Annotated in this window: 51 protein-coding genes and 1 riboswitch (1 of these 52 cut by a window edge); of the genes, 24 read left to right on the plus strand and 27 right to left on the minus strand. The window is 71.6% G+C overall.

Features of this window, described 5'->3' with window-relative positions; all coding sequences use genetic code 11:
• Positions 1–220: 220 nt before the first annotated feature.
• From thpR to ACIBA9_RS31415, 3 genes are all read right to left on the minus strand, one after another.
• Positions 221–793: an RNA 2',3'-cyclic phosphodiesterase gene (gene thpR, locus ACIBA9_RS31405; protein ID WP_399368348.1), complete on the minus strand. Its 573-nt coding sequence runs from the start codon at positions 791–793 to the stop codon at positions 221–223.
• A gap of 97 nt (positions 794–890) precedes the next feature.
• Positions 891–2,237: an MFS transporter gene (locus ACIBA9_RS31410; RefSeq protein ID WP_399368350.1), complete on the minus strand. Its 1,347-nt coding sequence runs from the start codon at positions 2,235–2,237 to the stop codon at positions 891–893.
• A gap of 27 nt (positions 2,238–2,264) precedes the next feature.
• Entirely contained in the window at positions 2,265–2,702 is a 438-nt protein-coding gene (locus tag ACIBA9_RS31415; protein ID WP_362158657.1) for a MarR family transcriptional regulator, read from the minus strand.
• A gap of 165 nt (positions 2,703–2,867) precedes the next feature.
• Between ACIBA9_RS31415 and ACIBA9_RS31420 the strand changes: the two genes are divergently transcribed.
• On the plus strand, positions 2,868–3,050 hold the full coding sequence (locus tag ACIBA9_RS31420) for a ribbon-helix-helix protein, CopG family (RefSeq protein ID WP_362158660.1): 183 nt from the start codon (positions 2,868–2,870) through the stop codon (positions 3,048–3,050).
• Positions 3,051–3,099: 49 nt separating this feature from the next.
• On the opposite strand, the gene ACIBA9_RS31425 is transcribed toward ACIBA9_RS31420, so the two are convergent.
• The gene (locus tag ACIBA9_RS31425) at positions 3,100–4,551 is read right to left on the minus strand and encodes an NCS2 family permease (RefSeq protein WP_399368353.1); all 1,452 of its coding nucleotides are present in this window, start codon (positions 4,549–4,551) and stop codon (positions 3,100–3,102) included.
• A 162-nt stretch (positions 4,552–4,713) separates the two neighbouring features.
• Here ACIBA9_RS31425 and ACIBA9_RS31430 point away from each other — a divergent pair, with 162 nt between their 5' ends.
• On the plus strand, positions 4,714–4,980 hold the full coding sequence (locus ACIBA9_RS31430) for a DUF2530 domain-containing protein (RefSeq protein ID WP_362158664.1): 267 nt from the start codon (positions 4,714–4,716) through the stop codon (positions 4,978–4,980).
• A 105-nt stretch (positions 4,981–5,085) separates the two neighbouring features.
• Positions 5,086–7,482 carry an HAD-IC family P-type ATPase gene (locus ACIBA9_RS31435; protein WP_399368355.1) on the plus strand — a complete coding sequence of 799 codons (2,397 nt, stop codon included), beginning with the start codon at positions 5,086–5,088 and terminating at the stop codon, positions 7,480–7,482.
• Between the two features lie 96 nt (positions 7,483–7,578).
• On the opposite strand, the gene ACIBA9_RS31440 is transcribed toward ACIBA9_RS31435, so the two are convergent.
• On the minus strand, positions 7,579–8,412 hold the full coding sequence (locus tag ACIBA9_RS31440) for a hypothetical protein (RefSeq protein WP_399368357.1): 834 nt from the start codon (positions 8,410–8,412) through the stop codon (positions 7,579–7,581).
• A gap of 232 nt (positions 8,413–8,644) precedes the next feature.
• Positions 8,645–11,776 carry a sacsin N-terminal ATP-binding-like domain-containing protein gene (locus tag ACIBA9_RS31445; RefSeq protein WP_399368359.1) on the minus strand — a complete coding sequence of 1,044 codons (3,132 nt, stop codon included), beginning with the start codon at positions 11,774–11,776 and terminating at the stop codon, positions 8,645–8,647.
• A 153-nt stretch (positions 11,777–11,929) separates the two neighbouring features.
• Between ACIBA9_RS31445 and ACIBA9_RS31450 the strand changes: the two genes are divergently transcribed.
• Positions 11,930–12,424, plus strand: a complete 495-nt coding sequence (locus tag ACIBA9_RS31450; protein ID WP_399368361.1) for a hemerythrin domain-containing protein — start codon at positions 11,930–11,932, stop codon at positions 12,422–12,424.
• 708 nt (positions 12,425–13,132) lie between these two features.
• Here the strand turns inward: ACIBA9_RS31450 and ACIBA9_RS31455 are convergent.
• A complete protein-coding gene (locus tag ACIBA9_RS31455; protein ID WP_399368363.1) occupies positions 13,133–14,095 on the minus strand; it encodes a YihY/virulence factor BrkB family protein in 963 nt (320 codons plus the stop codon).
• Between the two features lie 37 nt (positions 14,096–14,132).
• Positions 14,133–15,128, minus strand: coding sequence for a polyphosphate kinase 2 (ppk2, locus tag ACIBA9_RS31460; protein ID WP_399368365.1), 996 nt, complete (start codon positions 15,126–15,128; stop codon positions 14,133–14,135).
• Positions 15,129–15,316: 188 nt separating this feature from the next.
• Between ppk2 and ACIBA9_RS31465 the strand changes: the two genes are divergently transcribed.
• On the plus strand, positions 15,317–16,945 hold the full coding sequence (locus ACIBA9_RS31465) for an alkaline phosphatase D family protein (RefSeq protein ID WP_399368367.1): 1,629 nt from the start codon (positions 15,317–15,319) through the stop codon (positions 16,943–16,945).
• A gap of 44 nt (positions 16,946–16,989) precedes the next feature.
• Here the strand turns inward: ACIBA9_RS31465 and ACIBA9_RS31470 are convergent, their stop codons facing one another.
• Positions 16,990–17,919 (minus strand): DUF3027 domain-containing protein, encoded by a 930-nt coding sequence (locus ACIBA9_RS31470; RefSeq protein WP_362158681.1) that lies wholly within the window; start codon positions 17,917–17,919, stop codon positions 16,990–16,992.
• 368 nt (positions 17,920–18,287) lie between these two features.
• Between ACIBA9_RS31470 and ACIBA9_RS31475 the strand changes: the two genes are divergently transcribed.
• From ACIBA9_RS31475 to ACIBA9_RS31490, 4 genes are all read left to right on the plus strand, one after another.
• Entirely contained in the window at positions 18,288–19,688 is a 1,401-nt protein-coding gene (locus ACIBA9_RS31475; protein ID WP_399368370.1) for an MFS transporter, read from the plus strand.
• Positions 19,689–19,793: 105 nt separating this feature from the next.
• Positions 19,794–20,258, plus strand: coding sequence for a DUF2771 domain-containing protein (locus ACIBA9_RS31480; RefSeq protein WP_362158686.1), 465 nt, complete (start codon positions 19,794–19,796; stop codon positions 20,256–20,258).
• Positions 20,231–20,971, plus strand: coding sequence for a futalosine hydrolase (locus tag ACIBA9_RS31485; protein WP_399368372.1), 741 nt, complete (start codon positions 20,231–20,233; stop codon positions 20,969–20,971). Before ACIBA9_RS31480 ends, ACIBA9_RS31485 begins: the two co-directional genes overlap by 28 nt.
• On the plus strand, positions 20,968–21,828 hold the full coding sequence (locus ACIBA9_RS31490) for a 1,4-dihydroxy-6-naphthoate synthase (protein ID WP_399368374.1): 861 nt from the start codon (positions 20,968–20,970) through the stop codon (positions 21,826–21,828). Before ACIBA9_RS31485 ends, ACIBA9_RS31490 begins: the two co-directional genes overlap by 4 nt.
• A 25-nt stretch (positions 21,829–21,853) precedes the next feature.
• Here ACIBA9_RS31490 and ACIBA9_RS31495 read toward each other — a convergent pair whose 3' ends face one another.
• The gene (locus ACIBA9_RS31495) at positions 21,854–22,237 is read right to left on the minus strand and encodes a cold-shock protein (protein ID WP_362158694.1); all 384 of its coding nucleotides are present in this window, start codon (positions 22,235–22,237) and stop codon (positions 21,854–21,856) included.
• 471 nt (positions 22,238–22,708) lie between these two features.
• Between ACIBA9_RS31495 and ACIBA9_RS31500 the strand changes: the two genes are divergently transcribed.
• On the plus strand, positions 22,709–23,281 hold the full coding sequence (locus ACIBA9_RS31500; RefSeq protein ID WP_399368376.1) for a recombinase family protein: 573 nt from the start codon (positions 22,709–22,711) through the stop codon (positions 23,279–23,281).
• A gap of 99 nt (positions 23,282–23,380) precedes the next feature.
• On the opposite strand, the gene ACIBA9_RS31505 is transcribed toward ACIBA9_RS31500, so the two are convergent.
• The 3 genes from ACIBA9_RS31505 to ACIBA9_RS31515 form a co-directional block, all read right to left on the minus strand.
• Positions 23,381–23,656: a hypothetical protein gene (locus ACIBA9_RS31505; RefSeq protein ID WP_399368378.1), complete on the minus strand. Its 276-nt coding sequence runs from the start codon at positions 23,654–23,656 to the stop codon at positions 23,381–23,383.
• 842 nt (positions 23,657–24,498) lie between these two features.
• Positions 24,499–24,858: a hypothetical protein gene (locus ACIBA9_RS31510; protein WP_399368380.1), complete on the minus strand. Its 360-nt coding sequence runs from the start codon at positions 24,856–24,858 to the stop codon at positions 24,499–24,501.
• A 286-nt stretch (positions 24,859–25,144) separates the two neighbouring features.
• Positions 25,145–25,975, minus strand: coding sequence for a hypothetical protein (locus ACIBA9_RS31515; RefSeq protein ID WP_399368382.1), 831 nt, complete (start codon positions 25,973–25,975; stop codon positions 25,145–25,147).
• 265 nt (positions 25,976–26,240) lie between these two features.
• Between ACIBA9_RS31515 and ACIBA9_RS31520 the strand changes: the two genes are divergently transcribed.
• Both ACIBA9_RS31520 and ACIBA9_RS31525 read left to right on the plus strand, forming a co-directional pair.
• A complete protein-coding gene (locus tag ACIBA9_RS31520) occupies positions 26,241–26,618 on the plus strand; it encodes a hypothetical protein (RefSeq protein WP_399368384.1) in 378 nt (125 codons plus the stop codon).
• Complete coding sequence (locus ACIBA9_RS31525; protein ID WP_399368386.1) at positions 26,611–26,814, plus strand: hypothetical protein; 204 nt, start codon at positions 26,611–26,613, stop codon at positions 26,812–26,814. The genes ACIBA9_RS31520 and ACIBA9_RS31525 overlap by 8 nt, the downstream gene beginning before the upstream one ends.
• Before the next feature lie 263 nt (positions 26,815–27,077).
• On the opposite strand, the gene ACIBA9_RS31530 is transcribed toward ACIBA9_RS31525, so the two are convergent.
• Positions 27,078–28,697 (minus strand): recombinase family protein, encoded by a 1,620-nt coding sequence (locus tag ACIBA9_RS31530; RefSeq protein ID WP_399368388.1) that lies wholly within the window; start codon positions 28,695–28,697, stop codon positions 27,078–27,080.
• Positions 28,698–28,931: 234 nt separating this feature from the next.
• On the opposite strand from ACIBA9_RS31530, the gene ACIBA9_RS31535 reads away from it, so the two are divergent.
• Positions 28,932–29,189 carry a hypothetical protein gene (locus tag ACIBA9_RS31535; protein WP_362158696.1) on the plus strand — a complete coding sequence of 86 codons (258 nt, stop codon included), beginning with the start codon at positions 28,932–28,934 and terminating at the stop codon, positions 29,187–29,189.
• On the opposite strand, the gene ACIBA9_RS31540 is transcribed toward ACIBA9_RS31535, so the two are convergent.
• A complete protein-coding gene (locus ACIBA9_RS31540) occupies positions 29,159–29,803 on the minus strand; it encodes an HAD family hydrolase (protein ID WP_399368391.1) in 645 nt (214 codons plus the stop codon). The genes ACIBA9_RS31535 and ACIBA9_RS31540 overlap by 31 nt on opposite strands.
• 503 nt (positions 29,804–30,306) lie before the next feature.
• Positions 30,307–31,275 (minus strand): hypothetical protein, encoded by a 969-nt coding sequence (locus ACIBA9_RS31545; RefSeq protein WP_399368393.1) that lies wholly within the window; start codon positions 31,273–31,275, stop codon positions 30,307–30,309.
• Between the two features lie 122 nt (positions 31,276–31,397).
• On the opposite strand from ACIBA9_RS31545, the gene ACIBA9_RS31550 reads away from it, so the two are divergent.
• Both ACIBA9_RS31550 and ACIBA9_RS31555 read left to right on the plus strand, forming a co-directional pair.
• Complete coding sequence (locus ACIBA9_RS31550) at positions 31,398–33,953, plus strand: helicase-associated domain-containing protein (RefSeq protein ID WP_399368395.1); 2,556 nt, start codon at positions 31,398–31,400, stop codon at positions 33,951–33,953.
• Between the two features lie 86 nt (positions 33,954–34,039).
• On the plus strand, positions 34,040–35,689 hold the full coding sequence (locus ACIBA9_RS31555) for a DNA repair helicase XPB (RefSeq protein WP_399368397.1): 1,650 nt from the start codon (positions 34,040–34,042) through the stop codon (positions 35,687–35,689).
• Here the strand turns inward: ACIBA9_RS31555 and ACIBA9_RS31560 are convergent.
• Positions 35,641–36,834, minus strand: coding sequence for a glycosyltransferase 87 family protein (locus ACIBA9_RS31560; protein WP_399368399.1), 1,194 nt, complete (start codon positions 36,832–36,834; stop codon positions 35,641–35,643). The two genes, ACIBA9_RS31555 and ACIBA9_RS31560, sit on opposite strands and share 49 nt — an antisense overlap.
• A gap of 18 nt (positions 36,835–36,852) precedes the next feature.
• Positions 36,853–37,035 (minus strand): hypothetical protein, encoded by a 183-nt coding sequence (locus ACIBA9_RS31565; RefSeq protein ID WP_362158708.1) that lies wholly within the window; start codon positions 37,033–37,035, stop codon positions 36,853–36,855.
• Between the two features lie 238 nt (positions 37,036–37,273).
• On the opposite strand from ACIBA9_RS31565, the gene ACIBA9_RS31570 reads away from it, so the two are divergent.
• On the plus strand, positions 37,274–39,364 hold the full coding sequence (locus ACIBA9_RS31570) for a HelD family protein (protein ID WP_399368401.1): 2,091 nt from the start codon (positions 37,274–37,276) through the stop codon (positions 39,362–39,364).
• 58 nt (positions 39,365–39,422) lie between these two features.
• On the opposite strand, the gene ACIBA9_RS31575 is transcribed toward ACIBA9_RS31570, so the two are convergent.
• Complete coding sequence (locus ACIBA9_RS31575) at positions 39,423–40,115, minus strand: copper homeostasis protein CutC (protein WP_399368403.1); 693 nt, start codon at positions 40,113–40,115, stop codon at positions 39,423–39,425.
• Positions 40,116–40,282: 167 nt separating this feature from the next.
• Between ACIBA9_RS31575 and ACIBA9_RS31580 the strand changes: the two genes are divergently transcribed.
• Positions 40,283–40,927 (plus strand): hypothetical protein, encoded by a 645-nt coding sequence (locus ACIBA9_RS31580; RefSeq protein WP_399368405.1) that lies wholly within the window; start codon positions 40,283–40,285, stop codon positions 40,925–40,927.
• Between the two features lie 35 nt (positions 40,928–40,962).
• Entirely contained in the window at positions 40,963–42,057 is a 1,095-nt protein-coding gene (locus tag ACIBA9_RS31585; RefSeq protein ID WP_399368622.1) for a GNAT family N-acetyltransferase, read from the plus strand.
• On the opposite strand, the gene ACIBA9_RS31590 is transcribed toward ACIBA9_RS31585, so the two are convergent.
• Both ACIBA9_RS31590 and ACIBA9_RS31595 read right to left on the minus strand, forming a co-directional pair.
• The gene (locus tag ACIBA9_RS31590; RefSeq protein ID WP_399368407.1) at positions 42,039–42,314 is read right to left on the minus strand and encodes a DUF4031 domain-containing protein; all 276 of its coding nucleotides are present in this window, start codon (positions 42,312–42,314) and stop codon (positions 42,039–42,041) included. The two genes, ACIBA9_RS31585 and ACIBA9_RS31590, sit on opposite strands and share 19 nt — an antisense overlap.
• A 7-nt stretch (positions 42,315–42,321) precedes the next feature.
• Positions 42,322–42,708, minus strand: coding sequence for a hypothetical protein (locus ACIBA9_RS31595; protein ID WP_399368409.1), 387 nt, complete (start codon positions 42,706–42,708; stop codon positions 42,322–42,324).
• Between the two features lie 56 nt (positions 42,709–42,764).
• Between ACIBA9_RS31595 and ACIBA9_RS31600 the strand changes: the two genes are divergently transcribed.
• From ACIBA9_RS31600 to ACIBA9_RS31615, 4 genes are all read left to right on the plus strand, one after another.
• The gene (locus ACIBA9_RS31600) at positions 42,765–43,670 is read left to right on the plus strand and encodes a MurR/RpiR family transcriptional regulator (protein WP_399368411.1); all 906 of its coding nucleotides are present in this window, start codon (positions 42,765–42,767) and stop codon (positions 43,668–43,670) included.
• 46 nt (positions 43,671–43,716) lie between these two features.
• A complete protein-coding gene (murQ, locus tag ACIBA9_RS31605) occupies positions 43,717–44,640 on the plus strand; it encodes an N-acetylmuramic acid 6-phosphate etherase (RefSeq protein ID WP_399368413.1) in 924 nt (307 codons plus the stop codon).
• Between the two features lie 16 nt (positions 44,641–44,656).
• Positions 44,657–46,132, plus strand: a complete 1,476-nt coding sequence (locus ACIBA9_RS31610; protein WP_399368415.1) for a PTS transporter subunit EIIC — start codon at positions 44,657–44,659, stop codon at positions 46,130–46,132.
• A 97-nt stretch (positions 46,133–46,229) separates the two neighbouring features.
• Positions 46,230–46,799, plus strand: a complete 570-nt coding sequence (locus tag ACIBA9_RS31615; protein WP_399368417.1) for a hypothetical protein — start codon at positions 46,230–46,232, stop codon at positions 46,797–46,799.
• Between the two features lie 4 nt (positions 46,800–46,803).
• Here ACIBA9_RS31615 and ACIBA9_RS31620 read toward each other — a convergent pair whose 3' ends face one another.
• From ACIBA9_RS31620 to thrC, 5 genes are all read right to left on the minus strand, one after another.
• Positions 46,804–47,931 carry an NADH:flavin oxidoreductase gene (locus tag ACIBA9_RS31620; protein ID WP_362158727.1) on the minus strand — a complete coding sequence of 376 codons (1,128 nt, stop codon included), beginning with the start codon at positions 47,929–47,931 and terminating at the stop codon, positions 46,804–46,806.
• Positions 47,932–48,217: 286 nt separating this feature from the next.
• Positions 48,218–49,840: a chaperonin GroEL gene (gene groL, locus ACIBA9_RS31625; protein WP_362158728.1), complete on the minus strand. Its 1,623-nt coding sequence runs from the start codon at positions 49,838–49,840 to the stop codon at positions 48,218–48,220.
• Between the two features lie 387 nt (positions 49,841–50,227).
• Positions 50,228–50,431 carry a cold-shock protein gene (locus tag ACIBA9_RS31630; protein WP_004929928.1) on the minus strand — a complete coding sequence of 68 codons (204 nt, stop codon included), beginning with the start codon at positions 50,429–50,431 and terminating at the stop codon, positions 50,228–50,230.
• Positions 50,432–50,880: 449 nt separating this feature from the next.
• Positions 50,881–51,159: a MoaD/ThiS family protein gene (locus tag ACIBA9_RS31635; RefSeq protein WP_362158730.1), complete on the minus strand. Its 279-nt coding sequence runs from the start codon at positions 51,157–51,159 to the stop codon at positions 50,881–50,883.
• Positions 51,156–52,439, minus strand: a complete 1,284-nt coding sequence (gene thrC / locus ACIBA9_RS31640) for a threonine synthase (RefSeq protein ID WP_399368420.1) — start codon at positions 52,437–52,439, stop codon at positions 51,156–51,158. Before thrC ends, ACIBA9_RS31635 begins: the two co-directional genes overlap by 4 nt.
• Positions 52,440–52,456: 17 nt before the next feature.
• Positions 52,457–52,599: riboswitch (SAM riboswitch) on the minus strand.
• A 129-nt stretch (positions 52,600–52,728) separates the two neighbouring features.
• Between thrC and ACIBA9_RS31645 the strand changes: the two genes are divergently transcribed.
• On the plus strand, positions 52,729–53,673 hold the full coding sequence (locus ACIBA9_RS31645; protein WP_362158735.1) for a glucosyl-3-phosphoglycerate synthase: 945 nt from the start codon (positions 52,729–52,731) through the stop codon (positions 53,671–53,673).
• Positions 53,674–53,771: 98 nt separating this feature from the next.
• The gene (locus ACIBA9_RS31650) at positions 53,772–55,214 is read left to right on the plus strand and encodes a trehalose-6-phosphate synthase (protein WP_399368422.1); all 1,443 of its coding nucleotides are present in this window, start codon (positions 53,772–53,774) and stop codon (positions 55,212–55,214) included.
• Here the strand turns inward: ACIBA9_RS31650 and otsB are convergent.
• Positions 55,202–55,732 carry the 3' portion of a trehalose-phosphatase gene (gene otsB, locus ACIBA9_RS31655; RefSeq protein WP_399368424.1) on the minus strand. 345 nt of this gene lie beyond the right edge of the window, so the window shows 531 of its 876 coding nt (coding positions 346–876); its start codon lies off the right edge, out of view — the gene reads right to left on this strand; its stop codon occupies positions 55,202–55,204. The two genes, ACIBA9_RS31650 and otsB, sit on opposite strands and share 13 nt — an antisense overlap.

The following is a 55,732-nucleotide window of genomic DNA, read 5'->3' on the forward strand; positions in this document are numbered from 1 at the left end:
GGGGGGCTGCCGGCCGGGGGGCCGGGGGGGGGGGGGGCGGGGGGGGGGGGGGGGGGGGGCCCCCCCCCCCCCCCCCCCCCCCCCGCCGCCCTGTCCGTCCTACTTCCGGTCCTACTTCCCGTCCTACTTCATCGCCGATGCCAAGGCGACCATCACGAACATCAGCACCAGCACACCGGCCATGATCCGGTTTCGCGTCTTCGGGTCCACGCCGTCGAGCCTAACCGCCCGCGCCGAGCGGCCAGCGGCCGACCGCCTCGTAGCGGGGCTGCTCGCCGGGCACACCGGACGACGGCAGGTGGCTGCGCACCAGCGCCAGATCGGCCACGGTCCAGGGGGAACCGGTGAACTTCCCGAGCGCGTCGACGTACGGCCCCACGTCGGTCGCCTCCCGGCCGCGGGCCAGCGTCAGGTGGGCCTTGTAGCGCCGATGCTCGCCCATCGGCACCCCGGCCTTGCGCGCCGCCGCCTCCGCCCGGCCGGCCAGCAGCCGCAGCGACTCCAGGTCACCGGTGGCCCCGGCCCACAGGGCACGGCCATGGCCGAACTGGCCGCCACCGCGGAGGGCCAGCTCGAAGGGGGCGGTGCGGTGGGCCGCCCGGGACAGGCGGTCCGACAGGGCGGGTACGAGATCGTCGGCGACCTCGCCGTAGAAGGCGAGGGTGAAGTGCCAGCCGGGGCGGGCCGTCCAGCGCAGGCCGCCCGCACCCGGCAGTCGCCTCAGACTTCCTACCGCGACCGCGAGTTGGTCCATGACACCGTCCGGGGGCAGGACCGCGGCGAAGAGTCTCATCCCCTCACCTTCGCAGACCGGGGCGGCCATGACGGCACCCCCGTCCGGTAGGACCTCCCGTCCCGTGGAACCTCCTGGCCGGCACCCGCCGGCGCGGTCAGGCGGCCGTCGCCAGCTGTTCCCGGTCGCGGGGGACGAACCGGACGCGCGGGTGGCCCCGGTGCCAGCCCACCGCCAGGCGCAGGTCTCCGATGCGGGCGAGGACCAGGCCGATGGTGGCCGCGGCCACGGCGGAGACGACGCCGCCCATGGCGAAGCCGATCCGGGGGCCGTAGGTGTCGGTGATCCAGCCGACGACCGGCGCGCCGAGCGGCGTACCGCCCATGAACACCATCATGAACAGAGCCATCACCCGGCCGCGCATGGCGGGGTCGGTGGCCATCTGCACAGCCGTGTTCGCGGTGACGTTCACCGTGAGGCCGAAGATCCCGATCGGGACCATGAGCAGCGCGAACAGCCAGTACGACGGCGCCACCGCGGCCGCGGTCTCCAGGAGGCCGAAGGCCAGCGCGGCGGCGATCAGGATCCGCAGCCGGGCCGTGCCGCGCCGGGCGGCCAGCAGCGCGCCGACCAGTGAGCCGACCGCCATCAGGGTGTTGAGGAGGCTGTAGCCGCCGGCGCCGGCATGCCAGACGTCGTCCGCGTAGGCCGAGAGCCACACCGGGAAGTTGAAGCCGAAAGTACCGATGAAACCGACCAGGACGATCGGCCAGATCAGCTCCGGCCGCTTCGCGACGTAGTTCAGCCCCTCGCGCAGCTGGCCCTTGCCGCGGGGTGCCCGCCGGACCGCGCGCAGTTCGCGGGCGCGCATCAGGAGCAGGCCCGCGATGGGCGCGGCGAAGGACAGGCCGTTGGCGAGGAACGCCCAGCCGGTGCCCACACCGGTGATCATCAGACCGGCGACGGCGGGGCCGACGAGGCGGGCGGACTGGAAGTTCGCGGAGTTCAGGCTGACCGCGTTCTGCAGCTGCTCGGGGCCGACCATCTCGGAGACGAAGGACTGTCGGGCCGGGTTGTCGATGACGGTGGCGAGACCGACGGCGAAGGCGGCCAGGTAGACGTGCCACACCTGGACGTGACCGGAGAGGGTCAGAAAGGCGAGCGCGAGGCCGGTGAGGGCCATGGACGCCTGGGTGACCAGCAGCGTGGGCCGCTTGGGCAGGCGGTCCACGAGGACGCCGCCGTAGAGGCCGAACAGCAGCATCGGCAGGAACTGCAGGGCCGTCGTGATGCCGACGGCCGCGGAGGAGCCGGTGAGAGCGAGGACCAGCCAGTCCTGGGCGATGCGCTGCATCCAGGTGCCCGTGTTGGAGACGACCTGGCCCAGGAAGAAGAGGCGGTAGTTGCGGATCCTCAGCGAGCTGAACATCGAGGACTTGCGGGGAACTGCGGTAGTAGTGGCGGTCGGTGCGGGGGCGGAAGGTGTTCCGGATCCCGTACTCAAACGGATTCGCCTCCTCCGGTGGCTTGCTTACAGATGGGCGAGCTTCTCCAGCACGGGGGCGGCGGCGCGCAGCTTGGCCCACTCGCCCTCGTCCAGGTTCTCGACGAGGCCGGCGAGGAACGCGTTGCGCTTGCGACGGCTCTCCTCGAGCATGGCCTCGGCCTGCTCGGTCTGGGTGACGACCTTCTGGCGCCGGTCCTCTGGGTGCGGCTCCAGCCGGACCAGGCCCTTGGCCTCCAGCAGCGCGACGATGCGGGTCATCGACGGCGGCTGGACGTGCTCCTTGCGGGCCAGCTCACCGGGGGTGGCGGGGCCGCAGCGGAACAGGGTGCCGAGCACCGACATCTCGGTGGGGCTCAGCGACTCGTCGACTCGTTGATGCTTGAGCCGACGGGACAACCGCATCACGGCGGAGCGGAGTGCGTTCACGGCGGCAGCATCGTCGCCATGGGTAAGGTCCGGCATGTTCTTTAGCGTAACTCATTACTCTGACTAAAGACCACTCGACACGCGCGCGATGCCCAAGACTCCGGCCACGGAACCCCCTGATGGCCCACGTCTCACCCGAACGGGTGACTCGGGGGCGGAAAGCGACGCGGTGGGCGGTCGGGTGTGGCGACCCTCGTACCCATGGGGACCAGCGTGCTCAGCCTGCGGATGGACGGGGAGCTGCTCGACAGGCTCCGGCACCACGCGGCGAAAAGAGGAATGAGCGTGCAGGACTATGTGGTCCGCACGCTCATCCGGGACGACTTCGACGAACGGTTCCAGGCCGCCGTCGAGGAGACGGAGAAGTTCTACGGCGTCACGTGACGCCCGGCCACGAGGCCGCTCCCCGGCTCCCCGGCTCCGCTCCCACCGATCAGGTCAGACCCAGGGCGGGCATCAGGTAGTAGAAGGCGAAGACCGCCGAGACGACGTACATCGGGACCGGGATGTCCCGGGCCCGTCCGGCGGCCAGGCGCAGCACCGTGAAGGTGATGAAGCCCATGCCGATGCCGTTGGTGATCGAGTAGGTGAACGGCATCATCAGCATCGTCACGAAGGCCGGGATGGCGATGGTGTAGTCCGCCCAGTCGATCTCCTTGATCGAGTTCGACAGGATCAGGAAGCCCACCGCGATCAGCGCCGGGGTGGCCGCCTGGGAGGGGACCATGGTGGCGATCGGGGTGAGGAACAGCGCCACCGCGAAGAGGCCGCCGGTGACGACGTTCGCCAGGCCCGTGCGGGCGCCCTCGCCGACACCCGCCGTGGACTCCACGAACGCGGTGGTGGCCGAGGAGGAGCTGGCACCGCCGGCCGCGACCGCGAGGCCGTCGACGAACAGGACCTTGTTGATGCCCGGCATGTAGCCCTGGGCGTCGGTCAGCTTGGCCTCGTCGCTGATGCCCATGATCGTGCCCATCGCGTCGAAGAAGCACGACAGCAGGACGGTGAAGACGAACAGGATGCCGGTCAGCACGCCGACCTTGGAGAAACCGCCGAACAGGCTGACCTGGCCGACCAGACCGAAGTCGGGGGTGGCCACCGGGTTGCCCGGCCACTTCGGGACGGTGAGCCCCCAGGACGGGATCGTGGCGACCGCGTTGACGATCAGGGCGAGGACGGTCATGCCGACGATCGAGATCAGGATCGCGCCCGGCACCTTGCGGACGATCAGCGCGAAGGTGAGCAGCGCGCCCAGGATGAAGATCAGCACCGGCCAGCCGTTCAGGTGGCCGCCCACGCCGAGCTGGAGCGGGACGGTGGTCTGGGCGGCATCCGGCATCCGGGTGACGAACCCGGAGTCGACCAGGCCGATCAGCATGATGAACAGGCCGATACCGATCGAGATGGCCTTGCGCAGGCCGAACGGCACGGCGTTCATCACCCGCTCGCGCAGGCCGGTGGCGACCAGCAGCATCACCACGAAGCCGGCCAGCACGACCATGCCCATGGCGTCCGGCCAGCTCATCCGGGGGGCCAGCTGGAGTGCGACGACCGAGTTGACGCCGAGGCCGGCGGCGAGGGCGATCGGCACGTTGCCGATGACGCCCATGAGCAGCGTGCTGAACGCGGCCGTCAGCGCCGTGGCCGTCACCAGCTGGCCGTTGTCCAGGTGGTGCCCGTACATGTCCTTCGCGCTGCCGAGGATGATCGGGTTCAGCACGATGATGTACGCCATCGCGAAGAAGGTGGCGAGACCGCCACGGATCTCCCGGGCGAGGGAGCTGCCCCGCTCGGAGATCTTGAAGTAGCGGTCGAGGGGACCGAAGGACGGCGCACCGCCCGGCTTCTCGGGGGTGGGGGCCTTGGCAGTTGCCGAGGTGGACATGCGAAACCTCATCACCAACGGGGTACCCCCGAGCCTCGTTGGAGTTTCATACGAGCAGAAGTGGCCAGAGACAAACGGTTTCAGTATGAACGTATGAGTGAGAGATCGCTATCTCCGCGCGTAGAACGGGAGGTGTCGCGAGCGCCTCGTAAGCTGTCCCCCATGGCCAAGTGGACCCCCAAGCACGAGGCGCCCGAGCCCCTGGAGGGCCCCGTGGTCGCCACCATCACCGGCGGCACGATCGTGTGGTTCGTGCTCTTCCTCGTCCAGCTGCCCTTCTACGGCTGGTTCGCGGACCACGACCGCCTGTGGTGGCTGTGGACCTGCCTGGCCGGGGGCGGGCTGGGGTTGATCGGCGTCTGGTACGTGCGCAAGCGGGACGCGGCGATCAAGCGGGACGCCGGGTTGCGGTCGGCGGCGGCGAAGTAGCCGTACGACCGGCGCACGCCCCGGCTCCTCCCCAGGTCGGAAATCGACCCGGACTTCCGCACTCCCGGCAGGTGAAGCCGCGGACGCGCACGTACCGTCGAATGCATGAGCCATATCGACGCGGGTGCCGAAGTCGACCCCGTCCACCCGGTCGCGCCGCCCGCGAGCCGGCCGACGGGTCTGACCGGCGCCGAGGTGGCGCGTCGTCGCGCGCGCGGGCAGGTCAACGACGTGCCGGTGCGCAGCAGCCGGTCGCTGGGCGAGATCGTCCGCGCGAACGTCCTCACCCGGTTCAACGCGATCATCGGTGTGCTCTGGCTGGTCATGCTGTGCGTCGCGCCGATCCAGGACAGCCTCTTCGGCTTCGTGATCCTCGCCAACACGGGCATCGGCATCGTCCAGGAGTGGCGGGCCAAGCAGACCCTGGACTCGCTGGCGGTGATCGGGGAGTCCCGGCCGACGGTGCGCCGGGACGGGGTGGCGACCGAGGTGCCCACCAGCGAGATCGTCCTCGACGACCTGATCGAGATCGGCCCCGGGGACAAGATCGTCGTCGACGGGGTGTGCGCGGAGGCCGACGGGCTGGAGATCGACGAGTCGCTGCTCACCGGCGAGGCCGACCCCGTCGTCAAACGTCCCGGCGACGCGGTGATGTCCGGCAGCTTCGTGGTCGCGGGCGGCGGCGCCTTCACGACCACCAAGGTCGGCCGCGAGGCCTACGCCGCCCAGCTGGCCGAAGAGGCCTCCCGCTTCACCCTGGTCCACTCGGAGTTGCGCAGCGGTATCTCCACCATCCTCAAGTACGTCACCTGGATGATGGTCCCGGCCGCGATCGGCCTCGTCATCACCCAGCTCGTGGTGAAGAGCAACGGGCTGAAGGACGCCGTCGCCCGCACGGTCGGCGGGATCGTCCCGATGGTCCCGGAGGGGCTGGTGCTCCTCACCTCCGTCGCCTTCGCCATCGGGGTGATCCGGCTGGGCCGCAAGCGGTGCCTGGTGCAGGAGCTGCCCGCCATCGAGGGGCTGGCCCGCGTCGACACGGTCTGCCTGGACAAGACCGGCACGCTCACCGAGGGCGGCATGGACGTCACCGAGCTGCGCCCGCTGGACGGGGCCGACGAGACGTATGTGCGCCGGGTGCTCGGCGCCCTCGGCGAGTCCGATCCGCACCCCAACGCCTCCCTCCAGGCGATCATCGACGCCTTTCCCGACAGCGAGGACTGGCGCTGCGTGCAGTCGCTGCCCTTCTCCTCCGCCCGCAAGTACAGCGGGGCCGCGTTCAGCGAGGGTGACGGCGAGATCAGCACCTGGCTGCTGGGCGCCCCCGACGTGCTGCTCGGCGCCGACGATCCGGCCCTGGCCGAGACCGGGCGCCTGAACGAGCAGGGGCTGCGGGTCCTGCTGCTGGCCCGTACCCGCCACGACCTGGACGACCCCCGGCCGGCCAGGGGCGCCCAGCCCACCGCACTCGTCGTCCTGGAGCAGCGGCTGCGGCCCGACGCCGCCGACACCCTGCGCTACTTCGCGGACCAGGACGTCCGGGCGAAGGTGATCTCCGGGGACAACGCGGTGTCGGTCGGCGCGGTCGCCGCGAAGCTCGGCCTGGACGGCACGGCGGTGGACGCGCGGCGGCTGCCCGGCGGACAGACCGAGATGGCGCGGGCGCTGGAGACGGGGACGGTGTTCGGGCGGGTCACCCCCCAGCAGAAGCGGGACATGGTCGGCGCGCTCCAGTCGCACGGGCACACGGTCGCGATGACCGGGGACGGCGTGAACGACGTGCTCGCCCTCAAGGACGCCGACATCGGCGTGGCCATGGGCTCGGGTTCGGAGGCGACCCGCGCGGTGGCGCAGATCGTCCTGCTGGACAACAGCTTCGCGAGCCTGCCCTCGGTGGTGGCCGAGGGCCGCCGGGTGATCGGCAACATCACCCGGGTGGCGACCCTGTTCCTGGTGAAGACGGTCTACTCGGTGCTGCTGGCGGTGCTGGTGGTGTGCTGGGGGGTGGAGTACCCGTTCCTGCCCCGGCACCTGACCATGCTGTCCACCCTCACCATCGGCATCCCGGCGTTCTTCCTGGCGCTGGCCCCCAACAAGGAGCGGGCCAAGCCGCATTTCGTGCGCCGGGTGATGCGGTACTCGGTGCCCGGCGGGGTGGTGGCGGGAGTGGCGACCTTCGTGACGTATCTGATCGCCCGGCACCACTACACCGGGGCCGGCTCCCTGGGCGCGGAGACCAGCGCGGCCACCCTGACCCTGTTCCTGGTCTCCATGTGGGTCCTGGCGATCATCGCCCGCCCCTACACATGGTGGCGGGTGCTCCTGGTGGCGGCGATGGGCGCGGCGTTCGTGGTCGTCCTCGCCGTGCCGGCCCTGCAGAGCTTCTTCGCGCTCAAGCTGGTCGGCATGGCGATGCCGTGGACGGCGGTGGGGGTGGCGGTGGTGGCCTCGGCGTTGCTCGAGCTCGCCTGGAAGCGGCTGGACGCGCGGACCCCTGCCTGACGCGGAACCGCGACGGTCACGGAGGCAGGACGACCCGAGATTGACGAAGGGCCCCGGAGACAGCTCCCAGGGCCCTTCCGCGCGGTTTCCCGCCGCTTACTTCACGTCGACGTAGTCAGCCGTGGAGTTGACCGCCGGGGTGGTCGAGGTGCCGGCGAAGCTGAAACGCCAGTAGCCGTCGTACTGGGCGGTGGCGGTGGCCTTCAGGTTGCCGTACGACGAGTCGGAGGTGACCGTCTTGACCGTGCTGTACGTGCTCGTACCCGCCTTGGCGAACTGCAGCTTGACCGACTGGACGGTGTAGCCGTGGTACAGGCCGTCCTCCCAGTTGGCGCGGGACAGCTGGCCCGTGGTGGTGAGGGTCTTGCCCTTGACGACCGGCTCCGGGCCCGCGTTGGCGGTCAGCTTGGAGTAGCGCTGCAGCAGGGTGGTGGCCATGCCGCCGTGGTCGTTGAAGCCGACCTTGCTCATGTCGGGGTTCTCTTGGTCCTGGCCGTTGAAGGCGATGGCCTCGGCGCCGACCGACCAGCTTCCGGAGTCGGCGTTCTTCAGCTCGTGGTCGCCGGGGTGGATGTCGACGGTGCCGGTGCAGGTGGCGGTGGTCGACGTGACGACCTTGCAGGTGGCGTAGCCGTCGCCTTCGAGCGTCTTGCTCGGCGCGTCGAAGGAGCCGCGGTAGAGGTAGGCGTCGGTGTAGAAGTCGGACGCGGCGATGTCCACGCTCGAGCCGTGGGTCAGCGTGTAGGTGTAGGTGGTGCTGACCTTGTTGGTGGTGCCGACCTTGATCGCCGACGCGATCTTGAGGTTCGAGAAGCTCGCGTCCAACGTGTACGGCGTGCCGCTGGTCCCGGTGGCGTGCGCGGCCGGGACGGCGAGGACAGACAGAGCCAGGGCGCCGGAGACGGCGGCCACGGTGGCACGTATGCGCATGTGCGTTCCCTTGGAGGGAGAAGTGATCGGAGTCGGACGACTCACGCGATCAGATCCATGAGGGGTGCGCGGGGTTGTACGGCGAGAGCCGCGCCGAAACAGATTTGGATCACGCATTACCAAGCCATGGCAAAAGTGAGAGGCACCGTTCCGGCTCCGGGAGCAGCGAGGGGCTCCCGGAGCCGGAGGCGCCGGCGCTCTCAATGGGGCGTAGCGGCGGAATCCGTCGGCCTCAGTCGAACCACCGGTCCCGGGCCAGTTCCTCCGTGCGGGACGGGTCCTCCAGGAGGGCGGCCACCTCGAAACGGCGGGGCCACTGGCGCGCCGCCCAGGCCAGGCCCGCGGCGACCCCTTCCAGCGTGGCCGCGTGCAGCACCCCGTCGTCGGTGAGCCGCCAGTCGATCCCGACGCCGTCCACGAGCAGCTCCTCGTGCTCGAGGTACGTCCGCGGGGTACGCGGCCCGAGCAGCACCCGCACCGAGTCCGGTACGTCGTGCTCGGTGCCCTCGGAGTCCACCGCGCCGGTGACGGACTCGCTCAGCCGCCGCACCTGGAACAGCTCGGCCAGCTCGGCGGCGCGCGCCGGCCGGACCGGCAGCAGTGGCACGCCGGAGGTGAACGGCAGCAGATCGGGCGAGTCGACGACCACCGCGTCGGCGGCGTCCACGACCTCCACCCGCCCGTCGACGACGGCACGCAGCTCGTCCGGCAGGGTCACCCGGTCCGGGTCCAGCTCCGCCAAGGCGCTGTACAGCCCGTGCAGTTGGGCCGAGGTGACCGGACGCTCCGGATCGGCGAGCCGGTCCAGCAGCTCGGCGGCGCCGCCCGGCTCGTCCAGCAGGGCGGCGACGGAGGTGCGCACCCCGAGCGCCCGCAGCACCTGTTCGTCCTCGAACCCGGTGGCGTCGGCCTCGTCGTACAGGCCGCGCAGCAGCCGGTCGCCACCGGCCGCGAGCAGCCCGGCCGGGCGCCGGCCGTCCAGCACGGGGTGCCCGCGCAGCCACCACGCCGTGTACGGCCGTACCACCTCGTGCGTGCCGTCGGGCAGCAGGATCCGCACCGGCTGGGTCAGCGCGTCGCGCAGCGGAGGCCGCGCGAGGAGCGCGAGGGCCTCGGGCCAGTGCTCGTCGTCGACGAGGTCGAGGTCGCGGACGGCGACGAGTTCGGTGGCGACCGGGGGCACCGGGCTGTCCGGGAAGCGGTCGAGGATGTCCTCGCACCACACGTCCACGGCGTCCAGCAGTCCCGCGTCGTCCGGCTCCGCGAAGTCGCCTTCCCGCGGCTCCAGTTCGTCCGGATCGAGGACGACGTCGGTGGCGCGCACGAGTGCGAAGCCGGCGAGCACCCCGCAGGCGGTCAGCGGCTGCTCGCCCCACTTCTCGGCCAGGTCGGCGTCCACGAAGGCGAGTTCGTCCGGGCGGATCACGCGCGCGAAGTCGCTGCCGGGCAGCACGAGTTCGCCCGCGGGGGCGGGTTCGCCGTCCTCGTCGGGCAGCGCGAGGGCGCCCAGCCACGGCTCGTCACCTGGTTCCAGCCCCGCGTCCCGCACCAGCGCGAGCACGGTGTCGGCCAGTTCCTCGGCGTCCGGTGCCTCCTCCTCCCAGCCGATGCCGCCGTCGTCGTCCAGGGAGGCGGCCACGGCGGCCCGCACCTGGGGGGTGGTCAGTACCGCGCGCGGGGTCGCGGGCAGCGCGCCCAGCTTCTCCAGCAGCGGGTGCGCGGCGTCCTCGTGGGCGACCTTCAGTCCGAGCCGGCCGAGGACGTCCGGGTCGAGCGGGGCGGCGTCCGGGGTGGGCAGCAGAACCTGCCGGGGCCCGATGGTGGTCCTGCCGTCCGCGAGGGGCACCGGCAGCCCGGACAGCCGGTCGGGGTCGATCCCGGCGAGGCTGTCGTAGAGCCGCCACCACCAGTCGGGGTCCTTCTCCAGGCCGGCCAGCCGGTCGACGGCGTCGGCGAGCGGCAACCGGGCGACGCCCAGGGTGCGCAGCTCCACGCGCCGCTCCAGACCGGCCGGCAGCAGGGTGGGCAGCACCTCGGCGAGCACCCGTACGGTGTCCGCCCCGGCGCCCTCCACCACCTCCGCGTCCCGGGGCCGCAGCGTCTGCGGCAGATCGTCCTCGGCCTGGGGCGCGACGGCGGGCGGCAGGAACGAGGTGCGCGGCAGCAGTTCCAGGACCGCCTGCCGCAGGGCGCCGTCCAGCTCGCCCTTGCCGAGCGGGCCGGGCACGAGGTCGATGACCCCGTCCGTCACCGGCCGCCAGGCGGCGAGCAGTTCGACGTAGGTGTCGGCCGCACGCCGCACCAGGAAGTCGGTGAGCGGTCCGGGGGCCGTGTGCCGGCGGGTGGGGTCGAGCGGGAAGGAGCCGATGAGCAGGGCGGGCACGCCGAGGGGCTCGTCGCTGGGGGTGGGCGCGTGCACGACGGGGGTGGTCCGGGGCCGCACCGGGCGGCCGGCCTCGTCCTCCGGTACGGCCCAGGTCACCGACCAGTGCGGGCGCAGGCGCTCCTCCACCGGCCGGTCGGCGAGCAGGCCGGGTTCCAGCGGCCCGTGGGCGGAGGCGGTGCGCCACCGGGTGGTGCCGTCCCGGGAGTCCTCCACGACGGTGACGGCACCCTCGGTACGGCGGCGCAGCACGCGCGGTGCCGCGTCACCGGCCTCCACGACGACCTCCTCCAGCCCGGGAAGGGCGAGGAGCAGGGCGTCGTCGACGGCGTCGAGCAGCCGCTCGGTCAGGTCGACGGCGGCCGCGTCGCGCAGCGGGAGGATGACGGCGGTGTCGTACGGGTCGGGTGCGGTGCCCTCGGCCGGGAGCGGCAGCCGGAGCAGGGGCACATGGCCCTCGCGGCGCCGGATCTCGTCGCCGAGGCCGGGGCTGTGCCGGGCGGTCTCGGCGGCCAGCTCCCGCGCTTCGGCGAGGGACCAGCGGATCCCGCCGTGGCGGCCGACGATCGCGGGTTCGTCCGTGACGGCGAGTACGGCGGCGAATCCGACGCCGAACCGGCCGACGGCGCCCTGGGTGCTCTGGCCGTCCCGTTTGGCGGAGGCCCGCAGCGTGGACAGCGATTCGACGCCGGCCGCGTCCAGCGGGGCACCGGTGTTGGCGGCGACCAGCACGCCGTCGCGGAGGGTGAGCCGCAGCCGGCCCGGTGCCTTCGCCCGGGCGGCGGCGTCGGCGGCGTTCTGGGCCAGCTCGACCACGAGCCGGTCCCGGTAGCCGCCGAGGACCAGTTCCTCCTCGGCGTTGGCGTCCTCGCGGAAGCGGGCGGGACTGGTCGCCCAGGCGTCGAGGACACCGCGCCGCAGACGGGCGGTGCCGAAGGGATCGGCGCCCTCTGCCGCCGGCCGCACGTACTTGCTGCTCACGTTCACTCTCCTCGTCTCCGTGGGGACGAAGGTACAGCGCGGGCGGGCGGTAGGCCGAAGGGTGTGGTGAGCGTGGAGCCGCGGCCATCGGTGGGGCTGATGGGGGTAGACGGTAGTGGCCTGATCTCTTCGTACGAAAGGGGCGCTGTCCCAATGGCCCGGACACAGGACGTCGTCGAGCTGATCCTCCAGGACCACCGGAGCATGGAGGACCTCTTCCACCGGATGCGCAGCGTCGAGGCCGACCGGGCCGGCGCGCTGAAGGAGTTCGCGCAGCTTCTGGTCGCGCACGCGGAAGCGGAGGAGGCCGAGGTCTATCCCGCCCTCAAGCGGTACCGGGACATCGATGACGAGGAGGTCGAGCACGGCGAGCACGAGCACGACGAGGGCAACGAGGCACTCCTGGCCCTCATGGAGGTGGAGGAGGTCGGCTCCGAGGAGTGGGACGAGAAGCTGGAGGAACTGGTGCAGGCCATCAACCACCACACCGACGAGGAGGAACGCACCATCCTCAACGGCGCCCGCGAGAACGTGGCGATGCGGCGGCGCGAGGAGCTGGGCGCGGCATTCCTCGAGGAGCGCGCCCGCCAGCTGAAGGCCGACTGCGGCTCCCTCGACAACGTACGCCGCCTCGTCGCCAAATCCTGACCCAACGCCCACCACCCGGCGGCCACCGATTGCGAACCCCCCGGGGCCACGAGCCCCGGGGCCATGCCCAACCCGCGGACCGGGGCAACGGCCCCCAGAGGCCGAGGCCCGGCCCCCAGATCGGGCCCACACGACACGTCCGGAGCGGCCCGCACAGCGAACGTCGAGATCCCCGGCCCGCACGGCAGCCGCCGAGGCCAAAGCCCGGTCACGGACCGGGGAACGGGCCCCAGAGCCAAGGCCCGGACACGGGCCCGGCACCGAGTGACGAGGACAGCCCCGGCCCTTGATCGGGCCCGCACGGCATGTCCGGAGCGGCCCGCACAGCCAACGCCGAGACCCCGACCCGCGCGGCAGCCGCCGAGGCCAAGACCCCGTCACGGACCGGGGAACGGGCCCCAGAGCCAAGGCCCGGACACGAGCCGGGCGACGCACGCCGAGAACACCCGCCCGGCCCCCGATCGGACCCACACGGCGTGTCCGAAGCGGCCCGCACCGCCAACGCCATGACGCCCAGCCCGCACGGCAGCCGCCGAGGCCAAGGCCCCGTCACGGCCGGGGCAACGGGCCCCGGCGCCAAGGTTGGCCCGCAGGTCGGGTGGTGAATGCCGGGGATACGGGCCGTTTTGGATCGGGGTCACACGGCTCAGCTTGAAGGGGCCCGCACACTGTGGGTGCGCGGGCGCCGGTCCGTGGCGGTCGTCGGAGTCACGGGCCCGGGCCTGGGTCGGGGTGTATGGCCTGGTGGAGGCCGGCGCGTGCCGCTTCCAGTTGGGCGGCGAACGCTATGCCCAGGAACAGGGCGACGCCTGTGAGGTTGGCCCACAGCAGCAGGGCCACGAAGGCGGTGAGGGGGCCGTAGACGGCGCCGAAGGAGCCGCTGCGGGAGACGTACAGCGTCAGCAGCCAGGTCGCGGTGACCCACAGCACCAGATGGACGGCGGAGCCGAAGGCCAGCCAGGTGTAGCCGGGCTGGTCCCGGCGCGGGGACCAGCGGAAGACGACGGCGGAGGCCACCCAGGCGAGGGCCGTGCCCACGGGTATCTCCAGGGCGCCCCACCAGGCCGGCGGCCCGGACCGGCCCAGCGCCTCGGTGGTCGCGGCGCCGACCGCCCCGCCCGCGACCAGGACGAGGAAGCCCAGGACCATCGGAACACCGGCGGCGAAGGCGAGGAGCACGGCCCTGCCGTACTTGCGCGGGAAGGGCCGGTCCCGTTCGACACCGTAGATACGGTTGGCGCCCCGCTCGACCTGGCCCATCGCGGAGGCCAGGTTGAGGACGGAGAAGGCCAGCCCCAGGCAGAGCGCGACCTTGCCCCACGCGTCGGAGCCGGCGGTGCGGCGGGTGCCGCGCAGCGCGTCCTGGATGATGTCCGAGCCGGCGCCCGGCGCGATCCTGCCCAGGGTCAGTTCGATGACGCGCCCCACGCTCTCCGTGTGCACGGCCGTGGCGAGGCCGACCAGCGCGATGGTGAACGGCACCATGCCGAGCACGATCTGGAAGCCGAGGGCGCGCGCGTTGGTGAAGCCGTCGGCGTAGCGGAACCGGGAGAAGGCGTCGAGCAGCAGCCGAGTCCCGCCGTAGCGGCGCAGCGCGGTGAACGCCTCGTCCCCGGAGAGTTCCTCCCCGATCATGTCCCGCGTCTGCGGGACCCGCACCACCGTGCCCATGGTCCGTCCTCCCCCTCGTCCATACGTCCGCCGGCCGTCACCGCGGGTCCGGATGGGTGCCGGGCCCGTCGCCCGGTCCGGCCAGCGGTGTCGGCGACAGGGCGGTGGGTTCCTCGCCCGGCTCCAGCAGGGTGTCCGCCGCGCCGACGATCAGCGGATCGGGGGTGCCGACCGCCGTGCGGTCCTTGGCCGGGTAGTCGAAGCGGTCGAGAAGGCTGCGCATCGCCTCCAGGCGGCCGCGCCGCTTGTCGTTGTTCTTCACGACCGTCCAGGGCGCGTACGGCGTGTCGGTCGCCCGGAACATGTCGACCTTGGCCGCGGTGTAGTCGTCCCAGCGGTCCAGGGAGGCGAGGTCGGTCGGGGAGAGCTTCCAGTGACGCACCGGGTCGACCTGGCGGATCGCGAACCGGGTGCGCTGTTCGGCCCGGGACACCGAGAACCAGAACTTCACCAGCAGGATGCCGTCCTCGGTGAGCATCCGCTCGAACAGCGGGGCCTGCCCGAGGAACTGCCGGTACTCGGCCTCCGTGCAGAAACCCATGACCCGTTCGACGCCGGCCCGGTTGTACCAGGAGCGGTCGAAGAAGACGATCTCGCCGCGGGCCGGGAGATGGGTCACGTACCGCTGGAAGTACCACTGCCCGGCCTCGCGTTCGGTCGGCTTCTCCAGCGCCACCACGCGGGCCCCGCGCGGGTTGAGCCGCTCGGTGAACCTCTTGATGGTGCCGCCCTTGCCGGCCGCGTCCCGCCCCTCGCAGACGACGACGATCCGCTGCCCGGTCTCCTTCGTCCAGCGCTGGAGCTTGAGCAGCTCGATCTGGAGGATCCGCTTGGTCCGTTCGTATTCGCGCCGGCCGATCGTGCGGTCGTAGGGGTGGTTCTCCCGCCAGGTCTCGATCGGCCGGCCCCCGGAGTCCAGGAGTATCGGCCGCTCGGGCTGCCGGTCGTCTATCTCCAGCCCCCGCAGGAGGCCGTTCTCCCCCGCCGTACCGTCGGCCCCCCGGTCCCGTGTCGCCTGCTCTTGCTCGGTCACGACCGCGCCTCTTCCACCTCGCCGCTCGCCGGGGCCGCTCCGCCGGACCCCACCACGTTCCCTCCCCGCGTGCCCGCCCCGGACCGACCCAGTCACGGGACCGGCGGAGCCGGCGGCCGCCGCGGCGGGGCCCTGTACGGTCTCTACGGTCGTTCCCTCCCGTACGTGCGAGACAGGAAGGCGATCACGTGGCCGAACTGCGCCTGGGACCACTGCTGAGGTACACCGACGGCTCGTGCGCGACCGTCTGGGTCGAGACCAGCCGGCCGTGCACGGCCGAGGTGCGCTGCTCGGACGGCGCCGGTGGCACCGCCCCCACCTTCCAGGTGGCCGGGCACCACTACGCGCTCGTCACGGTGAGCGGGCTCGAACCGGGCGGCTCGCCGTCGTACGAGGTGTTCCTGGACGACACCCCGGTGTGGCCGCTGCCCGACTCCCGCTTCCCGCCGTCCGTCATCCGGGCGCCCGTGGCCGGCGGCGCCGTCCGCGTCACCTTCGGCTCCTGCCGCTGGGCCGCGCCACCGGCCGACGGCAAGGACCCGGTCGGCGCCGACGCCCTGGACACGCTCGCCGCCCGGCTGGCGGCCGACCCGGACTCCGTCCGCCCGGACGTCCTGCTGCTCTTGGGCGACCAGGTGTACGCGGACGAGACCTCCGAGGAGACGCGGCGCTGGCTGGCCGGGCGCCGCGATCTCGACCGGGCGCCCGGGGCCCAGGTCACCGACTACGAGGAGTACTGCCGGCTCTACCACGAGTCGTGGCTCGACCCCGAGATCCGCTGGCTGCTGTCCACCGTGCCCAGCTTCATGATCTTCGACGACCACGACGTCGTGGACGACTGGAACACCTCCGCCGCCTGGCTCGCCGACATGCGCGCCACCGACTGGTGGCAGGAGCGGCTGCTGAGCGGGCTGATGTCGTACTGGGTCCATCAGCACCTGGGCAACCTCTCCCCCGCCGAGCTGGCCGAAGACCCGACCTGGGCCGCCGTCCACGCCACCCCGGACGGCACCGGCGCGCTGCGCGCCCTGGCCGAGCGGGCCGACGCCGACTCCGCCTCGGTCCGCTTCAGCTACCGGCGCGACTTCGGCCGGGTCCGGGTGGTGATGGTGGACTCCCGGGCGGCCAGGGTGTTGGCCGAGGACCGGCGCGCCATGCTCGACGCGGGCGAGGCCGAGTGGCTGCGCGAACAGGTGCTGTCCGACGTGGGCTCCTACGACCACCTGCTGCTCGGCACCTCCCTGCCCTGGCTGCTGCCGCACCTGGTGCACGACACGGAAACCTGGGACGCGGCCCTGTGCGCCGGGGAGCGGGGCGCCCGCTGGGCACGCTTCGGCGAGTATCTGCGCCGCCGGGCCGATCTGGAGCACTGGGCGGCCTTCCCCCGCTCCTTCGCCGACCTCGCCGCGCTGACGGCCGAGGCCGGGTCGGCGCCGGGAGGTCCCGCGAGCGTGTGCGTGCTGTCGGGGGACGTGCACCACGGTTACCTCGCCCGGGCGTCCTGGCCCTCCGGCGGTCCGGACATACCCGTGCTCCAGCTGACCTGCTCGCCCGTCCACAACTCGGTGCCGCTGTCGATGCGGATCGGCTTCCGCTTCGGCTGGAGCGGGGTGGCCCGCGTGCTCGGGCGGCTCCTCACCCGCCACGGCCGCTGCGACCGCCCACCGGTGTCCTGGCGCAGACAGGGCGGCCCCTGGTTCGGCAACCAGCTCATGACCCTGACCCTGCGCGGCCGCGCGGCCCACCTACGCCTGGAACGGACGGCCCCGGACGCCACCCTGCGCGTCGTCCACGAATCGAACCTGACGCGGGGGTAGTTCGGCGCCGGGCGGCGCGCTCCGGTGTCCCGGGTGGTCCAGGGTCAGGAGTGGCCCAGTTCCGCCGTCGTCTCGTCGTCCCCGGTCTCCGGGACGGAGCCCGAGTCGCGGGCGGGGCGGAGCGGGAAGGGGTCGACCCGGGTCTCGTCGACGACCGGCTCGGCCGGCTGGGGCGGCTTGGGCATGACCGCCGCCTCCGAGTGGGCGCCGCAGCCGTAGGACAGGGAGACCACGCGGCCGTCCGCCGGGGAGAACTCGTTGGCGCAGATACCGAAGGCCTGGCCGAGGGAGCCGCCGATCGGGGTGAGGAAGCCGCAGGTGGCACAGGTGGCCGGGGCCGCCTGGGCCATCGGGGTCTTGGCGCCGAAGGAGTCCTCCCAGCGGTCCGCCGCGACGTGCAGGCCGTAGCGGGACAGCACCCGGGCGCGGCGCATGCCCAGTTCCTCCGCCACCGACGCGATCGAACCCCGCGACGGGAGGACCGGCTGGGCGGCGGGGGCGCCGGGAGTGACCTCGGCGTCCTCCGCCTCCGCCAGCTCGGCCAGCGGTCCGGACACCGGCGAGTCCGGCGACGGCTCGTCCTCGCCGGTGTAGCCCGGCTCCAGGCGCAGGTCGTCCTGGTCGGTGGGGAGCAGGTCGCCGGGGCCGAGATCGCCGGGGCGCAGGCGCTCGCTCCACGGCACCCACTCGGGGGCGAGGAGGGCGTCGGGGCCGGGGAGGAGGACCACCTCGTCGAGCGTGACGATCTTGGCGCGCGAGGCGCGGGCCACCGTCACCGCCCAGCGCCACCCCCGGTAGCCCAGTTCCTTGCACTCGAAGAAGTGCGTGACGACACGATCACCCTCCGACACCAGGCCGGCATGCTCGCCGACCACGCCGGGAGCGGCGGTCTCCTCGGCGGCGGCGCGGGCGAGATCGACCGCCTCGGCGCACAGGCGGTCAGGGGTGCGGCTTCGCGTGGTCGCTGCGCTCACAGGTATCGCTTCTCTCCTACGCCGTCTCATCGAGTGCGGCTGCCTCCGGCGGGTTGGCGGACGGAGCGGACCTGGGGACCGCATCGACGTCTGCTTCCGCGCGCTCGGGCGCACCTCTGCCACCCATTCTGCGTTATGGCTGAGATACGCACGCTACACCGAACGAGATTCGTTACCGCTACGCGGCAGGTCTTCCGCTGCCGACATCCGCCACACCCGACCGCGAGGAGCGGGGGATCCGGCCGCCCGGCGGGCCGGGAACAAGCCGGGAACAGGCCGGGGAACAGGCCGGGAACGAGCCGGTCCGTCCGCCCGGTTCGCCGCCACACGCGTCGTAAGGGCACTATGAGCCGCCTTCTCGGGGCACTATGAACGTCGTGGCAGCCGCGGACAAGGCGAGTGGTCGTGACGGCGGTGCGGGTCGCGTGGCCGACACCGTCCGCTCCGTCGGGCGTGCCCTGCACTTTCCGGTCACCGGTACCGCGCGGGGCATCCGCCGGGTCACGCACGCCCATGGCGCGGGCGAGTCGGGACTGGGCAAGCTGATCGAACTGCACGCGGTGAACGGCGCCGGCGACGTGATGATCACCGTGGCCCTGGCGTCCACGGTGTTCTTCTCGGTGCCGACCGACGAGGCGCGCGGACGGGTCGCCCTCTACCTCGCCATCACCATGGCCCCCTTCACCGTCCTCGCCCCCGTCATCGGTCCCCTGCTGGACCGGCTGCCGCACGGCCGGCGAGCCGCCATGGCCGCGGCGATGCTGGCCCGGGCGCTGCTCGCGCTGATCATCTCGGGGGCGGTGGCGAGCGGCAGCCTGGAGCTGTACCCGGCCGCGCTCGGCGTGCTGGTGGCGTCCAAGGCCTACGGCGTGGTGCGCAGTGCCGTCGTCCCACGGCTGCTGCCACCGCGTTTCTCGCTGGTCAAGGCGAACTCCCGGGTGACCCTGGCGGGCCTGCTGGCCACCGGCGCCGCCGCGCCGATCGCGGCGGGACTGCACTCCCTCGGCGACCCCTGGCCGCTCTACGGCGCCTTCGTGATCTTCGTGGCGGGTACGGTCCTGTCGTTCTCCCTGCCGCCGGAGGTGGACTCGGCGGGGGACGAGGACGTGGCGCTGCTCGCGGCCGACGCGGAGCATCTGCACGGTCCGGACCGCCTGCGGGCCAAGCGGCCGGGCCTGCGCACCGTGGGGCCAGCCGTCACCCACGCGCTCGGCGCCAACGCGGCCCTGCGCTGTCTGTCCGGCTTCCTGATCTTCTTCCTCGCCTTCCTGCTGCGCGAGCATCCGCTGACCGGGGAGAGCGCGGCGGTCTCGCTCGGCATAGTGGGGGTCGCGGCCGGCGTGGGCAACGCGCTGGGCACCGCCGTGGGGGCGTGGCTGAGGTCACGCGCGCCGGAGGTCATCATCGTGACGGTCGTCGCGGTGGTCCTCGGGGCGGCGATCGTGGCCGCCGTGTTCTTCGGCGCCTTCCTGGTGGCCTGTCTCGCCGCGGTCGCCGGGTTCGCGCAGGCGCTCGCCAAACTGGCGCTGGACGCGCTGATCCAGCGGGACGTGCCGGAACTGGTGCGCACCTCCGCTTTCGCCCGCTCCGAGACGCTGCTGCAGATGGCGTGGGTGTTCGGCGGCGCGGTCGGGATCGTGATGCCGCTCGACGGCTCCGTCGGCCTGATGGTCGGCGCCCTGTTCGTGGCCGTCGGCTGGCTGGCCACCCTGAAGGGGCTGCTCGCCTCGGCCCGGCACGGCGGCCGCTCCCCGGCCCGGGTGGCGTAACGAACCGGACACTCCGGGCTCCCCACCGGCGCACCTGGCGTAACGAACCGGGCACGCCGCACCCCACGTGGGCGGAGGGCTAGGGGCGCCCGATAGCCTTCGCCCATGACCAAGCTGCAATCCGCTGTGCGACGCCGCCGCGCCGTCGCCGCCGCCGGCGCCGTTTCCGCCGGACTGCTCGTCCTGTCGGCCTGCGACAAGCCGACGCCCGTCGCGACGATCACCGTCGGCCGAAGCTCGGTCAACTCCGAGGCTCTGTGCTACAACGACGGCAACAAGCTGGACGCCAAGTCGCTGACGAGCTGCGCCAAGAAGGCCGGCGACATCAAGTCGATCAAGGTCGACACGGACGACACGGTCCGCTTCGGTGTCGACCCGAAGATCGCGGACAACGGCTGGACGATCCTGGTGAACGGCCGTCAGTTCACCGACACCAGCAAGAAGACGTACCGCACCATCCCCGGCAGCGCGTTCTTCAACGCCCAGTACGGCACCCAGGGCAACACCAACAACGTGTCCATCCAGATGGGCGAGAAGGGCCTGTGGTCCTTCAAGCTGAAGAAGGCCTGATCACGCGTTACCGACGGATCCTCGTAGCCACCGCGGTACCCGCCGAACGGGACGCGGTGGCACAGGCGTTCGGCGGGTCGGCCGAGGACGTGCGGCTGCCGGGCGCCCTGCTGCGCCGCACCGCCGGGCGCTGCGATCTGCTCGCCGCCGGAGTCGGTCCGGCCCTCGCCGCCGCCTCCACCGCCACCGCCCTGACCGCCGCCGCGCTGGCCGGCACGCCGTACGGCCTGGTCGTCTCGACCGGGATCGGCGGCGGCTTCCCGCCCGAGGCACCCCTCGGCTCGCTCGTGGTCGCCGACGCGATCACCGTCGCCGACCTGGGCGCCGACACCGCGGACGGTTTCCTCCCGGTCACCGAACTGGGATTCGGCACCATCACCCACCGGCCCCCGGAACCACTCGTACGGGTCGTGGCCGAGGCCACCGGGGCCCGCACCGGCACCGTCCTGACCGTCTCCACCGTCACCGGCACCGCCGCCCGTGCCGCCGAGCTGCGCGCCCGGCACCCCCGGGCGCTCGCCGAGGGCATGGAGGGGTTCGGGGTGGCGGAGGCGGCCGCCGCGCACGGCGTGCCCGCACTGGAGATCCGCGCGGTCTCCAACCCGGTCGGCCCGCGCGACCGCGCCGCCTGGCGCGTCGGCGACGCCCTCGCCGCCCTCACCGAGGCCTTCGGGAAATTCAACGCCGCTCTGGAGAGTTGGACATCGGTATGACGACCAGTGAGCAGCGGTCCCTGCGGATCGCGTACTCGCCCTGCCCGAACGACACCTTCGTCTTCGACGCCCTCGCCCACGGCCGCGTCCCCGGCGCGCCCGCGCTGGACGTGACCTTCGCGGACATCGACATCACCAACGGCATGGCCGAGCGCGGTGAGTTCGACGCGCTGAAGGTGTCGTACGCCGTCCTGCCGTACGTCCTCGACGAGTACGCGCTGCTGCCGTGCGGCGGTGCGCTGGGGCGGGGCTGCGGACCGCTGGTGCTGACGCGGGAGCCGGGCGCCGACCTCACGGGGCGTACGGTCGCGGTGCCGAGCGAGAAGTCCACCGCGTATCTGCTGTTCCGGCTGTGGGCGGCGGACACCCTGTCGGACGGCGGGGTCGGCGAGGTCGTCGTCATGCCGTTCCACGAGATCATGCCGGCCGTGCGCGACGGCAAGGTGGACGCCGGGCTGGTCATCCACGAGGCCCGCTTCACCTACCGCGAGTACGGCCTGCACAAGCTCGCCGACATGGGTGAGCACTGGGAGCTGACCACCGGGCTGCCGATCCCGCTGGGCGCGATCATCGCCAAGCGCTCGCTGGGCCCCGAGGCGCTGGGCGGGCTCGCCGAGTCGGTGCGCGCCTCCGTGCGGGCCGCCTGGGACGACCCGGAGGCCTCCCGGCCGTACGTCATGGCGCACGCGCAGGAGATGGACCCGGCCGTCGCCGACCAGCACATCGGGCTGTACGTCAACGAGTTCACCGCCGACCTCGGCGAGGACGGCTACGCGGCGATCCGCGGGCTGCTCACGCGCGCGGCGGCCGAGGGGCTCGTCCCGCCCCTCGGCCCGAAAGCGCTCGCCTTCCCGTGATCCCGGCCGTCCGCTGTGCCGCGGCTCAGACGTCCAGTTGGTCGGCGACCGCGCGGAGCAGGCCGGCGATCTTCTTGCCGGACGTCTTCTCGGGGTAGCGGCCCTTTTCGAGCATCGGCGTGATGTTCTCCAGGAGGGTCGTCAGATCCTGCACGATCGAGGCCAGCTCGTCCGGCTTCTTGCGCTGGGCGGCGGCGACCGACGGCGTCGGGTCGAGGACGATCACCGAGAGCGCCTGGTCACCGCGCTGGCCGGCGACGACACCGAACTCCACACGCTGTCCCGGCTTGAGTACGTCGACTCCGGCGGGGAGAACCGAGGAATGGACGAAGACGTCACCGCCGTCGTCGCGGGAGAGAAAGCCGAAGCCCTTCTCACTGTTGAACCACTTGACCTTGCCAGTCGGCAAAGCACACACTCCCTCTATCCCTGCCGGACCGGCCGGACGCCTGTTGAACTGCCGTTGGTACAGCCTACTGGGGCTCTCCCCACCTGAGCACAGACAGAAACAGCCGAGAGTGCCGATAGCGCCACCGGGGCCCCTAGTGGACTCTGGCGGGTTATCAGTACCGAGCTACCCAGCCTTGACAGGTGCCACCGCCGGACGGTATGCGCCACATCGCCCACCTGACGGGATGACAGAAGCTTCCCGGTGCGCTCCCCGTCGGCAAGGTGGAGGGGGAGCCCCGGTTTCAGGGGGTCTCATAACTAAGAATCTGAGACCCGTCTCACGACCCTCCACAGGCAGGTTCTCTATGTCCGAATTTGCCGACGTTTGGAAGGGAGTTGCCGGATCTCCTCCCCGAGCCTGTCCCAGAGTGACTTATGAGACTGGTATCCTAAGTCGTGTTGGGACAGCTTGAGACTGAGGAGCGAGACAGTGACCACCTACGAATACGGCTACGCCCGAGTCAGCACGACGGCACAGGACTTGCAGCGTCAGTTGGACTGGCTTGCCTCTCAGGGCGTGCCGACGGAGCGCACCTACGCCGACAAGAGGACGGGCACGGACTTTGAGCGTGAGGGCCTGGCCTCTGTGCTGGCGCAGCTCCGCTCTGGAGACGTTCTGTACGTCGCTTCCCTGGACAGGCTTGGACGCACCATGCACAAGGTGCTGGCTCTCATTGCCGAGCTGCGAGAGAAGGGAGTTCACCTGGTCATTGGCGGAACGATGACCATTGACACTCGCGTAGGTGGTCCGGCTACCGATATGGCTCTCTTGATGCTCGGTACGTTCTCTGAGATGGAACTGATCTTCCAGAGGGAGCGCCGTGCCTCTGCCCGTGCCTCTCGTGAGTCCAGCGGGAAGAGCTGGGGGCGTCCCAGGGAGATTGACCGTGCTGCCGTGCTGGCAGACCTCAACGACGGCATGAGCGTCATGAAGGTGGCAGCTAAGTACGGGATTGGTCGGGCGACCGTCTTCCGCATCAAGGGGGAAGCCAAGAGTAATTGATGAAAAACCGATCCGAAAACCTCCGCCTTGTCCTGGTGGAGGTTTTCTTCATTCTCCGGCGGAATCCGTTTGGTGAAACCGGGAAAGTCCGGTTCCGACTTAGTGGTCAGCGAAGGTCAGAGATCCGCTGTTGTAGGCCGATGACGACGGCCAGGACGTACGCCGCTGCGCCCCGGACTGCCCGAACGCGTGCGGCCGGAATGCCGTGCTGCGCGTCTCCTGCTCGCCGTCCTCCCCGTCGTTCTCCTCCGGCTCGGTGATGCCAGACTTTTCCTTGAAGTTGTCCACGATGTTCTGGATACCGTCAACCATGCTCTCCCCGCCGAATTGGGCGTGACTCAGGCCGCCGGTGTTCGCAATTCCTGCAATGCTCATTGGGCGATCCTCTCTCCTGTCCCCTTTCAGGCTACTGCCTCCGGTCCTACATTCGGTAGCTGCTCGCGCGACTAGACCCCCAAGCCTGAGCCATTCGCCTTTAAGGGTACCCCCCTCGAATTCATAGCCAATTCACGCTATTACCGGGAATTGGAATTCAGGCCACTTACCGGAAATTGGTGCTGCACCCCTGCGAGCCACCCCCGGTTTCACCATGGTTGGCGCGCTGCTGTAGTTGCTAAAGGGCCGTTGCATGCGTGGGAAGTCCTGGAGTAGTTGCTAGATGGGGGAACATCACAACTAGTCGAGGCAGGGGCCGGGGGCCGACGTAACAACTAGCGGCCGGAGAATTGAGAGAAAATGCCGACGGATTGAGACTCCGTGAGTTGATACGCAGTACCGGGGAGAGTGTGTCTCTCGTGTGTGTTGCAGGGGGAGTCTTAGGCAGTGGGGAGCGCTCCCTCCGGCCCCGATTGGGCGGCGGGGCGCAGCGTGGCTCTGCGGCCTCTGTCGTAGGGCTGTAGGGCGTAGCCGTGGGGAGGCTTCCCTCCGGCCCCGCATTCGGCCGCCTGCTGCTCCGTGACACTGCCTCTTCCGTACGCGCGTGAGGGGGGTTGTAAGCCACAGGGAGAGGGATTGCGCCGGGGGTGCTCCCTCCGACCCGGAGACGGCCGTCTGTGGCTTCCTGGAGGGGATTCCAGGCCACTGCCTCTCAGGGTCGCGCGCGAGGGGGGTTATAGCTCACAGGGGAAAAGGAAACTCCCCCCGGCCCGACTAAAACCGAGGGGAGCGATCCAGCGTGAACAACCCAAACAAACACCGAATGGAAGGTGCGTCCCTACTTACGCAGCATACAGGTAAACGCTGCGCGCCCCCATAGTCTTTTCCTCGCCCCGAGCCACCATTATGTGACCGGACTGGATAAGCGCATCCACTGTTTCCCGGAAGTCATTCCGAGTGGCCGACGGGAAGGCGACGAGAAAGTCACGCTGTACCTGGTCGTAGTCGGCGCGCACGTAGCCGTCGGTGTACTTCCGAATCATGGCGATGGCGGCCGGGCCGACGTTGTGCACGAGGTCGGACCGGTGCTGCTGCGCCTGCTCGGCTGCGGCGGCCTGGGCGGCCTGCTCGGCTGCGGCGGCGTGCTCGGCCTGGCGGCTGTTGTACGTGGCGAGGTTCTGGGGGGTCCAGAAATTGCTCATTGGTAAGCCCTTCGGAGAGTTTTCCTGGTCTCTTCTTCCAACGTAGGGGAAGCACGAGGAACGTTGGTAAATCTGCGGGTTTGTACTAACTCCACGGGGGCCGGTAGTTGCTAGTCGGCTCGGCCCCATGAACCTTCAGGTCACACCCCTGCGGGAAGGATCGGACGGCAAACGCACACCCCTGCGGACGGCAAACGCACACAAGTAATACCGGGAACCATCTAGTAATGCCGGGAAGTTACTAATGCCGGGAACCCATGGCGCGCAGCGCCATAAGGGGAAGGGATCAGACTCCGGCTCCCACTGGAACCGGGGAGGTGTTCTTTCCGGCCCCATGCTTTCCGCTCAGGTGCTCCGGCACGGTGTAGACCTTCGTCCCGGCAGCAGTCTTCCGGCCGGTGTCTTCCAGGAAGCCAGCCTTTACGAGGCGGCCGGTACTGCGGACAACGGTTTCCCGTCGAACTCCCACGAGGCTGCCTACGGTCCCGTTCGCTGCGTAGATGTCGCCGTGGCCGAGGCCGAAGAAATAGCGCATGGCCGTCCACACGAGGACGTCAGTGTCTCCGGCCTTGTTGCCAGCAACGCTCAGGACTTCCACGGGAAGGTGTACGTACGGCGTAGCGTCGGTGCCGGTCCTGGCCATCTGCTGATCACGGAGCGCCCGCGCCCTCTTGTCCGTGAGGGTTTCTCCCTTGGCGCGGCGGCTCGTCACGTTGTCCATGTACTGGAGGAACTTCTCAGAACCGGGGATGTCCTCTCCGGCGTGAAACTCCCCGGCGGCCTCATGCTCCGCTATCTCGTCCCAGTCGCTCAGGCGAAACCATGGCATCCAGAGGCGATAGGTGCCCTTCTGGAGGCCGTTCTCATCCTTGGCGACCCATCCGGACATGCTGAGCGCGTTAAGGGCTTCCAGGGCCCTACGGGGGTGGTTCTTCCAGACTTCCGCGAGATCCTTCGTCGTCATGGTGACGTAATCACGCTTCCCGGCGTAGCGCTCCAACTGCACCCACTGCCGGAAGAGCGTCGGAGTGACGGAAGGCTCCCAGTCGTCGGCTGCACCCTTCGGCCGGAAGATCATGGCCTGGGGGACCATGCTGTAACCCGTGGCGTCGTTCATGGTTGAATACACGTGAGACCTTTCCTGGCTCATTGGCTCGGTCCCTTCGTGGTGGGGGGGACCGGGCCGCTTTCTTTCTCCAGGAAGTGTCCCTAGATCCGGCGGGCCCTTTGTAATTCCGGGATTTGATACCAACTTCCCGACAGTAAGTATCAACTCATGTAATGGCCCAATTGAGCTGCGCCCCTTACGGGTTATAAACGGCGGCTCCCGTCCTGGCAGCCTGGCAAAGACAGGAGAGGTCAGTTAGTACAGAGGGGTTTCCGTGAGTATCAACTACGCGGACGAATTCGCAGCGATCGTTGCCGGGTTCTACACCACCACGGCCGAGGAGCCGGATCGGGTATGGGAGTGCGAGCGCCACGAGTGGGTTTGCCTGGTCGGCGATGAGTGCCCGTGGTGCGCGGAGAACGCGCTGGCCTACGAGGAGCAGCAGGCGCAGCAGTACGCCGAATGGCAGGCCGAGGAGTTCGAGCGGGAGCGGGAGCGCCGGGCGATAGAGCCGGAGGTCCGGGCGCTCCGTAACCGGTACGTCCGGGAGGCCGAGGAGCGCGGGGAAGTCCTCACGCAGTACCGGAAGAAGAAGATTCGGGAGCAGGCTGTCCGGGAGATCCGCGAGAAGTACGGGATGCGCCATGTCTAGGCACGTGGAAGTCGTCCCCGTGGTCGACGTCGACCGGCCCGGCTGCTCCGAGGTCGGCTGCTCCCGTCCCTCGAAGTGGCGCGGCCTGTGCCGGAGTCACTATGAGCAGCAGCGCCGGGCAGCCGTCCGGGCGCAGCGCGCGGCCGAGCTGGCGGCGCTCGCGGAGTGGGCCGACACCGAGCCGCAGCCCTGCTGAGTGCCCCTGAGAGCCTGTGGGCCCGCAAGGCTGCGCAGGAGTGCTACAGAGGGCTCTACGGGCCATCCCTGGGGGTGTGGCCGACTCAAGTGGGGAGTGCACCACCGTAGGTTCAACGACGGACGCGGTAACTACCTGAACGGCAAGACGGTTTGGTTCGAGCTGCACGACTAGCTAGCCGACCACAGACAGCAGAGAGCCCCTGTGACGCCCTCCCAGACTCGGGAAGGTATCCAGGGGCTCTCTTGCGCTTTCGGGGGCTCTCAGCGCTTCGTAAGGTCCATTACCTTGCGCCGGTAGCCCTCCGGAACGTTGTGGTGGAACAACCTTTGGAACCTGGTAATCCCAACACGGTCGGGGAAGAGTTCTTCGGTCATGGTCTTGATGTCTCCCAGGTTCATGACGTACCCCCGATCCTTCTTGTCGTCGCCCTCACCCCAGACAAAGACCTTCACGCCATAGGATCGAAGAAAGTCCCTACGGTCTTCCTGGTCTTTCGCTTCCCAGACTTCTCCGTACTTCTTACCCGTTGCCTTGAGAGTCGGGTGAGCCCTCTCCTCTTCCTGCTTTGCCAGAAAAGCGACCTTCCCTGAAAGCGCCTTGTGCATACGCTGATAGGACTCTTCCTGTCCCTCTCCGTCGTACTCTCCTGCGATGTACTTAGCTTCCAGGTTCCCCAGGCGCGTCCTAGCGGCCTGGAGTTCCTTTGCCTGAGAGGGGCCCCCGCCCGCCTTTTCGTACATGTCCCACTGGCCAACACTTTCCCGTATCACCTGGTCAACCCAGGAATCAAGAACGTCTGCCCGGATGGTCGGGCCGTTCTGACAGTCCCCGCCCTTGAACTTATTGGAGCACCGGTAGTACCTGTGTCCTGGTGTCTTGGTTCCGTCCTTCCTGGTATAGCCCGTGCCCAAGAGGGACGTGAATACCGCTCCACACTCCCCACAGTGGGCTACGCCGGACAGGAGAGTCTTAGCGCCGTTGCGGCTCCCCGCAGAGGCTCCCTCCGGCTTCTGTGCGGGCTTGATCTTGTCTACCAGGTCCGTCCACTCATCCATCGTGGCCAGGGGCGTCTCAGGGAGGATTACAGGGTCTCCGTTATCGTCTAGAACGGCTTCTCCCCTGTAGGTGTAGATACCGGGAACCCATGGGGACCGGATGAACTTATTGATGATCGTTGCTTGCCACTGAGTTCCCTTGGTCTTCTCGCCCTTGAGTTTCCGCAGGTGATCACCCCAGGTGAGGACTCCACGGGAGTTGAAGTCTCGGGCAATCCGGTGCGTGGACTGTCCCTCACCAATGCGCCGGAAGATCTCTTCTACGTAGGGGTAGAAGTCCTGGTCAATCTCCAGGATCTTCCGCTTCCCTCCCTCTACGGCCTTGATGCTGTAGCCGGTAGGCGGAGCGCCGACGAGCCAAGAACGGTTCTCCAGGCGGCTCTGTACGCCGTTCAGGATGCGTGCCTGGATCGTGTCCCACTCGGCTTCGGCGAAGACGGCAGTCATGCGCGCCATCATCTTGCCCTGGGGAGTCGAGAGGTCGAACCCCTCTTCTACACACACGATGAACTTGCCGTTTTGCTGCGCCCACTCCAGTAGCTCATTGAAGTGCATTGAGCGACGGGTAAGCCTGTCCATCTTGGCGGCGATCAAGACATCAAATTCGTCTGCTTTTGATGTCAGCCACTTCCCGAGCTTCGGACGCTTGAAGGGGGACAGGGAGCCTGAGACATCCGTGTCCTCTGCCTCTCCCACCAGGTGGCCGGAGATGTGAGGGGCCGTCAGGTAGTGGCTGGTCACTCTGCGCTGCCACTCGATGGACGTAGAGCCGTCCGAGTCGGCAGAGAGGCGGAGGCATGCGAGATACCGCAGGTTGGGTTCCATGGGGAGGACTCTAGCGGGTCTCTGTGCTTAGCGGACCGGCTCGACCTTGCCGGTGGGCACGTCTGTCCTCGTCCTCGTACTCGTCGGGAAAACTGCTCGGAAACGGCTCTTGATAGCACTCGAGCGGGTCGATCACGACCCGCCGATACCAAGCGCTAACAAGGCTAACGGTCTTCGGGCGGGTGACAAGACGTCCCCCGGTTGTTCTCTCGCGCAGGGAACTACCCTGGTCCGGTGCCTGACAAAACCCAAACGAATTCCGCCGTGCCCGGTGACCGACTGATCCGTGCCGGTGCCGTCGTCTTCTTCCTGGGGGCCGTGGCCACCCTCGTCACGGTGGCCCCGCTCTTTTTCGGGGCGAAGCCTTTTCCGACCTATATGTTCGGTCTGAGCATGCTCATGGCCGTCGGTTTCCTGATCGCCGGCGCGGGGGTGCTGCGCTCGATCGCCGCCGGGCGGCGTCAGGCGCGGGACGCCTCGGCGGCTCGGTAACCGGCCAGCCACGCGGGGAAGGCGCCGAGGTCGTCCAGGACGACGTCGGCACCGGCGGCGCGCAGTTCCGCCGCGGGGCAGGGGCCGGTCGCCACGGCCACCGAAAGGGCGCCGGCGGTGCGGGCTCCGCGTACGTCGCCGGTGTGGTCGCCCACGTACACGGCGGCGCCGTGCGCGCGCAGGGCCAGGGCCTTGCCCTCGGCCCACAGGTCGCCTACGACGACGTCCGGTTCGATGCCGAGGTGGTCCAGGTGGAGCCTGGCGTTCGGCTCGTACTTCGCCGTGACGACCATGGTGCGTCCGCCGGCGGCGCGCACCGCGTCCATCGCCTCCCGGGCGCCGGTCATCGCGGGGCTCGCGGCGACGGCGATCTCGGGGTACATCCGGCGATACAGGTCGGCCATCGCCGGGACGTCCTCGGCGGGGAACCAGTTGACCAGCTCGTCCGCGAGCGGGGGGCCCAGGCGGGTCACCGCGAGGTCGGCGTCGATGTAGGCACCCGTCCGCTCCGACAGGGCGAGGTAGCAGGCGCGGATGCCTGGCCGGGAGTCTATGAGGGTCATATCGAGGTCGAAGCCGACGGTGAGGGGGGCGGTGGCGGTCATGGGGGCCATTGTGCCGGGTGCCTGCCGGCGGCTTGGGGGGTACGGGGGTGGCGGGGGGTGCGGGTCCGTCGCCGGGTGCGGGTCCGTGGTGGGCCGTTCGCGCAGTTCCCCGCGCCCCTGAGGGGGTGGCTCGGGTGGTTCCATCCGTGCCGGTGCGCTGTGGTTGCTCGCGCCGTTCCCCGCGCCCCTATCGGGGCGCTCCGGGTGGTTCCATCCGTGCGGGAGCGCTGTGGTTGCTCGCGCCGTTCCCCGCGCCCCTATCGGGGCGCTCCGGGTGGTTCCATCCGTGCCGGTGCGCTGTGGTTGCTCGCGCCGTTCCCCGCGCCCCTATCGGGGGGCTCCGGGTTGTTCCGTCCGTGCGGGTGCGCTGTGGTTGCTCGGGCCGGTCCCTGGGCTTCTTTTGGGGGGACTTCGGTGGGCCGGCTTAGGGGCGCGGGGAACTGCGCGATCAGCCACGACGTGCCCGCGCCGGGGAGGGCCGGCCCAGTCTCCGGGGAACTGCGCGATCAGCGTTACTTGGGGCGTTGGGAGCGCCAGAGCAGGTAGAGGGCCGTGGCAAGGGCCGCTGATCTCACGACCCAGGGCCAGGTCTCGCTCGCGGCGGACGCCATGTGGCCCGGGGTGATCGGTTCGCCCCAGCGGCCGTTGTCCCTCCCCCACAGCCACACCGCACCCGCGGCGACCGCCAGTCCGGGCAGGACCATCACGGCCCACTTGGTCTCCGCGGGCGTCAGCCGCCGCGACCCGTAGGCGATCAGCCAGCCCAGCAGCAGGGCGAACCAGTTACCGAGCACGGCACCGGCGACCAGCGCGGCGGCGGCCAGCAGCAGCGCGGGGTTGGACCAGCCGGCGGCGGGACGGGGGAGCAGCCGACGGCGGCGTCCGGCGGGCTCGGCGGGCGGGTCGGCCTCCGGGACCGAGTCGTCGGGCTCCGTCTCCTCCGGGTGCTTCTCCTTCGGCGGGCGCCTCAGCAGTTCGGGGATCTCCACACCGCCCACGAACCCCGGCACCGAGTCGACCTCACCGAGCGGGCTGCCACCGAAGGGGCCGCCCGCCACCCGCCACCAGTCCGGCTGTGCCGTGGCGTCCCCCAGTTCGTGCGCGGGGGCGAGATGCGGCGGCGACGCGGCGGGTTCGGCCGGACGCGGGCGGGGCACGGCACGGCGCGGGCCCTTGGGACGGGCCTTACGGGCCTCCTGCGCGTCCGGCGTGGGCTGCACGGGTACGGCGGTCACGGGCGGCCGCGGTCCATGGCCGGCGCCCGCCGCGCCGACGACGTCGTCCGGGCTGCCCAGGTGCTCCAGGATGCGGCGGACGGCCGCGGGCGAGTCCACGGTCGCCCTGGCCCGGCGCCGGTCGATCTCGTTGCGCAGCTCCGACACGAGCCGCATCCGCGTGGACGACGGCAACTGCCGCTGCTGAGCGATGTCCCCGACGCGGCTCAGATACTCGTAGACGACCTGGTCGCTCTCGATCCCCACGGAAAACCCCTCCGGGGCGACGGCGATGAAACCCCGCACAGGACGGTACCGCTTGTCCCGGCCGCGCCGCCCCGCTGTCCGGGGGCTCCGTACCGGAGGGGATGTCGGCTACCGTTGGCCGGATGAGGCAAGAGGCCCGCTCAGCCCCCCGCTCCCTGGCGGAAGCGCTCCGTGCCAGGGACGACGCCTCCCTGGGCGCGCTGTTGCGCAGTCGCCCCGATCTCGTCTCCCCGCTCCCCACCGACCTCACCCAGCTGGCCACCCGGGCCGGGACCCGCGCCTCGGTGCTGCGCGCCCTGGAGCGGCTGGACCGGTTCGCGCTGCAGACGGCGGAGGCGCTGGCCGTGGCCCCGGACCCGGCGCCGTACCGGACGCTGCTGGCGCTGATGGCCGGGGACGCCGGGGACGAGACCGTCGCCGCCGCGCTGCCGCGTGCCGTGGCCACCCTGCGCGAGCAGGCGCTGGTATGGGGCGGCGACGACCGGCTGCGGCTGGTGCGCACCGCTCGCGAACTGCTCGCGCCCTCCGCGCAGCACCCCTCGCCGACCGGTCTCGGACCGACCGTGCAGGAGGCCACCTCGGGCATGTCGCCGGGCCGGATCCAGGAGATCGTGGCGGCGGCCGGGCTGTCCTCGACCCACGACTCGGTGTCCGCCGTGACCGCGCTCAGCGGGCTGTTCACCCACCGCAAGAAGATGGCCAAGCTGCTCGCCGGGGCTCCGGAGGCCGCGCGCGAGGTGCTGTCCAGGCTGGTGTGGGGGCCGCCGTACGGGCAGGTCACCCCGGATCCGGCGGCGCATCTGCGCTGGCTGCTCGACCGCGGTCTGCTGCTGCCGACCGCGCCCGGCACGGTCGTACTGCCCCGCGAGGTCGCCCTGCATCTGCGGGCGGGCCGCGCGCATCGGGCGGTCGAGCCGCTGCCGCCCGCGGTGGCCCCGGCCGCGGTCCACGGCGCGCAGGTGGTGGACGCGACGGCGGCCGCGCAGGCGTACACCGCCCTCGCCACCGTCGAGGAACTGCTGAAGGAATGGGACGAGGGCGGCCCGGCGGTGCTGCGGGCCGGGGGCCTGAGCGTGCGCGACCTGAAGCGGACCGCCGTCGCCCTGGACGTGTCCGAACCGGTCGCCGCCTTCTGGGTGGAGCTGGCCTACGCGGCGGGTCTGCTCGCCTCCGACGGCGAGGCCGACGAGCGGTACGCGGCCACCCCCGCCTACGACGAGTGGCTGGAGCGGCCCGCCGCCGAACGCTGGGCCCGGCTCGTGGAGGTCTGGCTGGCGGGCACCCGCACGCCGGGCCTGGTGGGCGGCCGGGACGTCAAGGACCGTACGCTCTCCGCGCTGGGCCCCGGCCTGGACCGCTCGGCCGCGCCCGAGGTACGGCACCGGGTGCTGAGCCTGCTGGCCGGACTGCCGCGGGGCGCCGCGCCGGACGCCGAGTCGCTGCTGGCCAGGTTGCGCTGGGAGCGGCCGCTGCGCGGTCCGCAGCGCGACGACGACCTGCGGATCCGGCTGGCCCGCTGGACCCTGTCGGAGGCGGAACTGCTGGGCGTGACCGGCCGGGGCGCCCTGTCGGCGCCCGCCCGCGCGCTCCTGGGCGCGCCGGCGGCCTCCTCCGACGCCGGGGCGGCCGCCCCCGCCGCGCCGGCCGGCTCCGCCGATTCGTCCGGGCCCGGTGACAAGCTCCCGGTGCACCACCATCCGCACCGGCCGCCCGCGCCCCTGACCCCGCCGGAGCAGGCGGTGGCCACGGCCGCCGCGGCCCGGCTGCTCGCCCCGCTGCTCCCCGAGCCCCTGGACCACGTGCTGCTGCAGGCCGATCTGACGGCGGTGGCGCCGGGACCGTTGCAGCGCCCGCTGGCGGAGATGCTGGGGGTGCTCGCCGAGGTGGAGTCCAAGGGCGGGGCCACGGTCTACCGCTTCACCCCGGCCTCGGTCCGGCGCGCGCTGGACGCCGGGCGGGCCGCCACCGACCTGCACGCCTTCCTCGCCAAGCACTCGCGCACCCCGGTCCCGCAGCCGCTGGCGTACCTGATCGACGACGTGGCCCGTAAGCACGGCCATCTGCGGGTGGGCGCGGCCTCGGCGTACGTGCGCTGCGACGACGACACCCTGCTGAACGAGATCCTCGCCGACAAGCGATCCGCCCCCCTGGGGCTGCGCCGCCTCGCCCCGACCGTCCTGGCCGCCCGGTCCGACCCGGCGGCGCTGCTGGAGGGGCTGCGGGCGATGGGTTACGTGCCGGCCGCCGAGTCCGCCGAGGGCGATGTGCTGATCACCCGGGTCGCCGCCCACCGCACCCCGCCGCGCACCGCGCCCGAGCCGGTGCCGGAGGGCCCGCCGCCGCCCGACGCCACGCTCCTGGCGGCGGCGGTCCGCGCGATCCGGGCGGGCGATCTGGCGGCCACCACTCCGCGCAAGTCCACCGGGGCGTCCCCGGCGGGCGGCGAGCTGCCCCGCACCTCCTCCGCCGAGACGCTGGCCACCGTGCAGGCCGCCGTCCTCACCGGCGAGTCCCTGTGGATCGGCTACGTCAACGCCGAGGGCACCGCCAGCCAGCGTGTCATCGCCCCGATCCGGGTGGAGGGCGGTTTCGTGACGGCGTACGACCACACGGCGGACGAGGTCCGCACCTATCCCCTGCACCGGGTGACGGGGGTGGCGGAGCTGGCCGGCGACTGAGGCCGCCGAGGCCGCCACGCCCACCGTGATCACGCGGCGGTAGGGCACACTGGAGGTTTGGCCGTTGTGGAAAGGGTGTGCCGCGCGTGAATGGTCCACTGATCGTCCAGTCCGACAAGACCCTGCTCCTGGAGGTCGACCACGAGCGGGCCGACGACTGCCGCCGGGTCATCGCGCCCTTCGCGGAACTGGAGCGGGCGCCCGAGCACATCCACACCTACCGGGTCACCCCGCTCGGCCTGTGGAACGCGCGGGCGGCCGGACACGACGCCGAGCAGGTCGTGGACGCCCTCGTGCAGTACAGCCGCTATCCGGTGCCGCACGCGCTGCTGGTGGACATCGCCGAGACGATGGACCGCTACGGCCGGCTCACCCTCTCCAAGCACCCCGCGCACGGGCTCGTCCTGACCAGCACCGACCGGCCGGTGCTGGAGGAGGTGCTGAAGTCCAAGCGGATCGCCCCGCTGGTCGGCGCCCGCCTCGATCCGGACACCGTGGCCGTGCACCCCTCCGAGCGCGGGCAGATCAAGCAGGTGCTGCTGAAGCTCGGCTGGCCCGCGGAGGACCTCGCCGGCTATGTGGACGGCGAGGCGCACCCGATCGAGCTGCTGGAGGACGGCTGGAACCTGCGGCCGTACCAGAAGCAGGCCGTGGAGAACTTCTGGCACGGCGGCAGCGGGGTCGTGGTGCTGCCCTGCGGCGCCGGCAAGACGCTGGTCGGCGCGGGCTCGATGGCCCAGGCGAAGGCGACGACGCTGATCCTCGTCACCAACACGGTCTCCGCCCGGCAGTGGAAGCACGAACTGGTGAAGCGAACCTCGCTCACCGAGGACGAGATCGGCGAGTACAGCGGGACGCGCAAGGAGATCCGGCCCGTCACGATCGCCACGTACCAGGTCCTCACCACCAAGCGGAAGGGCGTCTATCCGCATCTGGAGCTGTTCGACTCCCGCGACTGGGGTCTGATCGTCTACGACGAGGTGCATCTGCTCCCGGCGCCCGTCTTCAAGTTCACCGCCGACCTCCAGGCCCGGCGGCGGCTCGGTCTGACGGCGACCCTCGTGCGCGAGGACGGCCGGGAGTCCGACGTGTTCTCGCTGATCGGTCCCAAGCGGTTCGACGCGCCCTGGAAGGAGATCGAGGCGCAGGGCTACATCGCGCCCGCCGACTGCGTCGAGGTCCGGGTCAACCTCACCGAGTCCGAGCGGCTCGCCTACGCCACCGCCGAGACCGAGGAGAAGTATCGCTTCTGCGCCACGACCGCCACCAAGCGGAAGGTCACGGAGGCGATCGTGCGCCGCTTCGCCGGGCAGCAGATCCTCGTCATCGGCCAGTACATCGACCAGCTCGACGAGCTGGGCGAGCACCTGAACGCGCCCGTGATCAAGGGCGAGACGTCCAACGCGCAGCGCGAGAAGCTCTTCGACGCCTTCCGTGAGGGCGAGATCAGCGTGCTCGTCGTCTCCAAGGTCGCCAACTTCTCCATCGACCTGCCCGAGGCCACGGTCGCCGTCCAGGTGTCCGGAACCTTCGGCTCCCGCCAGGAGGAGGCCCAGCGGCTCGGCCGGGTGCTGCGTCCGAAGGCCGACGGCCACCAGGCGCACTTCTACTCGGTCGTCGCCCGCGACACCATCGACCAGGACTTCGCCGCCCACCGCCAGCGGTTCCTGGCCGAGCAGGGCTACGCCTACCGGATCGTGGACGCGGACGACATCCTCGCGGAGGGCACCGGCTGACGCGGCGGGCGGCCGAGGACGGCCGCCGACGCCAGCAGCGCCAGCGCGAGCAGCGGGTACGGCGCCGCCAGGGGCTGCTGCCACCACGAAAAGTGCAGGTCGCGGTCGCCCTCGTGGGGGAGCAGCCAGAACGTGCGGGCCGTGAACGCCGTCGCCGTCAAGGCGGCCGTCGCCGGCCGGCCCTCGGCGAGGAGCACGGCGAGGAGCGGTACGCACCACACCCAGTGGTGGGACCAGCTGATCGGGGAGACGAGCAGGGCCGTGAACGCGGTGAGCAGGATGCCGTGCCGGTCCTCGCGGGCGCGCACCGCGAGGTAGAGGCCCGCCGCGCCGACGGCGACCGCCGGCAGCGCCCAGGACGGGCCGGGGGCGGGGTCGCCGAGGGCGCGCGCGAGCAGGCCGCGCAGGGACTGGTTGTCCACGATCCACGCCTTGCCCACGCGGCCGGTCTGATACAGCCGCCGGGTCCAGAAGTCGGCGCTCGCCGCGGGCAGCAGCAGACCGCCGAGGAGGACCGTGCCGGTGAGGGCCGCGGTCGCGGTGGCCGCCTCCCGTCGGCGCCCGGTCAGGAACAGGTACGGCACGAAGACGGCCGGGGTGAGCTTGACACCGGCCGCGATGCCGAGGGCCACGCCCCGGTAGCGGGCGGCCGGGGGCCGGGTGAGGTCCCACAGGACCAGGCAGGTCACGGCGAGGTTGATCTGGCCGAACAGCAGCGTCTGGAAGACCGGTTCGAGCCAGAGGCACAGGGCGGTGGCCGCGCACAGCAGCGGCGGGGACAGCGGCGTACGCGGGGCGGGGCCCGGGTGTGGTGGGGCGGGGCGGGCGGCCAGCCGGGCCGAGAGGGCGACCAGGACGGCGAGCAGGAGGGTGTTGCCGACGAGGAAGGCCGCCTTCAGGACCGGGACGGGAAGCCAGGCGGCGGGGACGAACAGGATCGCCGCGAAGGGCGGGTAGGTCGCGGGGAGCCGCCACCGGGTGACCGTGAACCCGTAGAGGTCGCCGCCGTGAGCCACGGCGGCACCCTCGGCCCGGTAGACGAGGAGGTCGGCCATGGGCGCGCCGCGCAGGACGCACAGGGCGGCGAAGGCGGCGAAGGAGACGACGCAGAGGGCGACAAGGAGGGCATTCGTCCGTTTCCGCACGGACGCGACCCTACGATGTCACGCGCGGCGCACGCCCGCCTCCTCGCCGTACTCGCCGAGGATGACGACGCCGAACGCCGCCTCCGCGAACACCTTGACGGCCCGCAGGAGGTCGCCGACGAGGTGGCGATGGGGACCGTCGACGGCCGTGGCCCCCCTCGGGGGGCGGGCGGAAGCTGGATGGAAGGTCGCTGCGCTCATCTCTCCATGGTGGAACGCCGGACACCCGACGCGCATCGGTCCACGCGGACGAATATCGGCCCCCGGACGGGCACCGCTCCCGCGGTCCGGGATCCCGCGGGGAAATCCATTGGCTCCGGCCCGGCCCTCTCGCCTAAGATCTCCGCTCTTCCCCGCCTCCCTCACGGAGTGCCGCCGCCCGGACGGAAACCGGACGGCCCCCGACCCACGCAGTCGCGCAAGATCCGGAGGCACCCCCTTGTCCACGCCCGCCCATGTCCCGGCCGCCGACTCCCCCGACTCCCCCGGCTCCCCCGCCGATCCGCTCGCCCGGGAGCGCTCGCATCTGAGCGCGTCCCGTGCCGCCCTGCGCGCCATGCGCGAGGACGTACAGGCGCTGGACATCAGGGACGTCACCGCGAACTGGGTGAACGCCGAGGTGCTCGCCCGGCAGATCGACGACCGCGTCAAGGCGCTGGCCGACCTCAGCGACACCCCCCTCTTCTTCGGGCGGCTCGACTATCTGCACGCTCCCGGCGGCGAGCGGGCCGAGGGAGCCGAGGGCGAGCGGTTCTACATCGGGCGGCGGCATGTGCACGACGCCGGCGGCGACCCCATGGTCATCGACTGGCGCGCGCCGGTCTCGCAACCCTTCTACCGGGCGTCCAGGAAGGACGCGATGGACATCGGGCTGCGCCGCCGCTTCGGCTACACCGGGGGCGACCTGACCGCCTACGAGGACGAGCACCTGTCCGACCCGGGCGAGTCCGCCGCCACCAGCAAACTGCTCCAGCGGGAGATCGAGCGGCCGCGCGTGGGACCGATGCGGGACATCGTCGCCACCATCCAGCCCGAGCAGGACGAGATCGTCCGCTCCGGTCTGTCCGGCACGGTCTGCGTGCAGGGCGGCCCGGGCACCGGAAAGACCGCGGTCGGCCTGCACCGGGTGGCGTATCTGCTCTACGCCCACCGGGAACGGCTCGCCCGCACCGGCACGCTCGTCATCGGCCCGAACAAGTCCTTCCTGCACTACATCGAGCAGGTCCTGCCCGCGCTGGGCGAGTTGGCCGTGCGGCAGGCCACGGTGGACGACCTGGTCGCACAGGTGGAGGTGCGCGGCACGGACGAGGCGGCCGCCGCTGTGGTCAAGGGCGACGCCCGGATGGCCGAGGTGCTGCGCCGGGCCCTGTACGCGCACGTGAGCATGCCCACCGAGCCGGTCGTCGTGGTGCGCGGCTCCCGGCGCTGGCGGGTACCGGCGTACGAACTTCAGGAGCTGGTCCGGGAGTTGCTGGACCGGGACATCCGCTACGGCGCCGCGCGCGAGGCCCTGCCGCAGCGGATCGCGCATGCCGTGCTGGTGCAGATGGAGCGGGCCGGGGAGGCACCGGACGACCGGGTGCAGGACGCCGTCGCCCGCGACCGGGCGGTGAAGGCGGCCGTGAAGGGGATGTGGCCGGCCGTCGACCCGGCGAAGCTCGTCCTGCGGCTGCTGACCGAGGCGGACTTCCTCGCCGAGCACGCCGCCGGGGTCCTGGACGAGGACGAACAGAAGACGATCCGGTGGGCGAAGCCGGTGCGCAGCGTGAGGTCGGCGAAGTGGTCGGCGGCGGACGCGGTGCTGATCGACGAGGCGGCCGACCTGATCCAGCGCACCCACTCCCTCGGCCATGTCGTCCTCGACGAGGCGCAGGACCTGTCGCCCATGCAGTACCGGGCGGTCGGCCGCCGCTGCACCACGGGCAGCGCGACGGTGCTGGGCGACCTGGCCCAGGGCACCACCCCGTGGGCGACCCGCAGCTGGGAGGAGGCCCTGGCCCACCTCGGCAAGCGGGAGGGGCACATCGAGGAGCTGACCGCGGGCTTCCGCGTCCCCACGGACGTCATCGCCTACGCCTCCCGCCTCCTGCCCCACATCGCCCCAGGCCTCACCCCGGTCGCCTCCGTCCGGGAGAACCCGGGCTTCTTCGAGGTGTGCGCGGTCGCGGAGCCGGCCGAGACCGTCGCCGCCTGCGCGCGGTTGCTGCGCAACGAGGGCTCCACCGGTCTGATCGCCGCGGACGCCCGCGTGCCGGCGCTCGCCGAGGCGCTGACGGCGGCGGGGATCGCCTGGCTCGCGCCCGGTGAGGAGACCACCCGCGAGACCCGTCTGACTCTCGTCCCGGCGTCCCTGGCCAAGGGCCTGGAGTACGACTACGTCGTCCTGGACGAGCCGCAGGCCGTGGTCGACGGCGAGCCGGACGAACGCACGGGCCTGCGGCGGCTGTACGTGGCCCTGACCCGTGCGGTGTCGGGCCTGATCGTCACGCACTCGGCGCCGCTGCCGGCGCAGCTGGACCGAGTCCGGTAAGGGCCTTTCCTTCGGATCAGGTCACCCCGCGACCCCGGCGAGATCCGAAAGAGGGGCTTTACGCCCCGTCCAGCGCCCGGCGCCAGCGCGCCACGGCCTCCCGCGACACCGGCCCCGTCCATCCGTCGGGCCGGGCGGCGCCGCCGATGTGGAAGGCCTCGATGCCTCCGGTCCGCAACGGCGGCACGTGGTCGAGCCGGAGGCCGCCGCCCACCAGGATCTGCTGCTCGTATCCCGGTTCGCCGCCGCGAGCCGCCTCCGCGAGCAGGACCGGCAGGCCGGCGTCCACGCCGGTGGCGCAGCCCGCGGTGAGATAGGTGTCCAGGCCGGGCAGGTCGGCGAGGCGCTTGCGCAGGGTGTCGCGGTCGGCGGCCCGGTCGATCGCCCGGTGGAAGGTCCAGGGGCAGCCGTCGAGCGCGCCGACGACCCGCTCCACGGCCGCCAGGTCCACCTCGCCGTACGCGTCGAGGAAGCCGAGCACGAACTGGTCCGCGCCGGCTTCCCGCAGCTCGGCCGCCACCCGGACCAGCCGGTCGACGTCACCGGCCGCGAAGCCGTCCGCCAGCCGGAGCATCACGCGCAGGTCGATGTCGACCGCGGCACGGATCCCGGCGACGGTGGCGGCGGACGGGGTGAGTCCGTCGGCGGCCATCTCGGTGACCAGCTCCAGCCGGTCCGCGCCTCCGGCCTGGGCGGCGACCGCGTCCTCGACGTCGAGGGCGATCACCTCCAGGACTGCACGCTTGCTCATGGCACCCCGCAATTCGTCGGCGTTCTTCGGGCGGCTACAGGTCTAGTCCAATCCAAGAGTACGCCCCCTGGCCCGCCGCCCGGCCTCGGCCGAGGATGTTCACCCGCCCTGGCCCGTCCCGGGGCCGGGATCGCCAGGGGCGGTGTGGGAGCGGAAGAATGGCGGGCATGGCAGATCCCGATGCCCTGCGCCCGCGTTTCGTCCGTGCGCTGGAAGCAGCCCGTGCCCCCGGCGGCGGTCCCGACGCCGCGCCGTACGCCGACGATCTGCTCGGCCGCTGGCAGGAGCCGCAGCGCCGCTATCACACGCTGACCCACCTGACGGCGGTGCTCGACCACATCGACACGCTGGAGCGGTACGCGGCCGACCCGGACGCCGTACGCCTGGCCGCCTGGTTCCACGACGCCGTCTATCTCCCCGAGCGGTCCGAGAACGAGGAGCGCTCCGCGCGGCTCGCCGAGCGCGCCCTGACCGAGGCCGGCGTGCCGGACGCGACGACGGACCGGGTGGCGCGGCTGGTCCGGCTCACCGTCACGCACGACCCGGCCGACGACGACCGCGACGGCCAGGTCCTGTGCGACGCCGACCTCGCGATCCTGGCCGCGCCCCCGTCGGCGTACGCGGCCTACACCGCCGAGGTCCGGGAGGAGTACCACTTCGTCCCGGGCGAGGACTTCCGGACGGGCCGCGCGGCGATTCTGCGCCAACTCCTGGATCTGCCCGCGTTGTTCCGCACCCCGTACGGCCGGGAGCGCTGGGAGGCCACCGCCCGTTTCAACCTCGCGGCCGAGCTGGAATTGCTGTCGACCTGAGGGGGCGCACCTTCTAGGGTGCGCCCATGGGAGCGATGAGCGGGGACGACGTAAGCAAGGCCGTCGAGGGCTGTGTGGCGGCTCTGCGGCCGGCGGTGGACCGGGACTGGGAGCGGGTCGGGGCCGGCTCGCTGGAGTGGAGCTGCCGGCAGACGGCCGAGCATGTCGCGGGCGCTCTCCTCGCCTACGCGGGCCAGTTGGCGGGCCGCGCCCGGGACGGCTACGTCCCCTTCTCCCTGACCCTGGACGAGGGCACCGACAACGCCGGTCTGCTGCACGTCGTCGAGACCGCCGGCGTGCTGCTGGCCACGACCGTGCGCACCACCCCGCCCGGCGTCCGCGCCTTCCACCCCCACCCCTTCGGCAGCGCCGACCGCGAGGGCTTCGCCGCGATGGGCGTCGCCGAGGTGCTGCTGCACACTCACGACCTGACCGAGGGGCTCGGGCTCGCCCACGCGCCGGACGAGGAGCTGGCCGAGTCCGTCCTGACCCGGCTCTTCCCGCACGTCCAGCCCGGCCCCGCGCCGTGGCCGACCCTGCTGTGGGCCACCGGCCGGGGCGAGTTGCCCGGCCGCGCCCGGGTCACCGACTGGCGTTGGCGCAACAACCTCGTCATCCCCGCCGAACGCCTCGCCCTCACCGGCATCCGCCCGGACGCCGCCCGCGATCTGCGCCTCGGCGGCGACGGGGGCCTCACCTGGATCGAGGGCGGCCCGTACGAGGGCACCCGGGAGGCCGCCGGCTTCCTGGTGAAGGGCTACGAAGCGGGCGTGCACCGGCCGGAGTTCGGGGTCTTCGCCCTCGTACGGCAGGAGGACGGCCGCGCCGTCGGCGGCATCGGCTTCCACGGCGCCCCGGACGAGGAGGGCCGGGTGGAGATCGGTTACGACCTCGCCGAGGGCGCCCGCGGCCGGGGCTACGCCACCGAGGCGGTGTGCGCGCTGACCGAGGCGGCCCTGGCCCGCGAGGACGTCGACGTGGTCCTCGCGACCATCGAGCACGACAACACGGCCTCGCAGCGCGTGGTGGCCCGGGCGGGCTTCGTGCGGGCCACCCTGGACGAGGAGCGGATCGCGCACGAGCACCACGCCGTGGACACCGGCCTCCGGCTCTACGTCCGCCGGGCCTGACACCCCTTGGGCCGGCGCAGTCCCGACGCCCGCAGCAGCCGCACCACCTCGCGGCTGCGGACCTCCACCGCGCCGGCGGCCACCGCGTCCGCGTACCGGTGCGACGGGATGTCGTAGTGATCGCGGTCGAAGGCGCGCGCGGGCACGCCCAACCGCTCGGCGAACCGGTGGAGTTCCTCGTAGGACACGTCGCTCACCAAGTGGGACCACATACGCCCGTGGCCGGGCCAGGCCGGAGGGTCGATGTACACGGTCACGGGCGCCTCACGAGGACGCCGCCCCGCCGGCCGCGGCCGACCCCAGCGAGCCGACGGCGGCGACCTTCACGCCCGCCTTGTGGCACACCCAGTGCGGGTCGGGGCCCAGCTCCGGTTCGACGTCCAGCGCGTGCGGGTCGCCCGTGCGGCACACCGGGCACAGCGGCCAGCGGCCGTACCGCTCCAGCAGCGCGTCCTGCACGTCCTGCGCGACCAGACCGGCCACGTAGGCGGCGCCGTCCGGCCACTGCTGCACCCACCAGCGCCGCCGGGTGACGGAGGCCTCGACCAGGGAGACCACGTCCGCCTCGGCGACCTCGCCCGCGACCAGATCGGCGAGCACCAGGGCGCGCGCGGCGTGCAGGACCTGTTCAAGGGGAGCGACGGGTTCCATGGCACCCATTGTGCGCACTCTTGACCACCGGACGGAACCGAAAATATCTTTCATACGTGACCCAGGACATGAAGGAAATTTTCGGCCGTCCGGGCGGCTCGCTCGCCGCCAAGGTGCGCACCCTCGCCCCCTCCATGACCCGGTCCATGCAGCGCGTCGCGGAGGCGGTGGCCGGCGACCCGGCCGGCTGCGCCGCCCTCACGGTCACCGGCCTGGCCGAACTCACCGGCACCAGCGAGGCCACGGTCGTCCGCACCGCCCGCCTCCTCGGCTACCCCGGCTACCGCGACCTGCGACTGGCCCTGGCCGGACTGGCCGCGCAGCAGCAGTCGGGCCGGGCGCCGGCGATCACCACCGACATCGCCGTGGACGACTCCCTGGCCGACGTCGTGACCAAGCTCGCCTACGAGGAGCAGCAGACCCTCGCCGACACGGCCGCCGGGCTGGACACCGCGCAGCTGGGCGCGGCCGTCACCGCGCTGGCCGGGGCCCGGCGGACCGACGTGTACGGCATCGGGGCGTCCGGGCTCGTCGCCCAGGACCTCACGCAGAAGCTGCTGCGGATAGGGCTCATAGCCCACGCGCACAGCGACCCGCACCTCGCCGTCACCAACGCGGTGCAGCTGCGCTCGGGTGACGTGGCGCTCGCGATCACGCACTCCGGCTCGACGGGGGACGTCATCGAGCCGCTGCGGGTCGCCTTCGAGCACGGCGCCACCACGGTGGCCATCACCGGCCGGCCCGACTCGCCGGTCACCCAGTACGCCGACCACGTACTGACCACGTCCACCTCGCGGGAGAGCGAGCTGCGGCCGGCCGCGATGTCCTCGCGCACCAGCCAACTGCTCGTGGTGGACTGTCTGTTCGTGGGAGTGGCACAGCGGACCTACGAGACGGCCGCGCCCGCCCTGGCCGCGTCGTACGAGGCGCTGGCCCATCGGCACCGCACCAACCCCAGGTGAGCACCAGCACACGAACCGGCACCCGAACCTTAGGAGAGCCGCCTTCATGACCTCCCCTGACCTGCGCACGGAACTCGCCTCGCTGACCACCGAGGCCTTCCGCCCCGAACTCGCCGACATCGACCGGCTGCCCACCCTCGACATCGCCCGCCTGATGAACGGCGAGGACGCGGGCGTGCCGACGGCAGTCGCCGGGCGGCTCCCGCAGATCGCCGCCGCCATCGACGCGGTGGCGGCGCGCATGCGACACGGCGGCCGTCTGGTCTACGCGGGCGCCGGCACCGCCGGACGGCTCGGGGTGCTGGACGCCTCCGAGTGCCCGCCCACCTTCAACACCGATCCCGCCCGGGTCGTCGGCCTGATCGCGGGCGGCCCCGAGGCCATGGTCAGCTCGGTCGAGGGCGCCGAGGACTCCGGGGAACTGGCCCGCGAGGACCTCGACGCGCTCGGGGTGAGCGCCGTGGACACGGTGGTCGGCGTCTCCGCCTCCGGCCGCACCCCCTACGCCCTCGGCGCGGTCCGGCACGCCCGCGCGCTGGGCGCCCTGACCGTCGGTCTGTCCTGCAACGCGCACAGCGCGCTGGCGGCGGCCGCCGAGCACGGCATCGAGGTCGTCGTCGGCCCGGAGCTGATCACCGGCTCCACGCGGCTGAAGGCGGGCACCGCACAGAAGCTGGTGCTGAACATGCTGTCGACGATCACGATGATCCGGCTCGGCAAGACGTACGGGAACCTGATGGTCGACGTCCGCGCGTCCAACGACAAGCTCCGGGCCCGCTCCCACCGGATCGTGGCCCAGGCCACGGGCGCGGACGACGAGGAGATCGAGAAGGCCCTCACCGAGACGGGCGGCGAGGTGAAGAACGCGATCCTCACCCTTCTCGCCGACGTCGACGGCCCGACGGCCGCCCGCCTTCTGGAGGAGTCCGGCGGCCATCTGCGCGCCGCGCTGGCGCGGGCGGCCCGCTGACCGCACGCTCGGGGACGTGCGCTACGACCCCCTCTCCACCGCGACCGCCGTCCTCACCCGGGTCGGCGGCCGGGCCAACGTCACCTCGGTGGCCCACTGCATGACCCGGCTGCGGCTGGGGCTCGCCGATCCGGCCGGCGCGGACCAGGAGGCGCTGCGCGCCGTGCCGGGCGTGCTCGGCTTGGTGGACGGCGGGGACGGCACCCTGCAGATCGTCCTCGGACCGGGGGTGGTCACGGAGGTCACGGCGGCCGTACACACCCTGCTGACGCGGCCGTCACCCGAGGGGAGCACCGGCCCACCGACGAAGCCCCCGCCCGAGCGCCCCGCCGGCCAGGGTGCCGGCCCCGACGAGGAGGAGCCGCGGCGGCGGGGCGCCACGCCCGTCAGGACCTCTCTGCGGCGGATCGCGAACGTCTTCCTCCCGCTCATCCCCGCGCTGATCGGCTGCGGCATCCTCGCCGGGCTCAACGGGCTGCTGCTGAACGCCGCCTGGCTGCCCGGGCTGACCCCGGCCCTGACCGCCGTCGCCTCCGCCTTCATGGCGCTGATCGCGGTGTTCGTCGGCTACAACACGGCGAAGGAGTTCGGCGGCACACCGGTGCTGGGCGGCGCGGTGGCGGCCGTCGTCGTCTATCCGGGCGTGGCCAAGGTGACCGCGTTCGGCACCCACCTGGTGCCCGGCCAGGGCGGGGTGCTCGGCGCCCTCGCGGCGGCGCTGCTGGCGACGCGGGTGGAGCGCTGGTGCCGGGGCCGGGTGCCGGGCGCGCTGGACGTCCTGCTCACCCCGACCGTGACCGTCCTCGTCACCGGTCTGGCCACGCTCTACGGGCTGATGTACGCGGCCGGCGTGGTCGCCTCGGCGATCGGCGCGGCGGCGAACTGGCTGCTGGCCACGACGGGCGCGGCGGCCGGGCTGGTCCTCGGCGGCCTGTTCCTGCCCCTGGTGATGCTGGGCCTGCACCAGGCCCTGATCCCCATCCACACCACCCTCATCGAGCAGCAGGGCTACACCGTCCTGCTCCCCCTGCTGTCCATGGCGGGCGCGGGCCAGGTCGGCGCGGCCCTCGCGGTGTACGTCCGGCTGCGCCACGACGTCCCCCTGCGCACGACGATCAGATCCGCTCTCCCGGCGGGCCTGCTGGGCGTGGGCGAACCGCTGATCTACGGCGTCTCGCTGCCCCTTGGCCGCCCGTTCCTGACCGCCTGCGTGGGCGGGGCGGCGGGCGGGGCGTTCGTCGGTTTCTTCGCCATGCTGGGCACCGAGGTGGGCGCCACGGCGATCGGCCCGTCGGGCTGGGCCCTGTTCCCCCTGCTCGCCGGGAACAGGGGTCCGGGCATGGCGGCGGCGGTCTACGGCGGCGGCCTGCTCACCGGGTACGCGGTGGGTTTCGCGGCGACGTTCCTCTTCGGCTTCCCCCGCCATGGCCGGCCGCCCACCACGCGGGAGGGGAAGCGGTCGCGGGCTGACGCCCGCCGGACGGCGGTGTAGCGCCGGGGCCCGCGGCGGCCGGGGCGCGTTACCGTCAAAGGGCCGGCCCGCTCGGCACCGCCCGGTCCCCAACTGTCGAAGGACGACGCGTACCGACATGAACCACGCCCAGCTCACCGCCCTGGGACGCGCGCTCCGGCTGCTCGGGGAGCACGGCGAGTCCCTGACGGCCGACTCCCCCGACGCCCGGCTGCACGAGGTCAAGGCCGATCTGCGGCGCGCCCTGGACCTGCTGGAGGAGAGCGTCGCGACCGGCGCGCCCACGACCCGGTGCCCCGAGCACCCGCAGGGGCCCGTCGACAAGGCCGCCGCCGATCTGTGTCTGCTGTGCGAGACCCGACGCCGGGCGGCCCGCCGGTCGGAGTACGGCAGCCGGCCGAACCCGGCGGGGCCGGCCCCCGCCGCCCCCTCCCGTTACGGGGTGCGGGGTGACCGGCCCCAGCCCCAGCAGCGGTGGCTGCCGGAGGCGTGGAACGGGCGCGAGTGGCAGCTGTGCGGTACGCCCCGGCGGGACCGGCGCGAGGCCGAGACGTATCTGGCCGCCGAGCGGCGTTCGTCCCGGCCCGCCATGGCCTACCGGCTGGTGCACGAGTTCACCGACTACGAGGTGCTGCGCGTCTGGGGCACGCCCGTCCAGACCGACATCGAGCCCCTGGGCAACCTGTAGGGCGTCAGCTGAGGGTCTTCAGCGCGGCCGCGTCGTACGGCTTCAGCTCGTCCAGGCGGTCGGAGAGGATCTTGGCCGCCCACTCGGGGTCCTGCAGCAGGGCGCGGCCGACGGCGACGAGGTCGAACTCCTCGGCCTCCAGGCGGTCCAGGAGGTTGTCGATGCCCTTGACCTCCGAGCCCTCTCCCTGGAACGCCTTGACGAAGTCGCCGTCGAGACCGACCGAGCCGACGGAGATGACCGGCTTGCCGGTGAGCTTCTTGGTCCAGCCGGCCAGGTTCAGGTCCGAGCCGTCGAACTCGGGCAGCCAGTAGCGGCGGGTGGAGGCGTGGAAGGCGTCGACGCCGGCGGCGGCCAGCGGGGTGAGGATGGCCTCCAGCTCCTCGGGGGTCTCGGCGAGGCGGGCGGTGTAGTCCTGCTGCTTCCACTGCGAGTAGCGGAAGATGACCGGGAAGTCGGGGGAGACCGCGGCGCGGACCGCGGCGACGATCTCCGCGGAGAACCGGGTGCGGGCCACCGGGTCGCCACCGTAGGCGTCGGTGCGGCGGTTGGTGCCGGCCCACAGGAACTGGTCGAGGAGGTAGCCGTGGGCGCCGTGCAGCTCCACGCCGTCGAATCCGATGCGCTCCGCGGCGGCGGCGGCCTCGGCGAACGCGGCGATGACGGCGTCCAGGTCGGCCTGGGTCATGGCCTTGCCGGTGGGCTCGGCGCCCGCGGTGGTCAGGCCGGAGGGGCCGACGGCGGGGGCGTCGGCGTAGGGCGGCTCGCCCTGGTTGCGGACCATGCCGATGTGCCACAGCTGCGGGACGATCGTGCCGCCGGCCGCGTGGACGTCCTCGGCGACCTTGGCCCAGCCCGCGAGCTGCTCCTCACCGTGGAAGCGCGGGACGCTGTCGCTCTGCCCGGCCGACTCGTGGCCGACGTAGGTTCCCTCGGTGACGATCAGTCCGACACCGGCGGCGGCGCGGCGCGCGTAGTAGGAGCGCACGTCCTCGCCGGGGATGCCGCCCGGGGAGAACATCCGGGTCATCGGCGCCATCACGATCCGGTTCGGCACGGTCAGGCCGTTCAGCGCGATCGGGCGGGAGAGGATCTGGGCCGCGCGGGAGGCGGCGGGCGTGGTGACGGTCACGGAATGACTCCTCGGGTGATTGCTGACCAGGGGGTATGTGCGCGCGCATTGTTGCACCTCCTGAAATAACGGTCGCCACGGCGCCCGCATTCCATTCCCGCCCCGGCCTTCACGTGACGCCGCTCACACTCCGCCGATCGAGCCGCCGCCCCGCTCCGCGGCACCGCCACCCGCCGCGAGGCCACACCCGGACAGGACCCCGGGAACGCCCGAGGGCGGCACCCCCAGCCAGAAGCTGGAAGTGCCGCCCTCGGTCCGCAGGACAGGCGATCAACCCTCGGGTCGATCAGAAGTCCATGTCACCGCCCGGCATGCCGCCACCGGCAGGCGCGGCGGCCTTCTCCGGCTTGTCGGCGATGACGGCCTCGGTGGTGAGGAACAGCGCGGCGATGGAGGCGGCGTTCTGCAGCGCGGAACGGGTCACCTTCGCCGGGTCGATGATGCCCTCGGCGACCAGGTCGACGTACTCGCCGGTCGCGGCGTTCAGGCCGTGGCCCGGGGTCAGGTTGCGCACCTTCTCCACCACGACACCGCCCTCGAGGCCGGCGTTGACGGCGATCTGCTTCAGCGGGGCCTCGAGCGCGATGCGCACGGCGTTGGCGCCGGTCGCCTCGTCACCCTCGAGCTCCAGCTTCTCGAAGACCTGGGAGGCCTGCAGCAGGGCCACGCCACCACCGGCGACGATGCCCTCCTCGACGGCGGCCTTCGCGTTGCGGACGGCGTCCTCGATGCGGTGCTTGCGCTCCTTGAGCTCCACCTCGGTGGCGGCACCGGCCTTGATGACCGCGACACCGCCGGCGAGCTTCGCCAGGCGCTCCTGCAGCTTCTCGCGGTCGTAGTCCGAGTCGCTGTTCTCGATCTCGGCGCGGATCTGGTTCACGCGGCCCTGCACCTGCTCCGAGGAGCCGGCACCGTCGACGATGGTGGTCTCGTCCTTGGTGATGACGACCTTGCGGGCGCGGCCCAGGAGGTCCAGGGTCGCGTTCTCCAGCTTGAGGCCGACCTCCTCGGAGATGACCTCGCCGCCCGTGAGGATGGCGATGTCGCCGAGCATGGCCTTGCGGCGGTCACCGAAGCCCGGGGCCTTGACGGCGACGGACTTGAAGGTGCCGCGGATCTTGTTGACGACCAGGGTCGACAGGGCCTCGCCCTCGACGTCCTCGGCGATGATCAGCAGCGGCTTGCCCGACTGCATGACCTTCTCCAGCAGCGGGAGCAGGTCCTTGACCGAGGAGATCTTGGAGTTGGCGATGAGGATGTACGGGTCGTCGAGCGACGCCTCCATCCGCTCCATGTCGGTGGCGAAGTACGCCGAGATGTAGCCCTTGTCGAAGCGCATACCCTCGGTGAGCTCCAGCTCCAGACCGAAGGTCTGGGACTCCTCGACGGTGATGACGCCTTCCTTGCCGACCTTGTCCATCGCCTCGGCGATCAGCTCGCCGATCTGGGTGTCGGCGGCGGAGATGGACGCGGTGGAGGCGATCTGCTCCTTGGTCTCGACGTCCTTCGCCTGCTCCAGCAGGGCGGCGGAGACGGCCTCGACGGCCTTCTCGATACCGCGCTTCAGAGCCATCGGGTTGGCGCCGGCGGCGACGTTGCGCAGGCCTTCCTTGACCAGGGCCTGGGCGAGCACGGTCGCGGTGGTCGTACCGTCACCGGCGACGTCGTCCGTCTTCTTGGCGACTTCCTTGACCAGCTCGGCGCCGATCTTCTCGTACGGGTCCTCGAGCTCGATCTCCTTGGCGATGGAGACACCATCGTTGGTGATCGTGGGGGCGCCCCACTTCTTCTCGAGGACGACGTTGCGGCCCTTGGGGCCGAGCGTCACCTTCACGGCGTCCGCGAGCTGGTTCATGCCGCGCTCGAGGCCGCGCCGCGCCTCCTCGTCGAACGCGATGATCTTGGCCATGTGAAGTGGTCCCTCCAGGACTGGGGGTGATTCCTTCGGACCGCGCCCGCGCCCGCGACGGACGGCTCGCCGGCCTTGTGGTTCCTTGCCCCACCCGGCCTGCGGGCCTCACCGACCCGGTCCTTCGTTGTCACTCTCACCTTCAGAGTGCTAACGCAATGATTAGCACTCGGCATGGTCGAGTGCAAGCGCCTCCGAGGGGAACAGCGGGGCGCTCAGCCACCCGCGAACACGACGACACTGGGTCACGCGCGGGCGCGGGGGGCACGCGCGGGCGCGCGAGGCATGCGCGGGCGCGCAGGGGGCACGCGCCGGCCGCGCACGCGCGCCCGCACGACGAAGGGCCCACACCCTCTGCGAGGTGCGGGCCCTTCGTACAGAAAACGTTCAGGCGCTGAGGCGAACCATGTCGGCCTGCGGGCCCTTCTGGCCCTGCGAGATCTCGAACTCCACCCGCTGGCCCTCTTCCAGGGTGCGGTAGCCGTCCATCTGAATGGCGCTGTAATGGACGAAGACGTCCGCACCACCGTCGACCGCGATGAAGCCGTACCCCTTCTCCGCGTTGAACCACTTGACGGTGCCCTGAGCCATGCCTAACTCCCCTATTACTGGCCCTTGCACAGATCCACACTTCGCGGACCCGGGTCAGACCTCGCCCTCCTCCGAAAAGGCCGGGGGGCGTGCGCCGGAACGCGTCGACCGCGGCTGAATGTATCTGTCCAACTGCCCTCTGCAACAGGTCAATCGGACGAGAATTCTGGACGGTCCCGGTCCGGAATGTGGCGAGAATTCGCCCGAATTCAGGGCAAGTCGGGCTCCACAAAAACCACAAAAGCCGCATAAAGCCCGCGCACTTTGGCTACTTCTTATCGGGCTGTGCGGCATGAATCCAGGGCCCGCGACCCGAGGATCGCGACCGTGTTCCCCAACTCTACCGCGCTCAATCACACAGAATTGCCCCCTCCGCTTCTCTCACGGAGGGGGCAATCCCATGAACAATACGTAACCGCTGTTACCGAAGGTAATGATCGGTCATTCCGTCAGCAGCCGCCCGCGACGGCCGGAATGATCGACACACCGGCGCCCTCGGGGGTCGCCGTCTCGAGGCCCTGCTCGAAGCGGACGTCGTCGTCGTTGACGTAGACGTTGACGAACCGGCGCAGCCTGCCCTGGTCGTCCAGCACCCGGGCGGCGATCCCCGCGTGGTTCTTCTCCAGGTCCTCGATGACCTCGGCGAGGGTCCCGCCCTCGGCGGCGACCTCGGCCCGCCCGCCGGTGTAGGTGCGCAGGATGGTCGGGATGCGAACGGTCACGCTCATGCGAGGCCAGCCTCTCGGAAGGAGTCCAGGGTGGGGCGGATGGTGGCGGTCAGGCCGGTGCCGGCCACCGCGTCGAGGGTCTTCAGTCCGTCGCCGGTGTTCAGCACGACCGTGCTCTTCGCCGGGTCCAGCACGCCCTCCTTGAGCAGCTTGCGGGTGACGCCGACGGTCACCCCGCCCGCCGTCTCCGCGAAGATGCCCTCGGTGCGCGCCAGCAGCTTGATGGCGTCCACGATCTCCTCGTCCGTCACGTCCTCCACGGAACCGCCGGTGCGGCGCGCGATGTCCAGGACGTACGGCCCGTCGGCCGGGTTGCCGATGGCGAGGGACTTGGCGATGGTGTCCGGCTTCTGCGGGCGGACCACGTCGTGGCCGGCCTTGAAGGCGGTGGACACCGGCGAGCAGCCCTCGGCCTGCGCGCCGAAGATCTTGTACGGCCGGTCCTCGACCAGTCCCAGCTCCACCAGCTCGCGCAACCCCTTGTCGATCTTCGTGAGCTGGGAGCCGGAGGCGATGGGGACCACGATCTGGTCCGGCAGGCGCCAGCCGAGCTGCTCACAGATCTCGTACGCCAGGGTCTTGGACCCCTCCGCGTAGTACGGCCGCAGATTGACGTTGACGAACCCCCAGCCGTCGCCGGCCGGGTCGCCGATCAGCTCGGAGCAGAAGCGGTTCACGTCGTCGTAGTTGCCCTCGATGCCGACGAGCTCCCCGCCGTAGACCGCGGCCATGACGACCTTGCCCTGCTCCAGGTCGTGCGGGATGAACACGCACGAACGCAGGCCGGAGCGGGCCGCCGCGGCACCCACGGCACCGGCGAGGTTGCCGGTGGAGGAGCAGGAGAGGGTGCTGAAGCCGAAGGCGCGGGCGGCCTCCAGGGCCTGGGCGACGACGCGGTCCTTGAAGGAGTGCGTCGGGTTGCCGGAGTCGTCCTTCACGTACAGACCGCCGGTCACGCCCAGCTCGGCCGCCAGGTTGTCGGCCTTGACCAGCTTGGTCCAGCCCGGGTTGAGGTTGGGCTTGTCGGCGACGTCGGCCGGCACGGGCAGCAGCGGCGCGTACCGCCAGATGTTCGCGGGGCCCGCCTCGATACGCGCCCGCAGCTCCTCGGCGTCATAGCCGGAGAAGTCGTAGGCGATCTCCAGCGGACCGAAACACTCCGCGCAGGCGAAGACGGGGCCGAGGGGGACGCGGTGACCGCACTCGCGGCAGCTCAGGGCCGCGGCGGGCCCGAGGTCGACGGTGGGATTGCCGGTGCTTGCAACTGTCTGCGCAGCCATGGAGGCGAGGCCCTTTCTCCTCATCTTCCTCGCGACGCGTCTCGCCGCGAGACGGATTTGGCACCTTCCCTAGCCGGGAGCCTCGCGTGGAAGACGAGTGCCGGCTGGAGGGTTGCCGGGGCTTCATCGGGCCGTGTCCCTCTGCCCCTCTGGATGAGCGGTATTCGGTTGTGAACGCGCGCGACCCCCGACATGCGATGGTCACCGGCGTTGTTCAAGACTGTAACCGAAGGCCAGGACAGTTGAGATAGTCGTCCGAACCGCGAGACAACGTGAGGAGCCGCAGACCGTGCTGGAAGAAGTCGAGCGCTGGCTGGCCACCCGCTCCTGGTCCGTGACCGATCGTCCGCTCCACGGGCTCCTGGCCGCAAAGCAGCGCACGGGGCAGACGATCAGCGTCGTCCTGCCCGCGCTCAACGAGGAGGAGACCGTCGGCGACATCGTCGCGGTGATCCGGCACGACCTCGTGGAACAGGTGCCGCTGGTCGACGAGATCGTCGTCGTCGACTCCGGCTCCACCGACCGCACCTCGGCGGTCGCCGCCGCGGCGGGCGCCCGGGTCGTCCACCGCGACGACATCCTGCCCCGGCTCCCCGCCGTCCCCGGCAAGGGCGAGGTGCTCTGGCGCTCGCTGCTGGTCACCGGCGGGGACATCGTGTGCTTCATCGACGCCGACCTCAGGGAGTTCTCCTCCGACTTCGTCTCCGGGATCGTCGGTCCGCTGCTCACCGACCCCGGCGTGCACCTCGTCAAGGGCATGTACGACCGCCCGCTCGGCGGCGCCACGGGACAGGGCGGCCGGGTCACCGAACTGATGGCGCGCCCGCTGCTGAACCTGCACTGGCCGCAGCTGGCCGGTTTCGTGCAGCCGCTGGGCGGCGAGTACGCGGCCCGCCGCTCCCTGCTGGAACGGCTGCCGTTCCCGGTGGGCTACGGCGTGGAGCTGGGGATGCTGGTGGACGCCCTGCACCTGGTGGGGCTCGACGCGCTGGCCCAGGTGGACGTGGGCGTGCGCAAGCACCGCCACCAGGACGGCCAGGCGCTGGGCCGGATGGCGGCGGCCATCTACCGCACCGCCCAGCTGCGGCTGGCCCGCGGACACCTGGTCCGGCCCTCCCTCACCCAGTTCGAGCGGGGCGCGGACGGATTCAGGCCGCGCACCTACTCCGTGGACACCGAGGAACGGCCGCCGATGACGGAGATCGCGGAGTACGCGGCACGCCGGGTGGCCTGAGGGACACGGGCGGCCGCCGCCGGAGAACGGCCGTATACAGCCCCTTGCGGGGCGGACCGTACGTTTGAGCGTTTCCGGGCCGGGCTAGGTTGAGGCGTATGGCTTCCACGCACGGTGCTGAGGTGCTGGTCGCGTCCAATCGCGGCCCGGTTTCGTATCAGATGCTCGACGACGGCTCACTGCGCGCCAAACGGGGCGGCGGCGGGCTGGTCTCCGGGCTGTCGGCCATCGGGCCGGACACCGACGCGGTGTGGGTGTGCGCCGCGCTGGGCGACGGTGACCGGGCGGCCGTGCGGCGCGCGGGCGGCGGGCTGCTGCCGGCCGAGGAGACCGGCGGGCAGCGGGTACGGATGCTGGACATCGACGCGACGGTGCACGCCGAGGCGTACAACGGCATCGCCAACTCGGTGCTCTGGTTCGTCCACCACCTGCTCTACCAGACACCGCTGGAGCCGGTCTTCGACGCGGAGTTCCGGCGGCGGTGGGCCTCCTACGAGGCCTACAACCAGGCGTTCGCCGAGGCGCTCGCCGAGGAGGCGGCCGAGGGCGCGGCGGTGCTGATCCAGGACTACCACCTGGCCCTCGCCCCCCGGATGCTCCGCCGGCTCCGCCCCGACCTGCGCATCGGCCATTTCTCGCACACCCCGTGGGCGCCGCCGGACTACTTCCGTCTGCTGCCCGACGACATCGCGGCCGAGCTGCTGACCGGCATCCTGGGCGCGGACCGGGCGGCCTTCCTCACCCGGCGCTGGGCGGACGCCTTCCGGGACTGCTGTCACGCGGTGCTCGGCCCGGGCATCCCCTCGGGCACCCGGATCGGCGTGCACGGGCTCGGCGCGGACGCCGACTTCCTGCGCGAGCGGGCCCACGAGCCGGACGTCGACGAGCGGATGGCGGCACTGCGGGAGGAGATCGGCGAGGGCCGCAAGGCCATCGTCCGCGTCGACCGCACCGAGCTGTCGAAGAACATCGTGCGCGGGCTGCTGGCGTACCGGCAGCTGCTCGAGGACCACCCCGAGTGGCGCGAGCGGGTCGTCCACGTGGCGTTCGCCTACCCCTCCCGGCAGGACCTGGCCGTGTACCGCGACTACACGGCCGAGGTGCGGCGGGTCGCCGACGAGATCAACACGGAGTACGGGACGGCCGGCTGGACGCCGGTGGTACTGCACGTCAAGGACGACTTCGCGCGCTCGCTGGCCGCCTACCGACTCGCCGACGTGGCGCTCGTCAACCCCATCCGGGACGGCATGAACCTGGTCGCCAAGGAGATCCCGGTGGTCTCGGACGAGGGCTGCGCGCTGGTGCTGTCCCGGGAGGCGGGGGCGTACGAGGAGCTGGGCGAGGACGCGATCGTGGTGAACCCCTACGACATCACGGGCACGGCACGGGCGCTGCACCAGGCGCTGACCCTGCCCGACGGCGAGCGGGCGGAGCGGTCGAAGCGGCTGGCCGCGGCGGCGACGGCGCTGCCGCCCGCCCGCTGGTTCCTGGACCAGTTGCACGCCCTGGACGAGGACGCCCCGGGCGGTCAGTCCAGCTGAGCCGCCAGCCTGCGCAGCAGGTCCACCACGCCCGCCGGGCCGTCCACCACCAGGTCGGCCCGCGCGGCCAGTTCCGTCACCTCGCTGCTGCCGCTGCACACCAGCAGCCCGGGGACACGGTCGGCGCGGAGCTTGTCGACGGCGGCGAAGGCGGGCAGGTCGCCCAGGTCGTCGCCGGCGTAGAGGACCGACTCGGCGCCGGTGCGGCGGAGGTGGTCGCTGAGCGCGACGCCCTTGTCCATGCCCGGCGGGCGCAGTTCCAGCACCATCCGGCCGGGCTCGACGATCAGCCCGTGGCGGGTGGCGAGCTCGGTGAGGGGTTCGCGCAGCGCCTCGAACGCGGCCTGCGGGTCCTCGGCGCGCCGGGTGTGGACGGCGACCGCCCGGCCCTTCTCCTCGATCCACGTGCCCTGCCAGGCGCCGGCGCGTTCCAGCAGGCCCGGCAGCTCCGCTCGGACCTCCGCCACGCCGGGATGCGGGGGTGGCGCGGTGATGGTGCCGGTGGCCGCGTCCCAGCG

The organism is Streptomyces sp. NPDC051452, from assembly GCF_044454765.1.
In the GTDB taxonomy this organism is placed as follows: Bacteria; Actinomycetota; Actinomycetes; order Streptomycetales; family Streptomycetaceae; genus Streptomyces.

What these genes read in the sequence shown, in the direction of transcription:
- thpR (WP_399368348.1), bottom strand. Translation starts at nt 793, where the DNA reads ATGAGACTCTTCGCCGCGGTCCTGCCCCCGGACGGTGTCATGGACCAA.
- ACIBA9_RS31415 (WP_362158657.1), bottom strand. Translation starts at nt 2,702, where the DNA reads ATGCCGGACCTTACCCATGGCGACGATGCTGCCGCCGTGAACGCACTC.
- ACIBA9_RS31420 (WP_362158660.1), top strand. Translation starts at nt 2,868, where the DNA reads ATGGGGACCAGCGTGCTCAGCCTGCGGATGGACGGGGAGCTGCTCGAC.
- ACIBA9_RS31425 (WP_399368353.1), bottom strand. Translation starts at nt 4,551, where the DNA reads ATGTCCACCTCGGCAACTGCCAAGGCCCCCACCCCCGAGAAGCCGGGC.
- ACIBA9_RS31430 (WP_362158664.1), top strand. Translation starts at nt 4,714, where the DNA reads ATGGCCAAGTGGACCCCCAAGCACGAGGCGCCCGAGCCCCTGGAGGGC.
- ACIBA9_RS31435 (WP_399368355.1), top strand. Translation starts at nt 5,086, where the DNA reads ATGAGCCATATCGACGCGGGTGCCGAAGTCGACCCCGTCCACCCGGTC.
- ACIBA9_RS31440 (WP_399368357.1), bottom strand. Translation starts at nt 8,412, where the DNA reads ATGCGCATACGTGCCACCGTGGCCGCCGTCTCCGGCGCCCTGGCTCTG.
- ACIBA9_RS31450 (WP_399368361.1), top strand. Translation starts at nt 11,930, where the DNA reads ATGGCCCGGACACAGGACGTCGTCGAGCTGATCCTCCAGGACCACCGG.
- ACIBA9_RS31455 (WP_399368363.1), bottom strand. Translation starts at nt 14,095, where the DNA reads ATGGGCACGGTGGTGCGGGTCCCGCAGACGCGGGACATGATCGGGGAG.
- ACIBA9_RS31475 (WP_399368370.1), top strand. Translation starts at nt 18,288, where the DNA reads ATGAACGTCGTGGCAGCCGCGGACAAGGCGAGTGGTCGTGACGGCGGT.
- ACIBA9_RS31480 (WP_362158686.1), top strand. Translation starts at nt 19,794, where the DNA reads ATGACCAAGCTGCAATCCGCTGTGCGACGCCGCCGCGCCGTCGCCGCC.
- ACIBA9_RS31490 (WP_399368374.1), top strand. Translation starts at nt 20,968, where the DNA reads ATGACGACCAGTGAGCAGCGGTCCCTGCGGATCGCGTACTCGCCCTGC.
- ACIBA9_RS31505 (WP_399368378.1), bottom strand. Translation starts at nt 23,656, where the DNA reads ATGAGCATTGCAGGAATTGCGAACACCGGCGGCCTGAGTCACGCCCAA.
- ACIBA9_RS31510 (WP_399368380.1), bottom strand. Translation starts at nt 24,858, where the DNA reads ATGAGCAATTTCTGGACCCCCCAGAACCTCGCCACGTACAACAGCCGC.
- ACIBA9_RS31515 (WP_399368382.1), bottom strand. Translation starts at nt 25,975, where the DNA reads ATGAACGACGCCACGGGTTACAGCATGGTCCCCCAGGCCATGATCTTC.
- ACIBA9_RS31525 (WP_399368386.1), top strand. Translation starts at nt 26,611, where the DNA reads ATGTCTAGGCACGTGGAAGTCGTCCCCGTGGTCGACGTCGACCGGCCC.
- ACIBA9_RS31530 (WP_399368388.1), bottom strand. Translation starts at nt 28,697, where the DNA reads ATGGAACCCAACCTGCGGTATCTCGCATGCCTCCGCCTCTCTGCCGAC.
- ACIBA9_RS31540 (WP_399368391.1), bottom strand. Translation starts at nt 29,803, where the DNA reads ATGGCCCCCATGACCGCCACCGCCCCCCTCACCGTCGGCTTCGACCTC.
- ACIBA9_RS31550 (WP_399368395.1), top strand. Translation starts at nt 31,398, where the DNA reads ATGAGGCAAGAGGCCCGCTCAGCCCCCCGCTCCCTGGCGGAAGCGCTC.
- ACIBA9_RS31565 (WP_362158708.1), bottom strand. Translation starts at nt 37,035, where the DNA reads ATGAGCGCAGCGACCTTCCATCCAGCTTCCGCCCGCCCCCCGAGGGGG.
- ACIBA9_RS31575 (WP_399368403.1), bottom strand. Translation starts at nt 40,115, where the DNA reads ATGAGCAAGCGTGCAGTCCTGGAGGTGATCGCCCTCGACGTCGAGGAC.
- ACIBA9_RS31580 (WP_399368405.1), top strand. Translation starts at nt 40,283, where the DNA reads ATGGCAGATCCCGATGCCCTGCGCCCGCGTTTCGTCCGTGCGCTGGAA.
- ACIBA9_RS31585 (WP_399368622.1), top strand. Translation starts at nt 40,963, where the DNA reads ATGAGCGGGGACGACGTAAGCAAGGCCGTCGAGGGCTGTGTGGCGGCT.
- ACIBA9_RS31595 (WP_399368409.1), bottom strand. Translation starts at nt 42,708, where the DNA reads ATGGAACCCGTCGCTCCCCTTGAACAGGTCCTGCACGCCGCGCGCGCC.
- murQ (WP_399368413.1), top strand. Translation starts at nt 43,717, where the DNA reads ATGACCTCCCCTGACCTGCGCACGGAACTCGCCTCGCTGACCACCGAG.
- ACIBA9_RS31615 (WP_399368417.1), top strand. Translation starts at nt 46,230, where the DNA reads ATGAACCACGCCCAGCTCACCGCCCTGGGACGCGCGCTCCGGCTGCTC.
- groL (WP_362158728.1), bottom strand. Translation starts at nt 49,840, where the DNA reads ATGGCCAAGATCATCGCGTTCGACGAGGAGGCGCGGCGCGGCCTCGAG.
- ACIBA9_RS31630 (WP_004929928.1), bottom strand. Translation starts at nt 50,431, where the DNA reads ATGGCTCAGGGCACCGTCAAGTGGTTCAACGCGGAGAAGGGGTACGGC.
- ACIBA9_RS31635 (WP_362158730.1), bottom strand. Translation starts at nt 51,159, where the DNA reads ATGAGCGTGACCGTTCGCATCCCGACCATCCTGCGCACCTACACCGGC.
- thrC (WP_399368420.1), bottom strand. Translation starts at nt 52,439, where the DNA reads ATGGCTGCGCAGACAGTTGCAAGCACCGGCAATCCCACCGTCGACCTC.
- ACIBA9_RS31650 (WP_399368422.1), top strand. Translation starts at nt 53,772, where the DNA reads ATGGCTTCCACGCACGGTGCTGAGGTGCTGGTCGCGTCCAATCGCGGC.